This window comes from Pectobacterium quasiaquaticum (genome assembly GCF_014946775.2).
GTDB lineage: Bacteria > Pseudomonadota > Gammaproteobacteria > Enterobacterales > Enterobacteriaceae > Pectobacterium > Pectobacterium aquaticum.
On sequence record NZ_CP065177.1, the window covers coordinates 1,726,614 to 1,784,284 of the forward strand.

Consider the following 57,671-nt stretch of genomic DNA (forward strand, 5'->3'; position numbering starts at 1 on the left):
AGATGGCGTAAAAATAAAACGCCAGCCTTTCGGGCATAAAAGCTGGCGTGATGGGTCATACTGGTTACTTAGCCCGTTGTTAGGGGAAACACAGGGGGAGGTTCCCGCAGGGAGGCCTCACCCCTGTGGTCGCCCCGTGTATCTCGATCCTTAAACGATCGGTATTAGGCGTAATGGGCGCGTTAAACTCGGCTACCCCACAGATCGTATTCATCTGCGTGTTCGACTTTCACTTTAACGATGTCACCGACTTTCACACCGGTTTCGCCGTTCAGGTAAACCGCGCCGTCAATCTCAGGGGCATCAGCCATGCTGCGGCCAATCGCGCCTTCTTCGTCGATTTCATCGATCAGCACCAGCACTTCACGGCCAATTTTATCCTGCAAACGCTGGGTAGAAATCGCCTGTTGAAGCTGCATGAAGCGGTGGAAACGTTCTTCTTTGATCTCTTCCGGCACCTGATCCGGCAAGGCATTTGCCGCAGCACCTTCGACCGGACTGAATTTAAAGCAGCCCACGCGGTCAAGTTTGGCTTCTGTCAGGAAGTCGAGCAGTATCTGGAAATCTTCTTCCGTTTCGCCGGGGAAGCCGACAATAAAGGTAGAACGCAGCGTTAAGTCCGGGCAGATTTCGCGCCAGCGCTTAATACGTTCCAACGTTCTTTCGACTGCACCCGGACGTTTCATCAGCTTGAGAATTTTCGGGCTGGCGTGCTGGAGTGGGATGTCCAGATAAGGCAGGATTTTGCCTTCCGCCATTAATGGGATCACATCGTCTACATGTGGGTAAGGGTAGACATAGTGCAGACGCACCCACACGCTGAGCGATGCCAGTTGCTCACACAGGCTGACCATGCTGGTTTTGACCGGTTGTCCGTTCCAAAAGCCAGTACGCTGCTTCACATCCGCGCCGTATGCTGAGGTATCCTGAGAAATCACCAGCAGCTCTTTTACCCCTGCATCAACCAGACGTTTTGCTTCATCCAACACCGAACCGATTGGACGGCTGTCTAAATCGCCACGCATAGAAGGGATGATGCAGAACGTACAGCGGTGGTTACAGCCTTCTGAAATTTTCAGATAGGCGTAATGGCGCGGCGTGAGTTTCACACCTTGCTCGGGAACTAAACTGGTAAACGGGTTATGCGTCGGTTTCGGGACGTATTGATGCACGTGTGAGAGCACCTGCTCATAGCTGTGCGGACCGGTAATTTCCAGAACTTTTGGATGTACTTCGCGTATTTGATTTTCTTTGGCACCCAAACAGCCCGTTACGATGACTTTACCGTTCTCATTCAGCGCTTCGCCGATAGCTTCCAGCGACTCTTGTACGGCGCTGTCAATAAAACCACAGGTATTGACGATCACCAGCTCAGCGTCGTCATAACGTGGGACGACCTGATAACCTTCAGTACGCAGTTCGGTCAGAATCCTCTCGGAGTCGACGAGGTTTTTCGGGCAACCGAGGGAAACAAAGCCGATACGTGGTTGTTGCATATTATTCGCTCACAAAATAAACAGAAAATAAAAACCGGAGGATTCTACACCATAGTTGATTATCCTTATAGTCAGTGGTGTAAAACTCAGCATTTTATCGCTGTGGCGATGGTGCTTCTAATGAGCGATTTCTTCAATAAATGTAAACCTTGCCCCGTTTTTTTGCACAAACATCGCCTGCCGCCTAAATTTACAGGACTTTTTGTTGGATGGAGACAACGCTATGCCCCATTGCCTGATACCTCGCAATTCTGCTTCACACACCCTGTTACGACAATTTTCTGCTGCGCCGCATTGGTTGCTGCTCAGTGCGACGCTGCTGTTTTCCAGCCAGCTATTGGCGGCGGAACCGAAGGTGACGGAATTGCAGGATAAGCTGGATCATCCGTGGTCATTAGCGTTTTTACCGGCAGAACAGGGAATTCTGATTACGGAGCGTGCCGGGAATTTACGCTTATGGAAAGCGGGTAGCGCGCTGTCTGCGCCGATAGCCGGTGTACCGAAGGTCTTCGCTAAATCACAGGGTGGATTGCTGGAAGTCGCGCTATCGCCAGATTTTGCACAGAATCGGCGCATCTACCTGAGCTTTGCCGAGGAGGGGAGCGAGGGTAAAGCGGGAACCGCTGTCGGCTACGGTAAGCTCTCTGAAGATAATAAACGGTTAGAGAATTTCACAGTATTCTTCCGTCAGGAACCGAAACTGTCAACGGGTAACCATTTCGGCGGCAAGCTGGCCTTTGATCGACAAGGGCATCTGTTTATTGCACTGGGCGAAAATAACGAGCGTCCGACAGCACAAGATCTGGATAAATTACAGGGCAAAATTGTTCGTCTGACTACTGAGGGTAAAGTGCCGTCCGATAACCCGTTTGTGAATACGCCTAACACACGACCGGAAATCTGGTCTTACGGCCACCGCAACCCACAGGGATTGGCGATTAATCCGTGGTCTGGCGTGCTGTGGGAAAACGAGCATGGCCCGAAAGGCGGCGATGAAATCAACATTCCCAAAGCGGGCGAAAATTACGGCTGGCCGATTGCAACGCATGGCATTAACTATTCAGGGCTGAAGATTCCAGAAGCGAAAGGAAAAGAAATTGCGGATATGGCGAATCCTGATTTTTACTGGGAGAAATCACCGGGTATCAGCGGTATGGCCTTCTATAACAGCGACCGTTTTCCGCAGTGGAAAAATTCGGTCTTTATCGGCGCACTGGCAGAGAAAAACCTGATTCGGTTGACGCTTGATGGCGATAAAGTCGTGTCCCAAGAGCGCTTGTTGGGCAATCGCGGTGAACGCATCCGTGACGTAAGACTGGGGCCGGACGGTTACCTCTATCTGCTGACCGATCACGACAATGGCAAACTGCTGAAAGTCGGCTTGGAGTAAAAAATCAGGCACCTTGCAGTGCCTGTTTCACTTAAGACAGCGGAATCATGACGTGTTTCTGATACGCCGGACGTTCGGTGAGTTGCTCATACCAACGTTCCAGATGAGGATGCGACAGTTGTTGAATCGGCATATTCAGCCAGCCGTAAGCAATACAGCCTAATGGAATGTCGCCAACGCCAAACTGTTCGCCGGACAGCCACGGCTGCTTAGCCAGAACGGTATCGACAATATCGAACAGGCGTTCGCATTCGGCGATACCTTTCTGGACCAAAGTCATATCGCGTTTTTCCGGCGCAACGCGCACCATATTAATGAACACCGGCCCGAAAGACACGGCGAAGGAGGTGGCCCAGTCCATCCACTTCTCGGCACTGGCGCGTTTTCCCGCATCGGCAATATACAGCGAATCCTGACCATACTGTGCCGCCAGATAACGGACGATGGTATTGGATTCCCACAGCACCAGATCGCCATCCCGCAAACAGGGGATGAGGCCATTAGGGTTCATCGCCAGATAATCGACCTCATGGTTAAGACCGAATTGTCCGCCTGCCGCAATATGCTGATAAGGCAGTGCAAGTTCTTCCGCACACCACAGGACTTTCTTTACGTTGGTCGAGTTATCACGACCCCAAATCGTTATCATAGTTGCCCCCCTTTCTTCGTGAAGCCTGCCCCAGTTATCCGCGACAGTCGATGAGAAATAATGATATGCCTTTTTAGTCTTTATGATTTAACTTGTCATTCTTAATAATGACAGCAAGTTACATTCAGACAGGAAAGTTACACAATGACATTGACGCATTCTGTTCGCGCCGTGCTGGGCATCACACTGCTTGCCACCGGTATGCAACTGGCGCTGGCCAGCAGCGATCCACAGACGATCACGTTTGGCGTAGCACCCGGACCGTATGGCGACATGGTGAATCTGGCCATCAAACCTGAGCTGGTGAAAAAAGGCTACAAGGTCGTCGTGCGTGAATTCAGCGATTACGTTCAGCCCAATCTGGCGCTGGCCAACGGCAGCATTGATGCCAACCTCTTCCAGCATACGCTGTATCTGGGAAAATTCGCTGCCGATAAAGGGTTAAAAATTTCCCCGCTGATTACCGTACCGACAGCCAGCATGGGCTTCTACTCGAAGAAAATCAAATCGCTGGATGAGCTGAAAAAAGGAGACGTGGTCACGCTCTCTAACGACGCTACCAATCTGGCGCGTGGTCTGCGTTTCCTGCAATCGATAGGGTTGGTTACGATCAAAGCTGATATCGATCCGACCAAAGCATCTGAGAAAGATATTCTTGAAAACCCGCGCGGCTTGGTCTTCAAACCGATGGAAGCGGCGCAGTTACCTCGTACGCTGGATAGCGTGACGGCATCGCTGGTGAACGGGAATTTTGCGTTGGCGTCCAGTATGAAACTGTCATCGGCTATCAAGCTGGAAACGCTGGATGAAAACCTGAAAAATATTATTGCCGTGCGTACCGACGATCTCGATAAGCCATTTGTTAAAGATACCAAAGCGATTGTGGAATCACCGGCGTATGCTGCGGTGATCAACGATCCTGCGTTGATGTATAGCCAGTTCCAGAAACCAGAGTGGATGCAGGCGAAAACGCCAGCACCCGCACAGTAAGTTTTAGGCTACACAGAACATCTTTTGGCCGGTCTATGACCGGCTTTCTTCTTTTCCGCTCAGGCCAGGAGTTTGCGGATAATGATTCAGCTAGAAGGGGTAAGCGTTGACTTCTCACAAGGGAAGCAACCAGAAAATCTCGCGGTAGACAACGTGTCGTTGCACATCCAACGGGGCGAGGTCTACGGGATTGTCGGCACCAGCGGCGCGGGGAAAAGCACGCTGCTGCGGACTATTAATCTCTTGCAGCGACCGACCTCGGGTCGCGTGCTCGTCAATGACGTGCTCATCAGCGAATTAGCGGGGCAGCCGCTGCGAGAACAGCGCCAGAAAATCGGCATGATCTTTCAGCATTTCAACCTGATGCAGACGCGTACCGTGGCGGAAAACGTGGCGTTCAGTCTGAAAGCCGCTGGGAAATCCAGTGCGGATATCGCGACACGTGTACCGGAAATCCTGAGCGTAGTAGGGCTGACGGATAAAGCGTCGTCTTATCCGGCACAGCTCAGCGGCGGACAGAAACAGCGTGTAGGCATCGCCAGAGCCATTGCCAACGATCCCGAAGTGTTGCTGTGCGATGAGCCAACGTCGGCGCTCGATCTGGAAACCTCAGCCGCTATTCTGGCGCTGCTGAAAGAGATTAACGAGACACTGGGCATTACTATCGTGCTGATTTCTCATGAGATGAGCGTGATTAAAGCCGTCTGCGATCGGGTCGCGGTAATGACGGGCGGTCGGGTGGTGGAAGAGGGTGATGTTTTCGATATCTTCGCGACGCCGCAGCACGCGTTTACGCGTCAACTGGTATCTCATACGCTCGATCTTGCATTGCCACCTCGCTTGTTGGTGGATTTGCAGGGCACACTACTGAAGATTCTGTTCGTTGGCGAATCGGCGGAGCAACCCGTGCTGTCGGACGTGGCGATGCGCTTTGGCGTGTCCGTTAACATTCTGCACGGCAAGATCGAATACATTGGTAATCGTGCGCTAGGCATCCTCGTCGCGCTACTGGCTCATCCATCCGACCCCGGAAAGGTGACCGAAGCCGTTGAGCATATTCAGGTGAGAACGGCGAACGTGGAGGTGTTACATGGCTGATTTATGGATCGATCTGCTCGTGGCGTTCGGCGAAACGTTCCAGATGGTGGGAATCTCCACGCTGCTTGCCGTGATTGGCGGTTTACCGTTGGGGCTGCTCATTTACGTCACCGACAGGAACCTGTTCTGGCAAAACCGCGCCGTTTATCTGTTTGGCACGGTGCTGGTGAATATTATCCGTTCTATTCCTTTCGTGATTCTGCTGGTCTTGCTGCTACCGCTGACGCAGTGTCTCTTAGGCAATACGATTGGGCCTGTAGCGGCGGCGGTGCCGATGTCGGTCGCCGCGATCGCATTTTATGCGCGTTTGGTGGATAGCGCGCTACGTGAAATCGACCCCGGTATCGTGGAAGCTGCCGAAGCATTTGGAGCCAGCCCGATGCGTATTATCGGCACGGTGCTGCTGCCAGAGGCGAAAGCGGGACTATTGCGTGGCCTGACGATCACGCTAGTGAGCCTCATCGGCTATTCAGCGATGGCGGGCATCGTTGGCGGCGGCGGCGTGGGGGATTTGGCGATCCGCTTCGGCTATTACCGCTATGAAACCGAGGTAATGGTGATTACCGTTATTGCGCTGGTTATTTTGGTACAGGTGGTACAGACACTGGGTGACTGGCTGTCAAAACGTGCAGATAAGCGCGAACGTCGTTAAGGGAATGCCCATCACTGGCACGAGGGAAGCTACGCTGTTATGTCCCTCGTGCTATCCGCTATTTTTTGTAGTCCTGCCGTCTGCATTTTCAGACATTCCTTAATTTCCCCTAAGTCTTTTTTTTATCTGCGTTTTTTTAGAAGCTTTCATTTCTTTGACTATCTTTACAGAATGAGCAGTTTTCATCCCACAGATGACGCGTTACCTTTGTATGTTACTAAAGCTTTCAAAACATATTGAAAATTAAGATTTTTTAACGACTGATGGATATCGCGGCGAACTCATGAAAACAACTCCTTTCCTGACCAGACTCACGTCTTTCTCTGTAGGTACGGTATTGCTTGTTGGTTTACTGCCATTCACCTATGCGGAACAGTTGCCAGCGGTGCCGCAGATTGATGCCAAAGCCTATATCTTGATCGATCACCACAGCGGTAAAGTGCTGGCGGAAAGCAATGCTGATGAGCGTCTTGACCCTGCCAGCCTGACAAAAATTATGGCGAGCTATGTGATTGGGCAGGCGATCAAATCCGGTAAAATTCGTACGACGGATGAAGTGACCGTCGGAAAAGATGCCTGGGCAACCGGCAACCCGGCGCTGCGTGGCTCGTCGCTGATGTTCCTTAAGCCGGGCGACCGTATCCCCGTTTCTGAGTTAAATAAAGGCATTGTCATTCAGTCCGGCAATGATGCCAGCATCGCGCTGGCGGATTACGTCGCGGGTAGTCAGGATGCGTTCGTTAGCCTGATGAACAATTATGCGAAGGCACTTAACCTGACCAATACGAATTTTCGGACCGTGCACGGTCTCGACGCGCCGGGACAGTACAGCACCGCACGTGATATGGCGCTGTTAGGGCAGGCGCTGATTCGCGATGTGCCGGAAGAATACGCGTTGCACAAGGAAAAAGAGTTCACCTTCAATAACATTCGCCAGCCTAACCGTAACCGTCTGCTGTGGAGCACTAACCTGAATGTGGACGGTGTGAAAACCGGCCATACCAGCGGGGCAGGGCACAATCTGGTGGCCTCGGCCACCGAAGGCAATATGCGCCTGATTTCCGTGGTGCTGGGAGCGCAAACGGATGCCATTCGCTTCCGTGAAAGTGAAAAACTGCTCACCTGGGGTTTCCGCTTTTTCGAAACGGTAACGCCTATCAAGACGGATGCGCCTTTTACTATGCAGCGGATCTGGTTTGGTTCTGAGAAAGAGGCACGACTGGGCGTCGCACAGGATGCTGCGCTGACCATCCCGAAAGGGCAAATGAAGAACCTGAAAGCCAGCTTTACGCTCAATCAGCCGCAGCTTGCCGCACCACTGACCAAAAATCAGGTTGTCGGCATTATCGACTTCCAACTGGACGGCAAGAGCATCGGACAGCGCGAACTGGTCGCGATGGATGATATCCCCGAGGCCGGTTTCTTTAGTCGCCTCTGGGATACGGTGATGATGAAAATGCAGCAGTGGTTCGGTGGGATATTCGGCTAATTCCCAGGGTGGATGAACTGAATGCCGTTGTTAGAAAAATAACGTAAGTAGGCGTCGCTCGGGGCGCTGTCGGAAATGACGGTATCAAACAGCGTCATCGGGCCAATGCAGGCGCGTTTAATCTGACCGAACTTGCTGCTGTCCGCCACTAGAATGATTCGCTGTGCGGTTGCCATCGCGCGTTGCTTCATGCCCAGTTCGGCAAAGTTAAAGCAGGTGGCTCCCGCAGTCAGTTCGATACCCGCCGCAGAGATAAAGGCTTTGTTCGGACAGACGTTGTCCAGCTCGCTTCGCTGGTTGAGCGGGGTAAAAATCGCGTTATCTGGATGGTATTCCCCGCCGCACAAAATCACTCTGCACGCCTTTTTTTCCTGTAGTGCTAAAAAGGTGTTCAGGGAATAGCAAATCGCGGTAAAGGGCAACGCATCAGGAATGGCATCAATGATGAAAGGAATCGTGGTGCCACAGTCGAAAAAAACGGTATCGTTTGCTTCTACCAGATAAGCAGCCGCAGTACCGATAGCCTGCTTCTCTCTTACGTGCTTGGTCTGCTGGTCGGAGACAAAATAGTTTGTGACACCGTTATTCTTCAGGTCGCTAACCACGTAGCCGCCGAGCAGCATGACGCTGGTGGAATCTGAATTCAGATCGCGGCGCACGGTCATCTCGGACACGCCGAGTAGCTGTGCGGCGTCTTTAAGATGGAGTTTATCGGTTTTCTTTAATGCCTGAGCCAGTCTGCCGATTCGTTCGTCGCGCCGCGTTTCCATAACATTCCCTGCTAGTAAGCTATTTTTTGTTGTTAGTAATTTCCTGCTGCGGCCGTTTCACCCGAAACGATAGCGACGCCTGAACTGGTGCCGATACGCGTGGCGCCTGCTTCAATCATACGCTGTGCCGTTTGGCGATCGCGAACCGCGCCGGATGCTTTGACACCCATCTCGCTGCCGACGGTGCTACGCATCAGTCGAACGTGTTCTTCACGTGCGCCGCCGGTGCTGAAACCGGTAGACGTTTTGACGAACGCGACATCCAACTGACGACACATTTCACATACTACGACAATCTGTTCGTCATCAAGCAGACAGGTTTCCAATATTACCTTCAACGGTATAGCGGCGCAAACCTCACGCACGGCCTGAATATCCGCGTTGACGGCAGTAACATTTCCGCTTTTCAGCCAGCCGATGTTAATCACCATATCAATTTCTTGCGCTCCGGCATCAATCGCCGCTTTCGCTTCAAACGCTTTGCTGGCTGTCAGTCCAGCACCAAGAGGGAAACCGATAACAGAGCACACCTGAACTTCAGTGCCTTTCAGCTTTTCGGCCACAAGGGGAACGTAACCTGAGTTAACACAGACGGCATAAAAACGATGAGCGATCGCTTCATCGCACAGGGTGACGATTTGCTGTTCGGTGGCATTGGCCGCCAGCAGTGTGTGGTCGATATAACGAGCGTAGTCAGTCATGGAAAATCCTTGGAGATGTAGATAAGAAATCAGATAGCGTAATTATGACACTCAGTAATTTTAATGTCATAAAAATAACAATAAAATTAAATTTTGTTATTATAATAACAAAAAATGAAGTCAATATGATACCGAAGGTAGGGAGGATGAGAAGGTGGAGGGGTTTGAATCGTATAAAACAGAAAAGAAAACGCCCATCGTTCTTGAACCTGAAAGGCGGGAACGATGGGCTCCTCAATAAAGGGAATCAAAGAAAAGCAGTGGCACTTATTCAGACTGTAGGGCAAAGAAAAAGTTCTAGCTTTTAAAAAATAATATTGACGATTTTTTACATTTTTCAGCCGGGCAGCTCGGGCCAGATAACCACGATAAGTGAACCCGCTAAGGTGAGTAGCACGTTAGCGATGGCATAGGTACCCGCATAGCCGAGTGCAGGGATGTTACTGCGCGCCGTATCGCTGATAATTTCCATCGCGGGGGCGCAGGTTCGTGCCCCCATCATGGCACCAAAGAGCAGCGCACGGTTCATTTTCAACACGTACGCACCAAACAGGAAACAAATCACCACTGGCAGTAGGCTAACAATCAGCCCTGAAGCCAGCATCTGGATACCGACGTCTCCCAGGCTACTGTTGATGGTGCTACCTGCACTCAGGCCAACGCCCGCCATAAAGACCATCAGGCCGAATTCTTTGACCATGTTAAGTGCGCCTTGCGGAATATAGCCGAAGGTTGGGTGGTTAGCGCGCAAGAACCCCAGCATGATACCAGCGAACAGCAACCCAGCCGCATTACCGATGCCAAAGGTGAAGTTGCTGAATTGGATGGTGATCAGCCCGACCATCACGCCGATGACGAAAAAGGCGCAGAAGGCGAGCAGATCGGTGACCTGACTATGAATAGAAATGAACCCGATTCTGTCAGCAATGCTTTTTACCCGGCGGGCGTCCCCGCTGACCTGCAAGACATCGCCTTTATTCAGGACGACGTTATCGTCAATCGGCATTTCAATCTGGCTACGGACAATACGGTTGAGAAAACAGCCGTGATCGGTCAGCTTCAATTGGCTAAGACGCTTGCCGACGGCATTGTGATTCTTGACGACGATCTCTTCCGTCACGATGCGCATGTCCAGCAAATCGCGGTCAAAAACTTCCTTGCCATCGCGAAAATTGGAGTTCAGGCGAGAATGGGCGTCGGGATAGCCTACCAGCGCGATCTCATCGCCGATTTGCAAGACGGCGTCACCATCAGGGCTGGCCAGAATCCCGTTGCGTCGGATGCGTTCGATGTAGCAGCCGGTCTGGCGATAAATCCCCAGCTCACGCAGATTCTTGCCGTCCGCCCAGTCAACCAGCTCCGGCCCGACGCGATAGGCGCGAATCACCGGCAGATACACTTTTCTCTGGCTGTCCTGGTCTAACCCGCGCTCGCGTGCAATCTGCTGAGCGCTGGTAGGTAAATCCTGATGCTGGAGTTTGGGTAGGTAGCGTGCGCCAAAAATGAGGCTGACCAGCCCGACTAGGTACGTCAGCGCATAGCCCAAACTCAGATGATCTTGCTCAATACCGAGCTGGTTACCCAAGCTGGCGGTATTGCGCAGCGTGTCACCCGCACCGACCAGCACTGGCGTTGAAGTCATTGAACCGGCCAGCATCCCTGCCGTCAAACCAATTCCCCAGCCAAAGAGTTTGCCTAAGCCCAGAGCCAGTAACATGGCGCTGCCGACCATTACCAGCGCCAGCATGAAATAGTTTTTCCCGTCGCGAAAAAAAATAGAAAAGAAATTCGGTCCAGCTTCCACGCCCACGCAAAAAATAAATAACATAAAACCGAGACTCAGCGCTTCGGTATTAATCGAAAAATGCTGTTGGCCGAGTAATAAAGAAACAACTAAAACTCCAATGGAATTACCAAGTTGTACTGGCCCGAGGCGCAATTTTCCCAGGCAGAGTCCTAATGAAAGGACCACGAATAAAAGTAGAATGTAATTCCCATTTAACAAATTAGCGACGTTTATATTCATGGAATGTAACTTGTTTTTTACCAGTAAGTTCTTGATGTTATTCATTATAGCGGCTAGATTTAGCCATGAAATGCATGAATTCCCGTGACGGTGTCAATACGCGTCAGCTGAAAGGAATCAGCCTCGTTCAGTATAATTTATCCGATAAAAATTGTTCAGTGTAATTATTGTTTAATTTAATGATTGTGGTGTCGCTGTTGAAAAAATGCGGCGAGTTATCGTCTTTTTCGGCGAATAACCTACGCATTGAATAAATCGTAGCGCAGCCTCATGTTTTTCATATCGGGGAATAGATACGCCAATCATTTTTACCATGCCGTACGTTTTCGGTCTCTGGTTGATGCAGGTTGGGAGGCATATTGAGAAGGGGCGATTTATGGCAAGAAACAAAGGTTGGGTCGGTGCGACCTGCTGTTTTTTATTGTTTACCGTAGTCTTTCTGAGTCAAAAGTTTGATGCGTCGGAGGTTACGGTGAATGACGGACTGCGTGGTAGCCCGGGAATGTTGCTCTTCCTGCTGCCCGGCATGGTCGCCTATTTTCTTTCCGCACGCGGTCGCCTGCGTTACCCGCTGTTTGGTGCATTGGCGGCAATGCCCGTTTGTTTGCTGGTGCTCCACCTGTGGAATACGCCGATGCGCTCTTTCTGGCAAGAGCTAGCCTACGTGATGAGTGCGGTGTTCTGGAGTGTGCTCGGTGCGCTGGGCGTGTTGTGCTTACGCCGTCTTTATCGACGCTATCTTCGTTGAGTGGCGTTCTATTCCGAACCCATAAAAAAGCGCGGACTGTCGCCGCGCTATTGTTTTGTCAGTTCGACGATCTATGTGTTCTGCCAGTTTGATGATTATGACTGGAACAGGGCCAGATGCTCTTTGGCATAGGCTTCAAAATCGGTGCAGCCGCCGATGTGTTTTTCATCTAGGAAAATCTGCGGTACGGTTTCAACTGGCTTTCCTACCGTCTTGGACAAATCTTCTTTCGAGATGCCCTCTGCGTGGATGTCTACATAGCGGAAGCTGAAGTCATCACGTTGCTCGGCCAATTTCTCTGCCAGTTCTTTCGCACGGACACAATAAGGGCAGGCTGGGCGCCCGAAAATTACAGCAAACATGTAAACTCCTTTGTAAAATTAGAAAAATGTTTTCATTCTTGAAACGTATAGCGTGACGACTATTACTGACAAGGTCACGGCTAAAAATGTTACGGTTAATGAGGTTACTGCGAATCGCATCACTATAGCGAAATTTATCAATACTATGCCCACATTCATTGATGAAAAAAAGTAGTCATTACCTGTTATAACGATTTGCTGAAGCTATTATACCCGTCATACTTCAAGCTGCATGCGCGTTGGCTGCGCTCACTCACCCGAATCACTTACTTGAGTAAGCTCATCGGGATTCCTTCTCTTGCCGCCTTCCTGCAACTCGAATTATTTAGGGTATAGATAATGCAATAACTTCACCGACTGAAGGATGCCAGTGTGACACCAACGATTGATTTGCTACAGCGCCACCGCTCTATTCGCGCATTTACGTCTCAGTCCATAACGGATGAGCAACGCCACGCCATCATTACCGCCGCACAAAGTGCGTCCAGTTCCAGCTTTTTACAATGCAACTCCATTATCCGTATTACCGATCCTGCCGTGCGGGAAACGCTTGTTCACTATACTGGCGAGCAAGGTTATGTGGCGCAAGCGGCGGAGTTTTGGGTCTTTTGTGCCGATTTTCATCGGCATGTAGAGGTCTTTCCACAGGCAGAAACTGGGCTGGCGGAGCAATTGCTGATTGGCTGCGTTGATACCGCTATCATAGCGCAGAATGCACTGATTGCCGCCGAATCGCTGGGGTTGGGCGGGGTATTTATCGGTGGGATCCGCAATCGAATCGCTGACGTGACGCAGTTGTTGCAACTGCCAACGTTGGTTCTGCCGTTGTTTGGTCTGTGTCTGGGGCACCCAGACGCGGACCCCATGCTGAAACCGCGCATGCCAACCGCGATGATGCTGCATGAAAATGTCTATCAGCCGCTCGACCGCGGTGTGCTGGCGCAATACGACCAGCAGATGGTGGAATATTATCTGCAACGTACCGGTAGCCGCCGTGAAAGCTGGAGTGAGCACGTGGAACGGACGCTGAAAAAAGAGTTACGTCCATTCATGCTGGACTACTTACATCAACAAGGATGGGCGATACGTTAGTATCCGTATGATATTTATGAAGATAGCCATTCTGTCTCGTGATGGGTCGTTATATTCCTGCAAACGTCTGCGTGAAGCGGCTGAGGCGCGCCAGCACCGCGTTGAAATTATTGACCCGCTTTCCTGCTATATGAATATCAATTCGGCGGCGCCGTCGGTGCATTACCGCGGGCGTCGGCTGGATAAATTTGATGCGGTTATTCCGCGTATCGGCTCACAGATCACGTTTTATGGTACGGCGGTATTACGCCAGTTTGAAATGCTGGGCAGCTACCCGCTGAATAATTCTGTCGCCATCATTCGCGCCCGCGACAAGCTGCATTCGCTGCAACTGCTTGCTCGTGAGGGGATTGACCTGCCGATCACCGGATTTGCTCACTCACCGGATGATACTGGCGATCTGATTGCGATGGTGGGGGGGGCGCCGCTAGTCGTAAAACTGGTGGAGGGCACGCAGGGAATCGGTGTGGTATTGGCCGAGACGCGGCAGGCGGCTGAAAGCGTGATTGATGCCTTTCGCGGGCTGAATGCGCACATTCTGGTGCAGGAATACGTGCATGAAGCGCAGGGTAAAGATATCCGCTGTTTTGTGATCGGCAACCGAGTTGTTGCGGCGATTGAGCGACAGGCAAAAGCAGGGGAATTCCGTTCAAACCTGCATCGCGGCGGCTCGGCGAATAAAGTGAAGATTACGGCGCAGGAGCGTGCGATTGCTATCAAGGCGACAAAAACGCTAGGGCTGAATATCGCGGGCGTCGATATATTGCGTGCCGATCGAGGGCCGCTGGTGATGGAAGTCAACGCCTCGCCGGGGCTGGAAGGGATTGAAACGACGACCGGAGTCGATATTGCCAACATGATAATTGAATTTATTGAGCAAAATACCCAGAGGCGCTTCGCAATATCGGCAACAATAAGCAAAAGTTAGCTTTCTGAAACAGGGACCGCGCCGTAAAATACGGCGTTCCTTATTTTGGCGTGTAAGCACTGGACAGCGGCGCTATCCGGTACGTCACGTGCCGCGGAACGAGGAAAGCGGGAGGTGGGGCGCTTTTATCATGGCATCGTCGCGCAATATTCCGTAAGCTATGTGCCGTTTTTAAGGCTGTTTCTGTTTTAACATCGCTTCTGTGTAAACGGTGTTTTCTTTTCAACAACGCTGTCTGTACGGCGGCAGGTATGAGGCAAACATGATGGATTCACTCATCGTCCCGGATTTGGCTATGCTACGGCGGTGGCTGGATCAACTGAACATTCTGTATTTCGAATGTGATTCCTGTCAGGCGCTCCATCTTCCTCATATGCAAAATTTTGATGGCGTGTTCGATGCGAAAGTTGATCTGGTAGATAACGTGATTCTGTTTTCTGCCCTTGCCGAAGTGAAGCCCAGCGCATTGATTCCTTTGGTTGGCGATCTGAGCCAAATCAATGCCAGCTCGTTGACCGTCAAGGCGTTTATCGACGTTCAGGATGATAATCTGCCGAAACTGATTGTCTGCCAGTCATTCAGCGTGGCTGCTGGCATGACGCTGGAACAATTCAGACATTTCATGCAGCAGTCCGAAGAACAAATCTCAATGGTGATCCTTGAGGCCGGCGCTAATAATCTGCTGTTTATCGGCGAGGAAGAAGAGGGCTCTGCTGCCAGAGTCACCACCTCTCATCTGCATTGATACGGTTGCTGCCAACGGCAGCAATTGGTTTTACTTATTTTCCTTTCACCACCATTTATTCTGGTTATTTCGCATTATTGCCAGATATTTCTCTTTGTTTGCCGCTAAACGCCTTCATCACATCGATAAAATGTGAATAAATAATCGTTAAAACCCATTTTTTACGTTCAAGTATGGTGCACACGATGTTGTGGGGTTATGCTTTATTCCTGTAAGACACAGACAGCGGAATCAAGGCTATGTGTGTGTCTGGGCGAATAAAAATCGGTGCATACTCATTCACCGGTTGGATAGCGCGGCAGGACATATTTTGTATCGGAACGATACAGATTAACTCCCATGAATCACCCCCTTATATGGAGGAAGGAACGGATGTTCACCCAACGTAAAAAATGGCTATCGGGTGTTGTTACCGGCTTGCTGATGGCCGCGTCCGTCACCGCATCTGCGGAAGAGAAAACGCTGCATGTTTATAACTGGTCCGACTATATCGCACCGAACACGTTAGCCAATTTCCAGAAAGAAACCGGTATTAAGGTCGTCTATGACGTGTTTGACTCCAACGAAGTGTTGGAAGGCAAACTCATGGCGGGCAGCACGGGTTTTGATCTGGTCGTGCCTTCTGCTAGCTTCCTAGAGCGCCAGCTCTCTGCGGGAGTGTTTCAGCCATTAGACAAGAGCAAATTGCCGAATTACAAAAATCTGGATCCTGAGCTGATGAAGTTGATCGCACAGCACGATCCAGACAATAAATATGCCCTGCCTTACCTGTGGGCGACTACGGGCATTGGCTATAACGTTGAGAAAGTCAAAGCCGCGCTGGGTGCTGATGCACCGGTTAACAGTTGGGATTTGGTGCTGAAACCAGAAAATCTGGAAAAGCTGAAAAGTTGTGGTGTCTCCTTCCTGGATGCACCGGAAGAGATCTTTGCAACCGTGCTGAATTATCAGGGTAAAGATCCGAACAGCACCAAGCCGGGTGATTACACCACGTCTGCGACCGATCTGCTGCTGAAACTGCGTCCGAGCATTCGCTACTTCCACTCGTCGCAATATATTAACGATCTGGCGAACGGCGATATCTGCGTCGCGGTCGGCTGGGCGGGTGACATTTTGCAAGCAGGGAACCGTGCGAAAGAAGCGAAAAACGGCGTTAATATCCAGTACAGCATTCCGAAAGAAGGCGCGTTGGCATTCTTTGACGTTCTCGCCATTCCGAAAGATGCTAAAAATCTGGATGAAACCTATGCGTTTCTTGATTACCTGATGAAGCCAGAAGTGATGGCTGAAATCAGTAACCACGTGTATTACGCGAGCGGTAATCTGGCATCGTTGCCGTTGGTGAACGAAGAAATTCGTAACAACCCAGGCGTTTATCCGCCAGCGGATGTACGTGCCAAGCTGTTTACGCTTAAAGTGCAATCTCCTCAGATTGACCGTACGCGTACGCGTGCATGGACTAAGGTTAAAAGCGGCAAATAGCCTCTTGGATCTGAATCGTTACCCATGCGCTTGACGGTTGCTGGTTTCAGCAACCAGAGAATGGATGGGTATAAAATGTGGCAAACAGGCGGATAATCCGCCTGTTCGCGCTCTATATTGTGTCACACTGTTGAATAGCCCTGAATGGCTGTATTCACGGTGTGGCTTGTTCTGCTTTTGCCGGAGAGCAATGCGAAGTGAATGACGCGATCCCCCGCCCTCAATCCAAACCTCCCAAAGCGGCCACGCCGCTGCTGGAAGTGCGTAACCTGACAAAATCGTTCGACGGCCAGGCCGCTGTCGATGATGTCAGCCTGACGATTTATAAAGGCGAAATTTTTGCGCTGCTGGGGGCATCCGGCTGTGGGAAATCCACGCTGCTGCGTATGCTGGCAGGTTTTGAGCTCCCCACGCAGGGGCAGATTGTTCTGGATGGTCAGGATTTATCATTGGTACCGCCTTACCAGCGTCCCATCAATATGATGTTTCAGTCTTACGCGCTGTTTCCACATATGACGGTGGAAAAGAATATCGCGTTTGGTCTGAAGCAGGACAAACTGCCGCGTGCAGAAATCAAAGATCGTGTGGAAGAGATGTTGTCGCTGGTGCACATGCAAGAGTTCGCCAATCGTAAACCGCATCAGCTTTCTGGCGGTCAACGTCAGCGTGTTGCGTTGGCTCGTAGTCTGGCGAAGCGCCCTAAACTGCTGCTGCTGGACGAACCAATGGGGGCGCTGGATAAAAAATTGCGCGACCGTATGCAGCTTGAAGTCGTCGATATTCTGGAACGCGTGGGCGTGACCTGCGTGATGGTGACGCACGATCAGGAAGAAGCCATGACCATGGCGGGTCGTATTGCCATTATGAATCGCGGTAAATTTGTACAGATTGGCGAACCAGAAGAGATTTATGAGCACCCGAACACACGTTTCAGCGCGGAGTTCATCGGCTCAGTCAATATGTTTGAAGGGATCTTGCAGGAACGTCAGGACGATGCGCTGATCATTAAAAGCCCCGGACTGGTGCATCCGCTGAAAGTGGATTCTGATGTCTCGGTGGTCGATGGTGTTCCGGTCTACATCGCGTTGCGTCCTGAGAAAATCATGCTGTGCGAAGAGGTTCCGGCCGACGGTTGTAACTTCGCGGTAGGGGAGGTGGTCCATATCGCCTATCTGGGCGACCTGTCGATTTACCACGTCAGGCTCAACAGCGGGCAAACTATCAGCGCGCAGTTACAAAATGCCTACCGCTATCGCAAAGGCATGCCGACCTGGGGGGATGAGGTCCGGCTGTGTTGGGACGCGGATAGCTGTGTGGTTCTGACGGTGTAGCGAGGAAGAATATCATGACTTCATTTCCCGAACATAACGCGGCGGAACCACCGGGCAAGGCCAGACTCTGGTTCCGCGTACTCATAGCGCGCTGGCGTCAAAAACACGGGCGCAAGCTGGTCATCGCGTTGCCATATCTGTGGCTGCTGCTGCTGTTCATGTTGCCGTTCCTGATCGTGTTCAAAATCAGTCTTGCAGAGATGGCGAGGGCGATTCCGCCTTATACCGATCTGGTCTCGTGGCTGGACGGCAAGCTGGATATTTCCCTGAACCTTGGGAACTACCTGCATTTGTTGGACGATCCGCTGTATTTTGATGCCTATATACAATCGCTTCAGGTGGCTGCCGTATCGACGCTGTGCTGTCTGTTTATTGGTTACCCGCTAGCCTGGGCGGTAGCGCACAGTAAACCGTCAACGCGTAATATCCTGTTGCTGCTGGTGATTCTTCCGTCGTGGACGTCATTCCTGATTCGCGTCTATGCCTGGATGGGGATTCTGAAAAATAACGGTATCCTGAATAACTTCCTGCTGTGGCTGGGCGCGATCGATGAACCGCTGGTCATTCTGCACACCAATTTGGCGGTTTATATCGGCGTCGTGTACTCCTATCTGCCGTTTATGGTGTTGCCGATCTATACCGCGCTGATGCGGCTGGACTATTCGTTGGTTGAAGCGTCGTTGGATCTGGGCGCGCGACCGCTGAAAACTTTCTTCAGTGTGATCGTTCCCTTAACGAAAGGCGGAATTATTGCGGGCTCGATGCTGGTCTTCATCCCTGCGGTGGGGGAATACGTGATTCCAGAACTGCTCGGTGGGCCGGACAGCATTATGATTGGCCGTATTCTGTGGCAGGAATTCTTCAATAACCGCGATTGGCCAGTGGCGTCTGCCGTTGCTGTCGTCATGCTGCTGCTGTTGATTATGCCGATTATCTGGTTCCACAAACATCAGAGTAAAACGGCGGAGGGTGAGGCGTGAATAATTTACCTGTCGTTCGCTCACCGTGGCGTATTGTGATTTTGGTGCTGTGCTTTACGTTCCTCTATGCGCCGATGCTGATGCTGGTGATCTACTCGTTCAACAGCTCCAAGCTGGTGACCGTATGGGCTGGCTGGTCAACACGTTGGTACGTCGAGTTGTTCCACAATACGGCGATGATCAGCGCGGTGCTCCTGAGCCTGACGATTGCTGCCGCCGCGGCAACGATGGCTGTAATTCTTGGGACGATCGCTGCCGTGGTCATGGTGCGTTTTGGTCGTTTCCGTGGCTCCAATGGGTTTGCTTTTATGCTGACAGCGCCGCTGGTTATGCCAGATGTGATTACCGGCCTGTCGCTGTTGTTGCTCTTTGTGGCATTAGGGCATGCCATTGGGTGGCCAGCAGAGCGAGGAATGTTCACCATCTGGCTGGCGCACGTCACGTTCTGTACCGCGTATGTCACCGTGGTGATCAGCGCTCGCTTGCGTGAGCTTGATCGTTCGATTGAAGAAGCGGCGATGGATCTGGGTGCGAATCCGCTCAAGGTGTTCTTCATTATCACGGTGCCGATGATTGCTCCCGCGCTGCTTTCCGGCTGGCTGCTGGCCTTTACGCTGTCGTTGGACGATTTGGTTATCGCCAGCTTCGTAGCTGGGCCCGGCTCGACAACGTTGCCAATGCTGGTGTTCTCCAGCGTCAGAATGGGCGTTAATCCACAAATTAACGCCTTGGCTTCCCTGATATTGTTAGTCGTTGGTATTATTGGGTTTATCGCCTGGTGGTTTATGGCGAGAGCAGAGAAGCAGCGCTATCGCGATATGCAAAAAGCGAGACGCGGCTGATTCGATTTCTCATCGTAATTTGTTAGCCTAGCGAAGATTTCCAGCAACGCCGCCAGAGTATGGGGGCGTTGCTGTTTTGTATGGCAATCAAGTTTTGTATGACTATCAAGTTTTATATTGGCATCAGACGTTATATTGATGCTGTATTTTTGGCGGGTAAATGCCGCATGAAGGGAGAGCGTTGAAATTCTATATATGAAGAAGGAAATCACACAACGCAAAGTTTATGCCCCGGTGCCAGTGATGGTGGCGGGGATTGCGATTATTGCTACCCGTTTTTTGGGGATTTTGCTGCTGGTGTGGGAGCTAGGGCTCAGCGATTTGAGCGGCTGGATTGGCAGCAACGCGGAGTCTTGGGATTCGACGCTGGTGCTACTGCTATCGCTGGTTATCGTCGGCGTTGAGATTCGCTGTGGTTTTGCCGTTTTGGCCGGTGTGAACGGGGGACGATGGGGCTATGTGGCCTGTCAGGCTGTCGTGGTGTGTTACCTGCTGCTGGCATCGCTGAGTGAATTTATGCCAGCGATATTCCATATCTCAGGAGAAAACAACGCTGCCGTGCTGCATCAACTTCTGCTGCAAAAGATCCCAGATCTTCTGGTGATTGTTTTACTGTTTCTGCCACGACGCAGTAAGCGTTTTTTTATGCGTCAGAAATAGACATTTCTCTCTTATGAGCCACTCTGGCTACAGGCGTCGCTCATAAATCGGCAAAAGGTCGCAGGGTGACGCCGCCAGAGTGATATAATCCTCGCATTCCGTATTATTTTTAATAGTTAGATTTTTATGCATTGTGCCCGCTACAGCACGGGAACCTGTCGTTCCTGCCAATGGTTGGAAAAACCCTACCCGCAGCAATTGTCTGATAAGCAGCAACATCTTGAAGGTTTGCTGCAACCGCATGCCGTGCAGCGCTGGTTGCCCGTGCAACCTTCTGCGCAGTCTGCCTTTCGTAATAAAGCCAAAATGGTGGTGAGCGGCAGCGTGGAACGCCCGCTGCTGGGGATGCTGCATCGTGATGGAACGGCGGTAGATCTCTGCAATTGTCCACTTTATCCGTCCAGTTTTGCGCCGGTTTTCAACGTGCTTAAAGTCTTCATTGCTCGAGCAGGGCTGACGCCTTATAACGTGGCTCGACGTCGCGGGGAGCTGAAATACCTGCTGCTGACGGAAAGTACGCAGCACGGTACATTCATGCTGCGCTTTGTCTTACGCTCGGAAACCAAGCTGCCGCAGCTGCGTGCCGCATTGCCCTGGCTACAGCAGCAGTTGCCGCAGCTTGAGGTGATATCCGTCAATATTCAGCCCGTGCATCAGGCGATTATGGAAGGGAAAACGGAGATTATCCTGAGTGACGCTGCCGCGCTGGCTGAACAGTTCAATCAGGTGCCGTTGTATATCCGTCCGCAAAGCTTTTTCCAGACGAACCCTCAGGTGGCAGCCGCGCTGTATGCGACGGCTCGCGATTGGGTAGCAGAGCTGAATATTACCAGTATGTGGGATCTGTTTTGTGGGGTAGGGGGTTTTGGCCTGCACTGTGCATCATCGGAGATGCGCCTGACGGGGATTGAAATCAGCGCCGAGGCGATAGCCTGCGCGCGCCGCTCTGCGGAACAGTTAGGGTTGAAGCAGGTAGAGTTTCAGGCTCTTGATTCCACGCAGTTCGCGACAGGTAAAGCGGAAATTCCCGAGCTGGTGCTAGTCAACCCGCCACGCCGTGGTATTGGCAGCGAACTGTGTGCTTACCTGAGCCGGATGGCTCCGGACTATATTCTCTACTCCAGCTGTAACGCTGAAAGCATGGCGAAAGACATGACGGAACTAGCGAATTACCGTGCGCTGCGCGTGCAGCTGTTCGACATGTTTCCGCACACGGCGCACTATGAAGTGCTGACGTTATTGAAACGCGCTTGATAAGCGATAACTATATGTAATAAAAAATATCTTGGTGGCAATTTACTACGTTGTTGTATCCATGTTCGACAGTATGAAAGTTTCGGGCGTGTCAATTCTGGTGCTTTTCTATGATTTCATCACACGCCCGACAAGGAGCGCTCAATTGCCGCAGCTCCTTGACCACTGGCTTTCGGCGCGAATTGCGCCGCTGCGCGGTGCCTTCGGCGATCGTTCCCGCTTTTCGAGCCGCCAGTGACGCGTTCCCGACGCGGCACTGTCTTTCGCGGCGTCCTGCCGCTCACTCGACGGTAACGAGCACCTCAGCGCAATTTTTACGCCTGGACGACAAAAGCGGCGTTATATGCATGATTTCATACGATATCGCGCCGCGCAGATCGAACCTTATTGCGGGAACCACTTGTCGTTGATGGTTTTGTAAGTGCCGTCCGCTTTGATGGCGTCCAACGCTTTATTCAGCTTCTCCAGCAGCGCCTTGTCATCGGGACGAACGGCGATGCCCAGTCCGGTGCCGAAGTATTCCGCGTCAGTCACATGTTCGCCAACCGTTGCCAGTTCAGGGCTCGCCTTGATCCACTCGTTGACGACAGCGGTATCACCGAATACGCCATCAATACGGCCATTTTTCAGATCCAGAACCGCGTTCTGGTAGCTGTCATAAGAGACAGTTTGCACTTCCGGATGCTTATCATGCATGTACTTCTGGTGCGTCGTGCCGTTTTCCATACCAATGCGTTTGCCCTTCATCGCGGAGAAGTCGCTGAATTTCCCTTTTTGCGCGATAACCACGGCAGAGTTGGCATAGTAAGGTTGCGTGAACGCGACCTGCTTGCTGCGCTCGGGGGTGATATCCATACCGGAAATCACCGCGTCATAGCGACGGAATTTCAGCGCAGGGATCAGGCTGTCAAACGCCTGATTGGTGAATGTACAGGTCGCCTGCATTTGCTTACACAACGCTTTCGCCAGATCCATATCGAAACCGACGATTTCGTTACTGGCATCCAGTGATTCAAAGGGCGGGTAGGTGGCTGATGAAGCAAAACGGATGGTGTCTGCGGCGGTGGCGCTGAAGGCGATTCCTGCCAGTAACGTGGCGAGCACTAATTTTTTCATTACCTACTCCTGTCTGTTTTTCTTATAAAATAGTTGCGCGGAAACATTCCTGCGTCATGGCGATTACCATGCCATTGATTGAATTTATATGCAATTAAAATGATTAATAAATCGATTTGTTGCATGTTTTTACGTCAGCAACGGCCCGTAAGGGGGGCGGTCAGGGATGGCACGCCATAAAAAAGCAGGCTATCAAAGCCTGCTTTCTAAGTGGATAAATGCAATAAGCACTAATTACGGCGTTCGAATGCCAGCGAGCGCCGTTCAACCCAGCGCATCAGCAACGTTAGTAACCCGTTGACGCACAGGTAGATAATCCCAGCGGCACCAAACACCATCACATCATACGTCCGGCCGTACATCAGTTGGCTGTAGCCCATGACTTCCATCAGCGTAATGGTGTAAGCCAGTGAGGTACTCTTAAACACCAGCACCACTTCATTTGAATAAGAAGACAGCGCGCGTTTAAATGCAAACGGCAGCAAAATACGTAATGTTTGCTTCTGATCCATGCCCAACGCGGCACAGGACTGCCACTGTCCGGCGGGAATCGCTTTTACCGCACCATAGAACAGTTGCGTAGTATACGCTGCACTATTGAGCGCCAGTGCCACCATTGCGCAAAGCCACGGCTGTGAAAGCAGGCTCCACAGCCAGGGGATTTGCTGGATAGAAGTAAACTGTCCGGGCCCATAGTAAATCAGGAAGATTTGCACCAGCAGCGGCGTACCGGTAAACAGCGTAATGTAGCCTTTCGCCAACAGTGATATGACAGGCGTTTTGAGCGTCAGTACCACAGTCAGCAGCAGCGATAGCACCAGCGCCACGACGATGGAGACCGCTGTTAAGGTCAGGCTGGTGTGCAGGCCTTTTACAAGCTCAGGTAAATAAGCGAGCATCAGGAAGGCCTCCGCTCAAAACGCGTGGTGCGCAGTTCAATGCGTTTCAGCACGTACTGACTTAGCAACGTAATAATCAAATAGATCGCCGCCGCGACAACGTACCAGGTGAAGGGCTCCTGCGTCCGTGTCGCAATGCTTTTGGTTTGCAGCATCAAATCGTTCACGCTGATCAGCGACACCAGCGCGGTATCTTTCAGCAATACCAGCCACTGATTGCCTAATCCCGGCAGGGCGTGACGCCACATCTGCGGCATGATCAGACGGAAAAAGATCGCGGATTTACTGAGCCCCAGCGCCTGACCCGATTCCCATTGCCCTTGCGGGACAGCTTTTAGCGCACCGCGCAGCGTTTGGGAGGCGTAGGCGGCATACAGCAGCGCCAGCGCAATCACGCCGCACAGGAATGGGCTGATTTCAAACATGCCGATATCCAGTTTTACCGGAATCTGCACGATGAAGAGATTCAGGGTAAAACCGTCTGCCAGCATCATCAGCAACTGAGAAGAGCCGAAATAGATGAACAGCACGACCAGAATTTCTGGCAGGCCGCGCAACAGCGTCACGACCGCGGTTCCCGTCCAGCTAACGGCTTTCCAGCGGACAGTTTCCCAAACGGCAAACAGCATCGCCAGCACGAGGCCGAGCACCAGTGCACAAACGGCAAGGCCGACGGTCATCCCGGCGGCGCTTGCAAGAGGTTGAAATTCAATCATTGAGCGTCAGATTACTGCTGGAACCATTTTTTGTAGATGGTCTCGTAAGTACCATCCTGCTTGATTTTGTTGAGCGCAGTGTCGAATTTTTTCAGCAGCTCATCGTTGTTCTGGCGCACGGCGATGCCCAGACCGATACCGAAGTAACCTTTATCCGTCACGTTCTGACCCACGGTTGCCAGCGTATCGTTCTGTTTCAGCCATTCGTTCACCACGGCGGTATCACCGAACACGGCATCCAGACGACCATTTTTCAGATCCAGCACGGCATTCTGGTAGCTGTCGTAAGGCACGGTTTTGATATCGCTATGCTTTTCCATCAGGTATTTCTGGTGGGTGGTGCCATTCTGTACGCCAACGCGTTTGCCCGTCAGCGCGGCGATATCGGCCACTTTCCCTTTCTGAGCAATAAACTGAGCGGAGTTGTCATAGTAAGGTTGGGTGAATGACACCTGCTGCTGACGCTCAGGGGTAATATCCATTCCCGCGATGACGGCTTCGAAACGACGGAATTTCAGGCCAGGGATCAGGCTGTCGAAAGCCTGATTGCTGAACGTGCAGGTTGCCTGCATTTCTTTGCACAGTGCATTGGCCAGATCGATATCAAAACCCTGGATCTGGTTATTGGCATCGACAAATTCGAACGGAGGGTAGGAGGCTTCGGTTGCGAAACGGATAGTATCTGCGGCGTTAGCAGAGGCGGCACCAACGGCGAATAAGGCTGCAATAATCAATTTTTTCATTATCATTTTCCTGATAGTAATCAATGTGACAAATAACCAGCGAATTCAGGCGTCTGCGGCTGGGTAAAGTGCGTCGCATCCCCTTGTTCAACGATGCGGCCGTTTTCCATATACACCACACGGCTGGCCGTTTTACGGGCAAATTCAACTTCGTGGGTCACAATCACCTGCGTAATGCCAGTTTCTGCCAATTCACGGATGATGTTGACGACCTGAGCGGTAATTTCTGGATCCAGCGCGGCAGTCGGTTCATCAAACAGGAGAACCTGAGGTTCCATCATCAGCGCACGGGCAATCGCGACACGCTGTTGCTGTCCGCCAGAAAGATGAAGAGGGAAGCGATCGGCAAAGTCATTGAGGCGCAGGCGCGTCAGCAGTTTATCTGCCCGTGCTTTCGCTTCTTCCTTACTCAGCCCCAGCACGCGGCAAGGGGCTTCGATCAGGTTCTGCACTACGGTCAGATGCGGCCACAAATTATATTGCTGGAACACCATCCCGACATTCTGACGCAATTCACGGATCGCGCTGTCGGATGGCGTGCGCTGAAAATCAAACTGATTACCGGCGATGGAAAGCTTGCCAGAACGTGGCATTTCCAACAGATTAAGAACGCGTATCAGCGAGCTCTTTCCCGCACCGCTGGGACCAAGAAGCACGAGTGTTTCACCCGCAGGACAATCGAGGGTGACATCAAATAGCGCTTGGTATGTGCCGTAGAAACAGTTAATGCCGTTTAGTTGAATACTCATGCGTAAGAATTGAATAGACATTGATGCGGCGAATGTTAACGTCGGCAGAATAGTTATGCAATCACCGTGGGTTAAAATTTGCCAATAAGCGATTTGTTGATTAAATAATAGCACAAAATAGCGGCTTACAATCTGGGTGCTCGCTTTCTCATTGCGGGTACTAACAGTACCGCAGACTTATATTTACGTGTACTTAACATTCATTAGAAAAGCAGTGAAAGGAGACGACATGCAATTATCCACCACGCCAAGTCTGGAAGGTTTCACCATCACTGAATATTGTGGCGTCGTGACTGGCGAAGCCATTCTGGGGGCGAACATCTTCCGTGACTTTTTTGCCAGTATCCGCGATGTCGTCGGCGGCCGTTCCGGCGCCTATGAAAAAGAGCTGCGTAAGGCGCGGCAGATTGCGTTCAAAGAGTTACAGGAGCAAGCCGAAGATTTAGGGGCGAATGCTGTGGTAGGCATCGATCTTGACTATGAAACCGTCGGGAAGGACGGCAGTATGCTGATGGTGACCGTCAGCGGTACCGCAGTAAAAGTTCGCCGCTAGTGGCTTATACTCGTCATACTTCAAGTTGCCAGAGACGGTGTGAAAAAGCGGTGGAACAACGATGTTGAAATGGATGGTCTGCATAGCGCTGGGGCTGTTGGCAGGTTGCCAATCAGCTTCTTCGTTGAAAGAACAGAATAATTATGTGCTGGAGACCGCATTGCAGTCGCGGGCTCAGGAGTCTCGCATCCGCTTTTTAGTGATTCATTATACGGCGGAAGACTTTGCCACTTCGCTGAATATTCTGACGGATGATCACGTCAGTGCACATTATCTGGTTCCAGCACATCCACCTTTGCAGCACGGTAAGCCACTTGCCTGGCAACTGGTGCCGGAGTCTCAGGCTGCCTGGCATGCGGGAGCCAGTAGCTGGCGCGGATTTAGTCGACTGAATAATTCCTCAATTGGTATTGAGATTGAAAACGCAGGCTATCAACGCACGCTAACAGGCTATACGTGGGAGCCGTTTACCGCTTCGCAGATTCAACTTGTGACGGCGATCGCCCGCGATATTGTCGACCGCTATCAGATTGCGCCGCAGAACGTGGTTGCACACAGCGATATTGCCCCACAGCGCAAACAAGACCCTGGGCCGCTGTTCCCCTGGCAGGTACTGGCACAAGCGGGCATCGGTGCCTGGCCTGATGCGCAGCGGGTCGCATTCTATTTGAACGGACGGCTACCGTTGCAGCCGGTGGATGACGCGGTTCTGCTGGAAAAGCTGGGGCGTTATGGCTACGCGGTGCAGGACACGATGACCGCGCGTGAGAAGCGGCAGGTGATCGCCGCTTTCCAAATGCATTTCCGCCCCGAGAACTATCAAGGCCAGCCAGATGCGCAAAGTGAAGCGATCGTCGACGCGCTGCTGGAGAAATACGGCAACCGCTAAACCGTTTCCTTCTCTGCCAGTTTCGCAATACGCGCCGCCATACCACGGAAGATAAACAGGTGAGCGGGCATCATCAGAAACCAGTAGACCAGCCCGTTGAACCCGGAAGGGTGCCAGCGGGCGCGCACATCCACGGTTCGGTGAGTGCCCTTATCGGTGATGGTAAAATTGAGTTTACCCAACCCTGGGGCTTTCATGCCGAATAATAGCACTAGCTGACGCTGTGGCTTGATCGAGATAACCCTCCAGCCATCAATCTTGTCACCCACTTCTAGCGTCGGACGCTCGGGGCGTCCGTAAGTCACGCCGTTGCCGCAGAGATCGTCGAGCCGAGCGCGGATATTCCACAGCGTATTGGCGTAAAAATAGCCCTCCTTGCCGCCGACCTGCTGGATGACCTGCCAGAGCGCCTGACTGGACGCGGACGTCTTCATCGAATGGCCCGCTTGTTTAGGGTAAAAGCCGTAATTGGGCTTCCAACGTGCGCGGACCTCGGTGTCATCGCCCCAGTCGGCCTGCTGCACGCTCTCCATTTCGCTTTGCAGCGTGAAGCGCACGGCGTCATCAAAGCTAATCAGCGTTTGTGGGATCAATGTCTGGAGTTCGCGGTCATCGGCCTGTAAATCGTGTTTTAAACCCTGAATAAGCGCGCGGGCGATGAACGGCGGAACCGACGTGACCAAGTGCAGGAACCAGACAGACATGAGATGTGTCGGCATGGGAACGGGTATCAGCAATCTGCGTTTGCCGCTGATCTGAATGAAACGCTCGAACATGGTCTGGTAGCTGATGTATTCGGGGCCTGCGGCATCCATGATGCGGTTTTCTGTCGCGGGGTGCTGTGCGATATTGATCAGATACACCAGCAGATTTTCCAGCGCAATGGGGGACGATTTAGAGCGCACCCAGCGCGGCGGCGTCAATATCGGCAGGTTATAGACCATATCGCGCATGATCTCGAACGCCGCCGAACCGGTACCGATAATAATACCCGCACGCAGCTCGGTGACGGGAATGCCGCTACTGCGTAATACATCACCAGTGATTTGACGTGCTTGCATGTGCGGTGAGGCATCACGTTTTACCTGAAGCGATCCCAGATAGATAATCTGTTTTACGCGGCTAGAGGTCAGTGCCAGCAGCAGGTTCATGGCGGTCATCCGTTCTCTCGCCACGAAGTCCGCGCCGTCGCCCATGCTGTGTACCAGATAATAGAGTGTTTCTGCGCCCCACAGGCCATCCGGCAGGCTTTCTGGCTTAGCGAGATCAACCTGTTGGCAGTCGACACCAGGCAAATTTCGTGAGGCGAGGGACTCAGTATTCCGGCCAGCAGCGATGACTCGGTTGCCTTGTTTACTCAACCGCTCGGTTAAATGGCGGCCAATGTAGCCAGTTGCGCCCAGAATCAGGATCGGGGCTGAGGGGGATGTCATGTGCCAGTGGCTCCACAGCAAAATATAACCATGGCTTACTATAATCGCGAAAAGGCAAATCGGGAAAAGACAAATCGGGAAAGGGCAAAAAACGACGAAAAATAGGGAATTAATGCTTAGCTGGAACCAAGCGTAATTTAACATGACCTACCTGCCCGATAGCCGAGGCTACCGGACAGAAGGGGGTAAAACGTGGGCGTATTAGGCCAGAACGGTGTCGCCTTGCAGTTGGCAACTACAGGCCAAAACATAGCCCTGTTCGATCTCGGCTGGTGTTAGCGTCATGGTACTGCTAGTGGTGTAATTACCGGATAGCACGTGAGTTTTGCAGCTCCCGCAAACACCGGCACGGCAGGCAGCGACAACCGGCACCTTATTGGCTTCCAGTGCGGCCAGCAGGCTGATACCCACTGGCACGCGCAGGTTTTTCAGCGGACGACTGATGGTCAGCGTGAGCTGATCGGCATCGTCATCCAGCACGTCATCTGTTGGGCGGAACTGTTCTTTGAAGATGCGGTTTGAGGCAACGCCAAGCTGCTGACTCAGGGTTTCAATCTGATTCATGTACGGCGCTGGGCCGCAGGTCATCACGGTGCGGCTGGCGATATCCGGCACGTGTTCGACCAGCAGGTCGCCGCTGATTCGTCCAGAGAGGAAGCCGGGCGCAGCGTCAAATTCTGCCATTAGCGTTAGATGCAGTTGCTGCGGATAGCGCTGCACCAGATCCTGCCATTCTTTGGCGAAGATCACCTGCAGCGGATTGCGCACATTGAAAATAACGTGGATATCGGTTTGCGGTTTGTTTGCCAGCAGCCAGCGGCACATTGACATAATCGGCGTGACACCGCAGCCTGCCGCCGCCATCAGGTAGCGATCGCTGACTGCGTTGGCGCAGGTAAACTCGCCTTGTGCATCAGACAGCCACAGATAATCACCGACTTTCAGCGCTTGGGTCAGCCAGCGGGAGCCGACACCGTCGTCTAGTCTTCTTACCGTTAAGGTAATAAAACGGCTGAGGCCCGGTGAAGAAGAAATCGTATAAGCCCTTAGCGTCTCTGCGCTGTTGGCAATGCTGACTAACGCATACTGACCCGGCTGATACGGATAAAAATCATGATTAACCAGTGAAATCGTCCAGACATCCGGCGTTTCCTGGGTAATCGAGTGTACCTGCATGCGGTTAGAGCAAAGCGGTGTCGGCCCAATCTGTAGTGCGGGCATGGTCATAATCAATCTCCATAACAAACGGGTACGGTGAAGCGTGTAAAGATAGCAGCCCATAAGACATTGGGCTTAGCGTGAGGCATTAATGCCGATACCTCGCGCTGCGTGACGAGGAACGCGCTCCTCCGTCCGTATTGATTCATCAAGCGGCCAGAATGGTGTTCATGTCCTGTTCAACGGTGGTAATCGCACGCATACCGAATTTGTCGTTCAGAATGGCAAGCAGGTTATCCGTCAGGAAGCCCGGAGCAGTCGGCCCGGTGTAGATATTCTTCACGCCGAGGGACAGCAGGGTGAGCAGGATGACAATCGCTTTTTGTTCAAACCAGGACAGCACCAGACTCAGCGGCAGATCGTTCACGCCACAGCCCAATTTTTCCGCCAGTTTCACGGCCAGAATAATTGCCGCATAGGCGTCATTACATTGGCCGACATCCAGCAGACGTGGCAGGCCTTCCAGCGTACCGAAGTCCAGTTTGTTGAAACGATATTTACCACAGGCCAGCGTCATGATCAGACAGTCTTGCGGAACGTTCAGCGTAAAGTCGGTGAAGTAGCTACGTTCTTCACGGCTACCGTCACATCCACCAACTAGGAAGACGTGGCGCAGTTTTTTCTGTGCAACCAGATCGATGACGGTATCCGCAGCGCTCAACAGCGTTTCACGACCAAACCCGACGGTGATCATGTGCTCGATTTCGCTGTATGGGAAGCCAGCCAGACTCTGTGCCTGTTCGATAACCGAGCTGAAATCGTCGCCTTCCAGGTGGTTCACGCCCGGCCAGCCTACGATGCTACGCGTCCAGATGCGGTCGCCGTAGTTGCCTACGTTTGGATCGATAATACAGTTAGAGGTCATGACGATTGCGCCAGGGAATTTGGCAAACTCAGTCTGCTGATTCTGCCAGCCGCTGCCGTAGTTACCCGCCAGATGCTTGAATTTTTTCAACTCTGGGTAACCGTGTGCAGGCAGCATTTCACCGTGGGTATAAATATTCACGCCGGTGCCTTCGGTTTGCTCCAGCAGCATGCGCAGATCTTTCAGGTCATGACCCGAAATCAGAATCGCTTTACCCGCAATTGGGCGGACGTTAACGGAGGTCGGCTGTGGATGACCGTAAGCATTAGTCTCGCCATGGTCGAGGATCGCCATAACGTTGAAGTTCATTTTACCGATGCCCATTGCGTTGTTCAGCAGGGTGTCAACATCGGATGGCTGTGTGCCCAGCCATGCCATGAAAGCATGGTATTCGGCATAGATCGCATTGTCATACTGACCAAGAACGTGGGCGTGCTCCATATAAGCTGCCGCACCTTTCAGGCCGTAAAGGTTGAGCATGCGCAAGCCGTGAACGTCGTCACCAACGCTGGCTTTATCGCTGTCCAGCGCAAAATCTGCTGCCTGTTGCAGTAAGGTCGGAATATCGTTACCTGCCAGTTGAAGGGCTGCCATTGGGTGATCGACGGTCACGGTGGCATCGTGCAGACGGCAGCGAACAGCCAGTGACTCACGCAGTGTAATGGCTTCCTGTGCGTAGCCAATAATGCGTTGGGAATCGAAGTTAACGTTGGTCAACGTCGAGAAGAAAGCGCGTGGCGCAAAGTTGTCGACATCGTGATCGATGATACCCAGATCGCGCGCTTTCAGCGCCCAGGCAGAAAGCCCTTGCAGCACCGCGACCAGCAGGTCTTGCAGATCGGAGGTTTCTGCGGTTTTGCCGCACATGCCCTGCGCGTAAGAGCAGCCGTTTCCAGCAGGGGTACGAATCGTTTGTTCACATTGCACACAAAACATAATGACTTCCTTTTTTAAGTTGCATTTTAAATGCTTGTTTAAAGCATAGTGGTAGCCGAGGCAGGTAAAAAGGCTTTTTTACTGCAACTTTAGGTAAATTTGATTTAGCGCAAGTTTGGTGATGGGCAATGAAAATCACTCTCAATCACAGCCCGTAAACAAAGGGGAAATGGTGCTCTGTGTGTGCTTATGAAGAAAATAACGCCATCAATATGGGGGCTGCAAGGCTTAATAAGAAGCCGTGTACGATAGCCGCAGGCACGACGTCGATACCCGCGCTGCGCTGCAAAACAGGTAGCGTGAAATCCATCGAGGTTGCGCCGCAAAGGCCTAATGCACCGGAGCGATTACGCTGTGCCAACACGGGAACCAGCATAATCGCCAGTAGCTCGCGAGTCAGATCGTTGAAAAATGCGGTGCTGCCGATGACGGGCCCGAGGGCATCGGTTAGCAGAATGCCCGACAGCGAATACCATCCATAGCCGGATGCCATCGCCAGACCAGTTTGTAGCGGCAGCCCTAGAATCCACGCGGCCAGCAGGCCACCACCGAGCGCACTGATACCGACGATGATCGCGATGACCAGACCGCGACGGTTTAAGACGATTTGGCGCAACGTCATCCCGCTGTTACGCAGTTGAACGCCGACCAGAAAGAGCAGGAAAATGAGTGCATATTCGCTGCCTTTGCTGGCGTAGGTGAATCCCGGCCATTGCGTTAAGCCCAGCAAAAAACCACCGAATACCACGCCGCAGAGTTTGAACGATTCAAGGATCATTCGCAGTCGGGAAAGCGGTGCCGCGTCTCTGTACTTACTACGCCACGCACTGCGTTTTTCCCACAGCCACAGGGCAATGCCGTTTGCCGCGACAATACAGAAGGCGAAGACGGCAGTGTAGCGGAAGATCAGTAACAAATTGCTGCTGAGATTTTCCAGAAAAGCCAGGCTTATGCCCATCAAAAACAGAATGACGTACACCATCCAATTCAGCAGTTGGTTAATCAGCTGTAATGTTTTTTTGCCGCGCAGCGGTAACAGATAGCCAATGATGAGCGGTAATAAAATAATTAATAATCCTGAATACATCACAGAATTGATGTCCTTACGCGAGAAAAACGGCGCTAACCCGTATTTTAGGATTGACGGGGGTTACCGTAGTTAAACCATGAGGCTTTTCTTCTTCAGCTCTACCCCGATAGGGTTCGGCACGGAGGAAATACAAACCGTGCGTTGACAACATCGTCATTAACAATATTGTGTCATTAATAACCTCGTGGGATTCATCGGCTACACTTGGCGGGAAGAAAAACGATAATCTATTAAAATTAAACAAATTATCGCGGTGAGTAAAGCGCTGTCTGGCAGGATATTCTATACGGTGAGCGTTTTTGCAGCAGAAACTCGCAGGCCGCTGCTACAGGAGAGAAGGATGCATCTGGAACGTATTGAAATCCTGGGATTTCGGGGAATCAATCGTCTGTCGCTGACGCTGGACGATAACAATGTACTGATTGGTGAGAACGCCTGGGGAAAATCAAGCCTGCTGGATGCGCTCTCGCTGCTGCTGGCACCGACGCTACCGCTCTATCATTTTGATATGCAGGATTTTCACTTCACACCGGGAGATGAAAATAGCCGAGAAAAGCATCTTCAGGTTATTTTTACGTTTTGCGAGACGGCACCCGGCCATCATCTATCCCCTCGCTACCGTTCGCTGAGCCCCGTTTGGATTGAGGGGAATGAGTCGCTATACCGCGTTTTTTATCGCCTGGAAGGTGAGGTGGACGAAAGCCAGTCAGTCTTCACCTTGCGCAGCTTTCTTGACGCTGATGGGCACCCGATACCGCTGGATGATATTGATGAACTGGCCAGAGAGATCATCCGCCTGCATCCGGTGCTGCGGCTGCGAGACGCGCGTTTTATACGGCGCTTGCGTTCTGGGACGTTGGCCGCGACGTTAGATAACAGCAATGAAAAGTTGACTCAGCAGTTTGAACAACTGATGCGCGAGCTGGTGCAAAATCCGCAGAAGCTGACGGATAAAGAACTGCGTCAGGGACTGGTGGCGATGCGACAACTGCTGGAGCACTATTTTTCCGAGCAGAATGCCACAGGTAACGACCGACGCCATCACCGGCATGCGCGAACGCACAATGGTAAATCGTGGCGATCGCTGGATAACATCAATCGGCTGATTGCCGGCCCCAATAGCCGCAGTCGCCGAATTATCCTGCTGGAATTGTTTTCTACGCTGTTACAGGCGAAAGGATCGGTGGCTTTGGATCCCCATGCGCGTCCGCTTTTGCTGATTGAAGACCCGGAAACCCGGTTGCACCCGATTATGCTATCCGTCGCTTGGGGGCTTCTGGTGCACTTGCCGCTCCAAAAGGTCACAACAACGAATTCAGGCGAGCTGCTGTCGCTGGTGCCGATGGAGCAGGTGTGCCGTCTGGTGCGGGAATCCTCACGGGTGGCGACATATCGCATTGGTCGTCAGGGTATGAATGCGGAAGATAGTCGACGCATTGCGTTTCACATTCGTATGAATCGACCTGCGTCACTCTTTGCCCGCTGCTGGCTGCTGGTGGAAGGGGAAACCGAAGTGTGGATGCTGAATGAACTGGCGCACCAATGCGGACACCATTTTGAGGCGGAAGGGGTGAAAGTGATTGAATTTGCCCAGTCGGGACTCCGGCCATTGCTGCGGTTCGCACGTTATATGGGGATTGAATGGCATGTGCTGGTTGATGGCGATGACGCGGGGAAGAAATATGCCGCGACGGCAAAAGGCATGCTAGCCGCACAGGATGAGAGCGAGCGCGATCATTTGACCGTCTTGCCCGCATCGGACATGGAACACTACATGTATCGTGAGGGATTCAGCCACGTTTATCACCGCATCGCACAGTTGCCGGAAAAAGTGCCGCTCTCGATGCATAAAATCATCATCAAGGCGATCCACCGATCATCCAAGCCAGACCTGGCGATTGAAGTCGCGATGGAAGCCGCAGCGAGGGGCAGCGAGGCAATCCCACCGCTTATTCGCAGCATGTTCTCCCGCGTGCTGTGGCTGGCCCGTGGGCGGGCGGATTAGTGTAATACATATAAAAAAATGCCGTTCAGTGTAACGAACGGCATTTGTCGCATCATAGTCATTTTATGGTTTGGCGTAGCGTGTTCTGAGTCGATGTGTAGGGTGTAGAAAGGGTCAGGATACGGCCTCGGCGATTTGCGGCACGATCAGGCAGGCATGATTGCCTTTTGGCCCTTGATGAACATCAAACCTGACAACCTGCCCGGCTTTCAGAGTCCGGTAGCCATCCATTTGAATGGTTGAGTAGTGCGCGAAGATATCGTCACCGCCCCCTTCTGGACAGATAAAACCAAACCCTTTGGCGTTATTGAACCATTTAACAGTACCTGTCTCCATGCATTGACATCCTTCGCAAGAGTATTCTTTTCAGTAAGGTGTGGTTATTTGGTTACTACGAATACGAATTGATTAAAACCCCATCAATTCATCCGTACACTTTAGTGAAATCGATCCCAGCGTCAAGCGATCCACCGCGCGGCGAGGAGGGCAGTTTGCCAAAGTTTGATGCAGATAACGCTATTGATGAACCTACGATCGCGTTGCCTCATCAAGATGTCGGTTACAGACCTTGAATTTTGCTTTCCGAGAACCATTTAATTCCTCAGGTGGTAAAATAAAAAGCAGACGTGCTACTGTAAATGTAGAGATACCCGTCATCTTTCAAGTCGCAGGCACTCATTTCCTGCTTCTCGGATCTATTAGTAATAAACAGACTGATGTCGTGAGTTGCGATATTCGTTACATGATGTGGATAGAGAATGGGAAACAACAGTACGTGGTCACAATCTGAGAACCTGACCGCCGATAAACAGAAAGAAAAATTGCAGCCGCCATCGATGTATAACGTGGTGTTGAATAACGATGATTACACGCCGATGGAATTTGTTATTGACGTTCTGCAAAAGTTCTTTTCTTATGATATTGAACGTGCAACGCAGCTTATGTTAAGCGTGCATTATCAGGGCAAAGCAATTTGTGGCGTATTCAGCGCTGAAGTGGCTGAGACCAAGGTCGTACAAGTCAATCGTTATGCCAGAGAAAACGAGCACCCGCTGCTCTGTACGCTGGAAAAAGCCTGAAGTCAGGCAATTTATTGGGAGAGGTGCCTATGCTCAATCAAGAACTGGAACTCAGTCTCAACATGGCTTTCGCCAGAGCGCGTGAGCACCGACACGAGTTTATGACCGTGGAGCACCTGCTGTTGGCTCTGCTCAGTAACCCAGCCGCCCGTGAAGCATTGGAAGCCTGCACGGTAGATTTAGCCGCGCTGCGTCAGGAACTGGAAGCGTTCATTGAGCAAACCACACCAACATTACCGCAGAGTGACGACGAGCGAGAAACGCAACCCACGCTCAGCTTCCAGCGCGTACTCCAACGTGCCGTCTTCCACGTGCAGTCCTCCGGCCGCAGCGAGGTGTCTGGCGCCAACGTTCTGGTCGCGATTTTTAGCGAGCAGGAATCTCAGGCCGCCTACCTGCTGCGCAAGCATGACGTCAGCCGTCTGGATGTCGTGAACTTTATTTCTCACGGCACACGTAAAGAAGAATCCGATCAGGCGCCAAACCCTGAAAGTCCCGTCAATGAAGAACAGGCAGGAGGGGAAGATCGTATGGAAAACTTCACCACCAATCTGAATCAACTGGCTCGCGTTGGCGGTATCGATCCGCTCATTGGCCGGGATAAGGAACTGGAGCGCACGATTCAGGTATTGTGCCGTCGTCGTAAAAATAACCCGCTGCTGGTCGGCGAATCCGGCGTCGGTAAAACTGCGATTGCTGAAGGGCTGGCCTGGCGTATTGTGCAGGGCGATGTACCGGAAGTGATGGCGGAGTGCACGCTGTACTCGCTGGACATCGGCGCGCTGCTGGCTGGCACCAAATACCGCGGTGACTTTGAAAAACGTTTCAAGGCGCTGCTAAAACAGTTGGAACAGGATAAAAACAGCATTCTGTTCATTGATGAAATCCACACGATTATCGGCGCGGGTGCAGCGTCCGGCGGTCAGGTTGATGCGGCTAATCTGATTAAACCGCTGCTTTCCAGCGGCAAGATTCGCGTTATCGGCTCGACCACCTATCAGGAGTTCAGCAATATCTTTGAAAAGGATCGGGCGCTGGCGCGTCGTTTCCAGAAAATCGATATCACTGAACCGAGCGTGGAAGAAACCGTACAAATCATTAATGGTCTGAAGCCGAAATATGAGGCTCACCATGATGTTCGCTATACGTCGAAAGCGGTTCGTGCCGCGGTAGAACTGGCCGTGAAATACATCAATGACCGTCACCTGCCGGATAAAGCGATTGATGTGATCGATGAGGCTGGTGCACGCAGCCGTCTGATGCCGGTCAGTAAACGCAAGAAAACGGTCAACGTGAGTGATATTGAATCGGTTGTCGCCCGCATCGCCCGTATTCCAGAAAAAACTGTTTCCGCCAGCGATCGCGATGTGCTGAAAAATCTCAGTGACCGCCTGAAAATGTTGGTGTTTGGCCAGGACAAAGCAATCGAAGCCTTGTCTGAGTCTATCAAGATGAGTCGTGCAGGGTTGGGTCAGGAGCGTAAACCAGTTGGTTCCTTCTTGTTTGCTGGTCCTACCGGCGTGGGTAAGACGGAAGTCACGTTACAGTTGGCCAAAGCGCTGGATATCGAACTGCTGCGCTTTGATATGTCCGAATACATGGAGCGCCATACGGTTAGCCGCTTGATTGGCGCGCCTCCCGGCTATGTGGGCTATGATCAGGGCGGCCTGCTGACGGATGCGGTGATTAAGCACCCCCATGCGGTACTGCTGTTAGATGAGATCGAAAAAGCGCATCCTGACGTCTTTAACCTGCTGCTGCAGGTAATGGATAACGGTACGCTGACGGACAACAATGGCCGTAAAGCGGATTTCCGCAATGTCATTGTCGTCATGACCACCAACGCAGGCGTGCGGGAAACACAGCGTAAATCCATCGGCATCATCCATCAGGACAACAGTACGGATGCGATGGAAGAAATTAAGAAAGTATTTACGCCGGAGTTCCGTAACCGTCTCGACGGTATTATCTGGTTCAACCATCTGTCGACCGATGTCATTCAGCAGGTTGTCGATAAGTTTATCGTAGAACTTCAGGCGCAGTTGGATGCGAAAGGCGTGTCGCTGGAAGTGAGCGATGAAGCGCGCGACTGGCTGGCAGAAAAAGGTTATGACAAGGCAATGGGTGCCCGACCAATGGCACGCGTGATGCAGGAAAGCCTCAAGAAACCGCTGGCCAACGAGCTGCTGTTTGGTTCGCTGGTGGACGGAGGGTCTGTGACGGTGCAACTGGATAAAGAAACGCAACAGCTGACGTATGGCTTCGTGAGTGCGCAGAAGCGAAAAACAGAAAGTGTTAATTAATCAATATCGTGTGTTATCTAAGAGGGATGCTGAGGCATCCCTTTTTTATGTTTCTGGGCTGCACTGAATAGTATGGCTACCCAAAAACAAAAGCCCTTACCATAAAGGAAAGGGCTAGGGAGGGAGTCACATCCTCATATATCGCTGTGATCAGCGATGAGCGAACCGGTTAGCGGCTGCGGAAGACAATGCGGCCTTTACTCAGGTCGTACGGGGTTAACTCTACAGTGACTTTGTCACCCGTCAGGATGCGGATATAGTTTTTACGCATTTTACCGGAGATATGAGCGGTAACCACGTGCCCGTTTTCCAATTCAACGCGGAACATGGTGTTGGGCAGCGTATCAAGCACGGTGCCTTGCATTTCAATATTGTCTTCTTTGGCCATCGAATCCTCTAGGTCTAACTACCTTTATTTTTTAACCGCAAGATAATGCCGAAAAACCGACATTATGTAAAGAAGCGTTCACGTTTGGGGCGTTATTTCCCCGATTACTCTATCAGAATGCGGGTTCTGGGAGCTGTTGTGGTCGCCAACAGCCGTTGTCGACGGCAATATCTTGCCACTGAAAAAGCTGTTGCAGAAAGCGATCGCGGGGTATTTCACTCACGCCGAGAGAAGCGGTATGGGAGTTTAGCACCTGACAGTCGATCAGATGACCACGATGACGAATAAAATGTTGTTGAAACGCCAACAACGCATATTTTGAGGCGTTATCCATGCGGCTGAACATTGATTCACCGCAAAATAATCGGCCTTGTTCAATACCATATAACCCACCAACCAGTGCGCTATTGTGCCACACTTCGACGGAATGTGCTTTCCCAACCTGATGAAGCTGGCGATAAGCTGAAATTATGTCTGGCGTAATCCAGGTACCGTCATGGTGCTCATGCGCGCAGGCGTGAATAACATCATCGAATGCCTGATTCAGCGTCACATGAAAAGTATGACGCTTCAGAAATTTTTTCATGCTGCGGCTGAGATGGAATTCACCGGGAAACAGAACCGCGCGTGGGTTTGGTGACCACCATAAAATAGGCTCACCGGGAGAAAACCAAGGGAAAATGCCCTGTCGGTAAGCTGCGTTTAATCGGGCCACGGAGAGGTCACCGCCAACGGCCAGCAGGCCGTTGGGGTCATCTAGCGCATGGTTCGGATCAGGAAACTGAAGCGATTGAGATGAAAGCTGGTATAGGCGCATGTTTTTCAAACGTTGTGTTTCACGGAAATTGCCTTAAACGTGCTGGCAGAATTGCCAATAACGACCTTTTTGTGCCATTAAAGCCTGATGACTGCCCTGTTCGATCACTTTGCCATCGTCCAGAATACAGATGCGATCCATCGATTCTAAACCGTATAGCCGGTGAGTGATGACGATCAGCGTCTTATTGGCACAGTGCTGGCGGAGCAGTTGCAGAATACGCTTTTCGGTTTCAGCATCCAACCCTTCAGTCGGTTCATCCAATAGAACGAGCGGTGCATCGTGCAATAAGGCACGTGCCAACGCGATACGACGCTGTTCCCCACCTGACAACTGTCGACCGCCTTCTCCCAGCCAGGCATTCAGCCCTTCGTTTTCTAGCAGTTTTTCTAACCCAACCTGCTGTAATACCTCGGTCAGTTTTTCATCTCGTGTGGTCGGTGCTGCTAACAGCAGGTTATCACGCAGCGTTGCGCTGAAAATATGTACGCGCTGCGGCACCACGCTCATCATGGCGCGGAGATCGTCTTCTCGCCAATCGGCAATAGGATGTCCATTCAGCGTAATGTCTCCGTATTCACAATTCCATGCCCGAGTCAGCAAGTGCAATAGCGTCGATTTCCCGCATCCGGTACGTCCTAGCAGCGCCAGATGCTCGCCCGGTCGAATGGAAAGCGTAATATTTTGCAACACAGGCTGGGGTTGACTGGGGTATGTGAAACCGACATGTGAGATGTCTAGCGACGCTTTACACGAAGTTTCTGGCCCATGTTCTGGGAACGTAGTGTCAACGGGCTGGCGAATGATCTGATCGACCCGAGCCGCGGAGGCAATCACTTGTCCCATATGCTGGAAGGCCACCGTGACAGGGGCCAGCGCTTCGAAAGCCGCAAGTGAGGCGAACACGAATAGCGCAATCAACGCACCGGGCTGTGGGTTATCACCAACCCCATCCGCTGCCAGCCATAGAATCAGGGTAACGGTCAGTCCGCTACATAAAATCATCACCGCCTGAGACAGGCCGGTAAGGTTGGCCTGCTGATGTTGTCGGCGCAGCCAGTTAATTTCCACCAGAGCCAACTGTTGACGGACGCGACTGAGTGCGCCGAAGACGGTGAGTTCCGCTTGACCTTGTAGCCAGGTCGTTAGCTGAAGGCGATATTGTGCACGCAGCGCGGTCAAATCCTGCCCGATACCGTTCCCCGCCCGATAAAAGACAATCGGCAGGCACAGCAGCAGTACCAGCATAATGGCGCCGAGCGTCAGAGCCAGTGAGGCATCAAGGAAGCTCAGGCCGTAGCAAACGATAAGAATGACGGCGAATGCGCTGACGATGGGTGAAATCACGCGGAGATAGAGGTGGTCGAGCGTATCCACGTCTGCCACCAGCCGGTTTAGCAGTTCAGCCTGACGAAATTGTGCCAGCCCACCCGGAGAGAGCGGCAGAATGCGAGAAAAGGTGAAAACACGTAAGCGTAGCAAAACGCGGAAGGTGGCATCGTGGCTGACGACTCTTTCCGCGTAGCGCCCAGCAGTACGGGCGATAGCCGCGCCGCGCACGCCAGCGGCGGGCAGCATATAGTTAAACGTGAGCAGCCCGACGATCCCCGCCAGTGCGGCACCCGCCAGAAACCAGCCGGATAGGGCGAGTAGACCAATACTGGCCAGCAACGTAGCAATGGCCAATATCACGCCCAGACTCAAATACCAGAAGTGCTGACGATAAAGTGCCAGAAATGGTTTTAATACCTGCATCGTTTTCATCTGAGCCATTACAGCGCCTCCTGTCGTTGTGCCAGTAGCGTCGCGAAGGGACCCGCTTCGGCTCGGAGTGTTTGATAATCACCCTGTTGAACTAACCGACCGCCTTCCATGACCCAGATCGTGTCATATTCGACGATCTCGGTGAGCTGATGCGTGATCAGCAGCGTGGTCTGTGAACGTGCAGCGTCGTTCAGCGCCGTCATAACGAGCGCCTCGCTATGGACATCCAGACTGGCTGACGGTTCATCCAGCAGCAGTAAGTTGCAAGGATGAATGAGCGCACGGGCAACGGCGACGCGCTGTGCCTGTCCGACGGAGAGGCGTGCCGCACCGTCACCGGTTGTCGTTTCCAGACCCAGCGGGAGGTGCGGTAAAAATTCCTGTACATGCGCACGCTCAATCGCCTGTTGCAATTCAAAAGGGCTGGCCTGCGGATTACCCAGCAGAATATTGCTGCGTAGCGTCTGTTCCGGTAGGTGGGGATTTTGTCCGACCCAGCTTAACTGCTTGCGCCATGATTCAGGCGTCAACGTGTTCAATGCCTGACCGTTGACGGTGAGTGAACCGCGATAGGGCAGAAATCCCAGCAGCACATTCAGCAGCGAGCTTTTTCCTGCTCCGCTGAGGCCGACCAGCGCGATACGTTCACCTGCACGAATATCGAACGTCAACGGTTGGGTCAGCGGTGTACCATTCGGCGCGAGGACAACCAGATCTTCCGCCCGGATAGCAATGGCGTTATCGCTGCTGAACTCGTGTGTGCCAAAGCCGACCGTTTCGCCTTCCTCTGACAAAAAAGTCACCAACGATTCTGCTGCCCCGATAGCCTGAGCTTTGGCATGATAGAAGGTGCCCAAATCGCGTAAAGGCTGAAAGAATTCTGGAGCCAGAATCAATACGAGAAAGCCAGCGAAGAGCGTCACCCCCATGCCGTAATGACCAAAATCCAGTTCCCCGAGATAAGAGAAACCGAAATATACGGCGACAACGGCGATTGAAATGGAGGCGAAAAACTCTAGCACGCCTGATGAGAGAAACGCCATGCGCAGCACTTCCATCGTGCGGCTACGAAAATCCTCGGAGGCATGACGGATTTCTTCAATTTCAGCCTTGCCACGATGGAACAGACGCAGAGTCTCCATCCCGCGCAGGCGATCGAGGAAGTGTCCGCTCAGGCGTGCCAGCGCCAGAAAATTACGTCGGTTGGCATCTGCCGCGCCCATGCCAACCAGCGCCATAAAAAGCGGGATGAGAGGAGCGGTTAGAAACAGAATCAGACCTGCGGCCCAGTTGAGCGGAAAGATCGTGATTAAGATAAGCAGAGGAATCAGCGCGGCAAGATACATCTGCGGCAGGTAGCGGGCGTAGTAATCCTGCATATCATCAACCTGCTCAAGAATCATCGTTGCCCAACTGCCAGCCGGTTTGCCCTGTACCCAAGCAGGACCAAGCTGTTGTAATCGGTCCAGTACTAGCTTACGAATTTGCTGTCGAACGGCCTGTCCGCAAAGAAAACCCACACGCTCGCGTAACACGCTGTTGAGTGCGCGCAGAATAAATGTGGCGATCAGCAGAAGGAAGGGGGAAAGCAGGGATTCGCGAGTAGCATGCTCGATAATCAAGGCATGAAGCAGTGCCGCTAACAGCCAGGCTTGCGCCACGATTAATGCACCGCTCAGGAATCCAAGCAGGAGTGAAATCCGGAGCCAACGTTGCGCCAGCTTACTCTGCTGTTTCAGCCAGGCGGTCAGTTCTTGCTGTCTGGTTTTTTTCATCAGGCACCAGTTCGTTATATTGCAGAAATGGACTTAACAGAAAATAACTCTCATGCAACCGTTAGTTAACAAAATTATCTTCTATCACGCAGAATGACGTCATGTTACCGCGACAGGGGCGCGCTGCAAACGAAAAGGAGAGGGGAAATGGGTGAGACGATCAATTTTGTGTTGCGGAAAGTAAACCAAAAGTGAAGAAAACGGAACGGCCATTGCCGCTCCGTTATCAGCAGCGTATTACTTGTTGACTGTCAGCCCGTCAAGGTAACGTTCAGCATCTAGTGCCGCCATACAGCCAGTACCTGCGGAGGTAATGGCCTGACGGTAGATGTGATCCATGACGTCGCCTGCGGCAAAGACGCCAGGAATACTGGTCTGTGTCGCGTTGCCGTGAATACCGGACTGCACTTTGATATAACCGTTTTCCAGTTCCAGTTGATCGCCGAACACGGCCGTATTTGGGCTGTGGCCGATAGCGATAAACACGCCAGCCAGCTCCAGTTCTTCCGCTGCGTCGCTTTGCGTATCGCGGATACGGACACCGGTTACACCCATGTCATCGCCCAGCACTTCGTCCAGCGTACGGTTGGTATGCAGGATGATGTTGCCGTTTTTGACTTTGTCCATCAGGCGGTCGATCAGAATTTTCTCTGAACGGAACGTCTCGCGACGGTGGATCAAATGCACTTCCGCAGCGATGTTAGACAAATACAAAGCTTCTTCTACTGCGGTATTCCCGCCGCCAACTACAGCGACTTTCTGATTACGGTAGAAGAACCCGTCACAGGTTGCGCAGGCAGAAACTCCTTTGCCTTTAAAGGCCTCTTCTGACGGCAGACCGAGATAACGAGCCGATGCCCCCGTGGCAATGATCAGCGCGTCACAGGTGTATTCGGCGCTATCACCGAATAAACGGAAGGGACGGTTCTGTAAATCAACACGTTCAATATGATCGAAGATCACTTCAGTATTGAATTTGGTCGCGTGTGCATGCATACGCTCCATTAACAGCGGGCCAGTTAAATCATCGGCATCACCCGGCCAATTTTCTACTTCGGTCGTGGTCGTCAACTGACCGCCTTTTTCCATGCCAGTGATTAATACTGGCTGTAGATTCGCCCGTGCAGCATACACTGCGGCAGTGTAGCCAGCCGGGCCTGAACCCAGAATCAATAACTTGTGATGTTTAACGGTACCCATGCTTTCCTCATTTCATGACGGCGGATAATGTTTATATGGACGGTCTCTACGACAAACACGTCTCCTTATTACAAACAGTCTCTACCACGGACAATGCGAATGATTGTAAGGAAATTACAAGAGTAAAAAAAGTATGCAGAAAAGTTGCTGGCTATTTGTTTAATCGTTAATGGCGATGGCGACGACAAATCGCTGAAAAATCAGCCACATTCATAAGTAAAATGATTGAAGTCACCTTGACGAAGGACTCTGGCTTATCCAATCTGGCAGTTTCTTCTGATTTTCGTTGTTTTGCTTTGACAATCGGCTGTGCATTTGCGAAAACATCTGGGTAAGAGGAAATTTTTTGTATGTGAACAGTTAAAAGCTCGGCTTTTTATTCGTTTTTGCGCAGGTAGACCTTTGGGCCACGGATATGACGTGATGGTCTTCTTCGCGGGTAAGCAATACGTGGGGCGATAACGAGAAGTTAATGACTGTTGATATACAAAATAGGCAGCGTGTCTTCTTTAAGGGTAGCTCTGATACATGAGGTCTATCGGGGTAAAGCGGGTGCAGGGAAAAGTGAAGAGAGACAATAATAAATGGTAGACACTAAGAAACGGCCAGGAAAAGATCTCGATCGTATTGATCGTAACATCCTGAATGAATTGCAAAAAGATGGGCGTATTTCCAATGTCGAGCTTTCCAAACGTGTTGGGTTGTCGCCAACGCCTTGTCTGGAACGTGTACGTCGTCTGGAAAGACAGGGCTTCATTAACGGCTACACAGCGCTGCTAAACCCGCATTATCTGGATGCGTCACTGCTGGTTTTTGTTGAAATAACGCTAAACCGCGGCGCGCCTGATGTATTTGAACAGTTCAATGCTGCGGTGCAAAAACTGGAAGAAATTCAGGAATGTCATCTGGTTTCCGGTGATTTTGACTACCTGTTGAAAACGCGTGTGCCAGACATGTCCGCTTATCGTAAGCTCCTGGGTGAAACGCTGCTGCGTTTGCCGGGCGTAAATGACACTCGTACCTATGTGGTGATGGAAGAAGTGAAGCAAAGCAACCGTCTGGTCATTAAGACGCGATAAACGTGTGGGTGCAAAACCCGATAAATTCAGCTACACTCCTGTGAATTTATACAGTCCCAGCGCCGGGTTTTCTCGGCGCTTTGTCATAAACCTTACAGGCCCCTGGAGAGACTCTTGAGCCAGGAATATACAGAAGATAAAGACGTTACCCTGAAAAAGCTCAGTGGAACACGTCGTTTGCTTGAAGCGATTTTAATCGTTGTGGCACTTTTTGCGGTTTATCTTAGTGTCGCACTACTCAGTTTCAGCCCCTCCGACCCCAGTTGGTCACAGACTGCATGGCATGAACCGATTCACAACCTTGGTGGTGTAGCAGGTGCATGGCTGGCGGATACGCTGTTCTTCATTTTTGGTGTGCTGGCCTACGCTATTCCGCCGATTATGTTATCTCTGTGCTGGGTCGCCTTCCGCCAGCGTGATAACAACCAGACTATTGACTACTTTACCTTTTCACTTCGCCTGATTGGGACATTGGCGCTGATCCTGACCTCTTGTGGTTTGGCTGCGTTGAATATTGACGATCTCTACTATTTTGCTTCCGGTGGTGTGTTGGGAAGCCTGTTGAGCAGCTCAATGATCCCACGTTTTAACAGCATGGGCGCAACGCTGATTCTGCTGTGCGTGTGGGGGGCCGGGTTAACGCTGTTTACCGGCTGGTCATGGTTAACGATCGCTGAAAAAATTGGCGCGGGTGTCTTGGGTTGTTTGACGTTTATGTCAAACCGTTCACGCCGCGACGAGGACTACCGCGAAGAACACGATCGTGAAGAGGATGAGCGCGATGCGCTTAATCTGCGTCACGATGAGGCGTCGGGTGAGGCCGTAACACAACAGCGTGATGACGATGACGTTCTATTTTCTGCGCCTTCCGTGGCTGATGCGGCAAACGACACGATAGCAGACAATAATATAGAAGCCTCATCACCGTTAACCGATAGCGCGCCGACGGTGACACAACCGGCTCTCGCCGCTGAAACGCCGGTGGCAGGGTCCACATTGTCTGATGTGGCAGCGTCTGATTCAGCATTACCAGAATCAGTATTCTCTGGTTCATCGTCTGGCATTGTGCCGCCAGTTACTCCATCCCCGAGTGATTCGACGCCGTTGCCAAATCCACCGCTGTATTCGTTTGAAATCCCTGAAATGCCAGAGATTGCAACCTCACCTGAGCTCCATAGCAGTGCGTATGCATCTTATGGCAATAGTTATGGAGAGAGTGCTGTACCACCGATTGTCTCGGCACCTGTGATTCAACCTTTTGCTGAGCCGCTACAACCGGCACGCGATACGGATTTCAATACGAACAGCACGTTTATGCCTGCGTTCAGTGCCGATGGCGATGATAATCCGCAGATTAAACGCGGCGTAGGGCCTGAACTGCCGCGTCCTAATCCAGTACGTATTCCTACTCGCCGCGAGCTGGCGTCATATGGAATCAAACTACCGTCGCAGCGGCTGGCTGAAGAACAAGCAAGGCTGCAGGCGCAGAATGGTAGTGCAGAAACGGAATTGGCGAACGACGTGTATCAGGAAGAGACTCCGGATGACCTCGCCCAGCAGGAAGCGGCATTGCAGCAAGCGTATCTGGATCAGCAACGTCAGCGTTACGGTGATGAATACCCGTTACAGGAAGACGATGAAGACGCGCTTCTGCAAGCGCAGCTAGCCAGAGATTTCGCAGCACAGCAGCAGTCACGTTATGACGACAGTGTGTTGCAGCGCGATGAGGAAATTCCTGCTCCGATAGCACCGGCGGCGGCGGTCAGCGAGCCTGTTCAGCCAAACCCTGTTACATCGTACAGCGCTTTTTCATTCTCGCCGTTTAGCGCGGAGAATGAGCGCGAGCCTGAACCGACTACGTTCAGCGAGTCCACGTATTCACCGCCGTCTTACCGTTCTGAACCCGAGCTTCCGCCGATGCATGCTGGTGAAGATGAGGACGACGACGATGATCGCAACCCGTTGGCGTTTAGTCAGCCAATGCAGCCAGCGTCAGCGCCTGTTGAGGCCGCGAAACAGGAAAATGTGGCAACACCAACGCATCATCCTGCAATGGATGGCTTGATTCATCCGTTCCTGATGCGTAATGAACAACCGCTGCAGAAGCCGACTACGCCGCTGCCAATCTTGGATTTGTTGACGCCACCGCCGGCTAGCGAAGCGCCTGTTGATAATTTTGCACTGGAACAGACGGCGCGACTGATTGAAGCGCGGCTGGCTGATTTCCGGGTAAAAGCTGATGTGGTCGATCACTCTCCCGGGCCGGTGATCACACGGTTTGAATTGGATTTGGCTCCGGGCGTCAAAGCGGCTCGTATCTCGAATTTGTCGCGCGATTTGGCACGTTCGCTGTCGGTTGTCGCGGTGCGTATTGTTGAGGTTATCCCCGGCCGACCGTACGTCGGGCTGGAGTTGCCGAATGCACATCGCCAGACGGTTTATCTGCGAGAAGTGTTGGACTGCGATCAGTTCCGAGATAATCCATCGCCGCTGTCGATTGTGTTGGGTAAAGATATTGCGGGTGAACCTGTCGTTGCCGATTTAGCGAAAATGCCACACCTGCTGGTTGCGGGTACGACAGGGTCGGGTAAGTCGGTCGGCGTTAACGCCATGATCATCAGTATGTTGTATAAAGCCACGCCAGAAGACGTACGCTTTATCATGATTGACCCGAAAATGCTGGAACTCTCGGTGTACGAAGGTATTCCGCATTTGCTGACGGAAGTCGTGACCGACATGAAGGATGCGGCCAATGCATTACGCTGGTGTGTCGGTGAAATGGAACGCCGTTACAAGCTCATGTCAGCGCTTGGTGTACGAAATCTGGCGGGATACAACGAACGGGTGATGACGGCAAATGCAATGGGCCGTCCGATCCCCGATCCGTTCTGGAAACCGAGTGACAGTATGGATATGACGCCGCCGGTGCTGGAAAAACTGCCGTATATTGTTGTGATGGTCGATGAATTTGCTGACTTAATGATGGCGGTGGGTAAGAAAGTTGAAGAATTGATTGCCCGACTGGCACAAAAAGCGCGTGCTGCGGGGATCCACTTGGTGCTGGCGACGCAGCGTCCTTCAGTTGATGTCATCACCGGATTGATCAAAGCAAACATCCCGACGCGTATCGCGTTTACCGTTTCCAGTAAAATCGACTCACGGACTATCCTCGATCAAAGTGGCGCTGAGTCGCTATTGGGGATGGGGGATATGTTGTATATGGCGCCTAACTCCTCGATACCTGTCCGTGTTCATGGCGCTTTTGTGCGTGATGAAGAAGTTCATGCCGTCGTTCAGGACTGGAAGGCGCGTGGTCGCCCTCAATATATCGATAATATTGTTAGCGGTGGCGACGATGCTGAAGGAGGAAACCTTGGTCTTGATGGTGATGAAGAACTCGATCCGCTGTTCGATCAGGCTGTAGAGTTTGTGGTCGATAAGCGTCGGGCATCAATCTCTGGCGTACAGCGTCAGTTCAGAATCGGCTATAACCGCGCTGCGCGAATTGTTGAACAAATGGAGGCGCAGGGTATTGTCAGCGCTCCAGGACACAATGGTAACCGTGAGGTATTGGCACCGCCATCGATGGAATGAAAATGCAGTATTGATTGACGTCATCTACTAAGGGCTGCTTAAGCAGCCCTTATGCAAAGAAGCGTAAAAGCAGCAATAAGCAGATAATTCACCTATCACCGTTCGACTGGGTTCAGATAACATAGATCTATAGATAATGTAGCTCGACGAATAACACCGATCTGTAAAGAACATAGGCGCTATGTAAAGCGTCTGACCTCGATAGATGAAGGTTCGTTATATCAAGAAATTCAAAGGATTATGCGTATGAAAAAGTGGTTAGCTATCAGTTGCCTGATTGCAGGTGTTACCTCAACCGCTGTCTATGCGGATGCGGCAAAAGATTTGCAGGGTCGCCTCAATAAAGTCAGCAGTTTCCACGCCAATTTCAGCCAGAAAGTCACCAGCGCTGACGGCGCAGCGGTACAGGAAGGGGAAGGCGAACTGTGGTTGAAACGTCCTAACCTATTTAACTGGAAAACCACATCACCTGACGAAAGTGCGTTGATTTCTGATGGCAAAACGCTTTGGTTCTACAATCCGTTTGTTGAACAAGTCACGGCAACCTGGCTTAAAGATGCAACAGGCAATACGCCGTTTATTCTGATCACGCGTAACGACACCAGCGACTGGAATAAATACGATGTGCGCCAGAAAGGTGATGATTTTGAACTTACGCCGAAGTCAGCGAGCGGTAATCTGAAGCAGTTTGCGATTAATGTGACGACAAGCGGCACAATCAAACAGTTTACCGCGACGGAACAAGACGGTCAGCGGAGCACTTATGTGCTGAAAAATCAGCAAAACGGCGCTGTTGATGCCGCACAATTCACGTTCACACCGCCGAAAGGCGTCACGCTGGATGACCAGCGTCAGTGAGGCCAGAGTGAGCAATCTGTCCCTTGATTTTTCCCATAATGAATTCCAACCGCTGGCCGCGCGTATGCGGCCAGCGACGTTGGCACAGTATATCGGTCAACAGCACCTGTTAGGAGCTGGTAAGCCTCTGCCACGAGCTATTGAGGCAGGGCAGTTGCACTCAATGATTCTCTGGGGGCCGCCAGGAACGGGAAAAACCACGCTGGCAGAACTGATTGGGCATTACGGGCAGGCGGATGTTGAACGTATTTCTGCCGTGACGTCCGGCATCAAAGAAATTCGTGAAGCGATTGAGCGTGCTCGACAAAATCGCAATGCGGGGCGTCGCACTATTTTGTTTGTCGATGAAGTCCATCGTTTCAACAAAAGTCAGCAGGATGCATTTCTGCCACATATCGAAGATGGAACGATCACCTTCATTGGTGCGACAACCGAAAACCCCTCTTTCGAACTCAATTCCGCGTTGTTATCTCGCGCCCGCGTCTATTTGCTAAAAGCGCTGACGGCGGAAGATATCGAGCAGGTCTTGCAGCAGGCAATGAGCGATAGCGAGCGTGGGTACGGCGGACAGAATATTGTTCTGCCTGCCGAAACTGCGCGAATGCTGGCTGAATTGGTCAACGGCGATGCCAGACGTGCGCTGAATAGTCTGGAAATGATGGCCGACATGGCGGAAATCGGCGCGCAGGGCATGCGTGTTCTGACGCCTGCACTTCTCAACGAAATCGCTGGTGAGCGTAGTGCTCGCTTTGATAACAAAGGCGACCGCTATTACGACCTGATTTCGGCGTTGCATAAATCGGTAAGAGGCTCCTCGCCGGACGCGGCGCTTTATTGGTACGCCAGAATCATTACCGCCGGTGGCGACCCGCTGTATGTTGCCCGACGGCTGTTGGCAATTGCATCGGAGGATGTTGGCAACGCCGACCCGCGTGCGATGCAGGTGGCTATCTCCGCCTGGGATTGCTTCACTCGTATCGGCCCCGCAGAAGGGGAGCGCGCCATTGCTCAGGCGATTGTTTATCTGGCCTGCGCTCCTAAAAGTAACGCCGTGTATAGCGCATTTAAAGCCGCGATGCAGGATGCGCGCGAGAAGCCAGACTATGATGTTCCCGAGCATTTGCGCAATGCGCCTACTCGGTTGATGAAAGAAATGGGGCTCGGCGCAGAGTATCGGTACGCACACAATGAACCTAATGCCTATGCCGCTGGCGAGAGCTATTTTCCGCCGGAAATGGCCGATACGCACTATTACGCGCCAACCCCACGCGGCCTTGAGGGCAAAATTGGTGAAAAGCTCGCCTGGCTTGCCACTCAGGATCAAAATAGCCCGACAAAACGCTACCGTTGAACTAAGCGTTGCGGTAAGGTTATTGCGGTATTTTCTGAAACCGGCCGCGTAGCGCGCCGTGTACGCCACCATTTCATTTGATAATCATAAGCACAGGATTAGCATGCTCGATCCCAATTTACTGCGCAATGAGCTAGACGCAGTCGCCGAAAAGTTACTGGCTCGCAGAGGCTTTAAGCTGGATGTTGAGACCCTGCGTAAGCAGGAAGAACGTCGTAAAGTATTGCAGGTAGAAACTGAAAACCTGCAGGCAGAGCGTAACTCCCGATCGAAAGAGATTGGTGCAGCGAAAGCACGCGGTGAAGATATCGAGCCTTTGCGTCGTGAAGTTAACACATTAGGCGAAAAACTGGATGCCGCGAAAGCCGAGCTGGATCAGTTGCAGAATGAAATTCGCGATCTGGCGTTAACGATCCCGAACCTGCCGGACGACTCTGTGCCGCTCGGAAAGGACGACACGCAGAACCAGGAAGTGACTCGCTGGGGTGAGCCACGTAAGTACGATTTCCCCGTACGCGATCATGTTGAACTCGGAGAGATGGCTGCCGGGCTGGATTTTGCCGCTGCGGTGAAATTAACCGGTGCGCGTTTTGTCGTGATGAAAGGACAGATTGCCCGTCTGCACCGTGCGCTTGCCCAGTTCATGCTGGATTTGCATACACAGCAGCATGGCTATCAGGAAGCGTATGTTCCTTATCTCGTCAACCACGCCACGCTATACGGTACGGGTCAGTTGCCTAAGTTTGGTGAAGATTTGTTCCACACCAATCCGTTAAGCGAAGAAGCAGATAGCAGCCAGTACGCGTTGATCCCGACGGCCGAAGTTCCGTTGACCAACTTGGTGCGTGACGAGATTCTTGATGAAGAATCCTTACCGTTGAAAATGACGGCACACACGCCGTGCTTCCGTTCAGAAGCCGGCTCATATGGTCGTGATACGCGTGGGTTGATTCGTATGCACCAGTTTGACAAGGTTGAACTGGTACAAATCGTTCGCCCTGAAGATTCTATGCAGGCGCTGGAAGAATTGACGACTCACGCTGAAACCGTGCTGCAACTGCTGAAATTACCGTATCGTAAGGTCTTGCTGTGTACGGGTGATATGGGCTTTGGCTCCACCAAAACTTACGATCTGGAAGTCTGGCTGCCAGCGCAGGATACGTACCGCGAAATCTCCTCTTGCTCAAACATGTGGGATTTCCAGGCGCGCCGTATGCAAGCTCGCTGCCGTAGCAAGTCCGACAAGAAGACTCGACTGGTGCATACGCTGAACGGTTCTGGCCTGGCAGTCGGTCGTACATTGGTTGCCGTTCTGGAAAACTACCAGCAGGCTGATGGCCGTATTGAGGTTCCAGAAGTGTTGCGTCCGTATATGGGCGGGCTGGAATTTATTGGCTAATTGCGGTTATCTGAATAAAGCGCCTCAGGGCGCTTTTTTTACGCCATAGTTTCGGTAATATTTTTTCATCGTAAAAAGAGTTTATCTACCTTAAACCACCCGAGTTACTTAAATTTTAAGTTAAAAATAATTTAAGATCAGCGATGTAGAGGCTTTCTGTTTTTAAGCGTAGTGGGTTTCCTGTTGGTGTTGATTAATTCTTTCAATCTATCACTTGAAAAAGGACTTTTAGCACTTTTGCCCTGATTGACTTTTATATACGCAGTGGCATGATGCGCTCACTCTTCTCCGGTTGTTTGGTTACCCACTTCGCTATGCCTGCTTATTCTCGCCCAGTGCTGTTATTGCTCTGCGGACTTTTGTTGCTGACAGTTTGTATTGCGGTATTAAATACCCTAGTACCGCTATGGTTGAGTTATCAATCTCTTCCTGTCTGGCAGGTTGGCCTTGTTGGTTCATCCTACTTCGGCGGCAATCTGGTTGGAACGCTACTAGCCGGTAAATTAATCAAGCTTTATGGGTTTAACCGCAGCTATTATTTCGCGGCTTTATTATTCGGCATTGCGATCCTTGGCCTCGGTATTTCTGCGGATATCGGCAACTGGCTGTTGTGGCGTTTCCTTGCTGGGATCGGCTGTGCATTAATCTGGGTTGTGGTTGAAAGCGCTTTGTTATGCAGCGGAACGCCGACGCAGAGAGGGCAACTTCTGGCTGCTTATATGATCGCTTACTACCTCGGTAGCGTGATTGGACAGCTTCTGCTTGGGGTATTGCCAACTGCGTTGCTGGGCGTGCTGCCGTGGATGGTCGCGTTAGTTATTTTGGCGGTATTACCGCTGTTGTTTACTCGACTTCCTACGCCGCCAGAGCAGCACGAAAAGCATATCAATATGTGGAAAATGCTGACGTACCGCAGTGCCCGTTTAGGCGTACACGGCTGTATTATTTCCGGCGCAATTTTAGGATCGCTGTATGGCCTGATGCCGCTGTACCTCTCGCATCAAGGAATGAATGATGCGCAGGTTGGATACTGGATGGCGCTGTTGATCAGCTCCGGTATCATCGGGCAATGGCCTGTTGGACGCATGGCCGATCGTTATGGTCGGTTGCTGGTTCTGCGGGCATTAGTCTTTGTGGTGATTATTGGCTGTATTGCTATGTTCAGCATTAGCCACTATGCCATGGCACCGTCGCTGTTCCTGCTGGGGTGTGCAGGGTTTACGCTGTATCCCGTTGCCATGTCGTGGGCATGTGAGAAAGTGCTGCCTGATGAACTGGTCGCAATGAATCAGGCGCTGCTCCTCAGCTACACGCTTGGCAGCCTTTGCGGACCAAGCGTCGCTGCGGTATTGATGCAAAGCTACTCCGATCGATTGCTGTTTGTATTGATCGCGGTTATTGCCATGATCTACCTGATGCTGTTGCTCAGAAAAGCCGATCATCATCCAACGCCATTAGCCGCCGCCTGAGCTAGCGACATCAAGGCTGGCCAGCGAACTTTGTCCTGCTTCTACCATGTTATTCCACAGCGCTTCGGCTACTGGGCTAAGGCGCTGTTTTGCGTTTCGCACCAGATAAAATATGCTGGTGAGCCCGAGTTTTTCTGGTGAAATAGCTGTGAGTTGTCCAGTTTCAACCCATTTCGCTGCATAGTGATCGGGAAGAAAGCCAATATGTGTGCCAGCTAATAAGAGCAGCAAGCTACTTTCTAAATTCCAGGCTGTATTTTGCAAACCTTTCTTTGCGACTGGGCCTAGTTGCTTACTAATTTCGTGCAGTGCATGGCCACCAATGAGTAACCTGTTCGGGTTAAGTGTTCCATCACGCCACTCTTTTTCTATCCTCGCTGCATTTTCTGAAGCGGAATAAAAATAACTTTTTTCAACGAAAACGGGCTGAAAATAGATGTCGGTTGGAACATCATCCGGTAAGACGCTCAAGATAATATCGATATGACCATTCTTTAGGCGTTCCATCAGCGGTGTGTAATCACCGATCTCTAGTTCAACCGCAACGTCAGGGCTCTGGCCGTACAATTTCCCAATCGCCTTGGAGATAACTTTGGCAGGGTGGGTGACAGTATTATCCAAACAGCCAATACGGGCTTCACCGATGAGTTGATGCTTGATCCGTGCTAATCGATTTGCAAAGTCGTCCAGCGTGGCGATAACCGATTTGGCTTCCTGATAGACCACTTCACCTTCCGTTGTGAGAGCAAACCCTCCACGCCCTCGTTCGCACAGGACTAGCCCGAGCGTATCCTCAAGGCGAGACAGGTAGTGACTTAGGACGGGTTGGCTTAATCCTGTTACGGACTGTGCATTGGTAATTCCTTGTTTTTCAACGATTTTGCAAAAAAGCTTTAACCAGCGAATCTCCAGTTTATCTAAGCGCATAGCATGTCCTTCGCATACATCACATATCTGAATGTTAACATCAAAATATATCTGTATTAATCGATATGAAACCCATTTATCTTATTGCTACGCCACATCACTGATGTGGTTGCCACAAAAAGTGTGGTTTTATGCGTCACATCAGGGTCTCTCATCAGCACAATGGTGTTGTTAGCTTGCTAACGGCACCATTGTTCTATACGCCGCCAGACAACCTCTATAAAATATCACAACGATACAATAATTATTTGCTGCTTATTTAATGGAGGAATTATGTCTCAAGGGAATGCTGTGCCTGAAAAAGAACAACAGGGACGGCAAATCTATGATTACGAATACGGCCCTGTTCCTGCTGAAGCCAGAAAAAGTTGGTATGTTATCGCTTTAATATGGCTGGCAATGGGAATTGACATTTCGGGCCTATTTCTTGGCGCTTTCTTAAGCGGTGGGTTACCTTTTTCTCAGGCTGTTAGTGCCACGCTTATTGGTTCCGCCTTTTTAGGTGTGTTGGCAGCATTATGTGCTAACGTCGGTTATGGATGCGGATTATCAACAACGCTACTGAGTATCTCCGTTTTTGGACGCCTCGGTGGAAAGATCATCGGTATTTTCTCTGCTGTATCATTGATTGGCTGGTTTGCTTTTCAACTCGATTTTTTTGGCGTAATGCTGCAAAAATCATTGCTACATTATCAATTAGAACCTGGACGTTTTCTTATTTTGGTTTTCGGTATGGTGCTGATGATCTCTACCGCTATTTGGGGAGTTAGGGCATTGGGCAAACTGAGTATATTCAGCGTGCCATTAATGCTGATATTGATAATTACAGGTTTGGTTTTAGCCGCAAGTAATCATTCAGAAATACCGATTCCGATAATTAAAGCGCCAATTAGCATGGGAAGCGCTATCTCTTACGTAGTTTCTATCTGGATAGTATCTGCCGTGATGTCACCGGATATTGCTCGCTATGCCAAAACACGAAAAGATGCGCTTCTCGGCGCTGGTTTAGGATTCTTTTTAGGCAATAGCTCAACGATAGTAGTTGCACTCATTCTGACTCATCTGGCTGGTACAGAGGATCTCGTTGAAGTTTTCTTCAGTATCGGTTTGGGTATGTCTGCTATTGTGGTACTTATTTTTGCACAATGGACGACCAATAGTACCAACCTCGTCTCTGCATCGCTGGGGCTGTCCGTTGTTATTCGTACGCTATCTCGGCCAGTATTAGTTGTGCTAATGGCTATTGTCGGTTTGCTGTTAGCCTACAACGGTATGATTAATAACTTTACTCAATTCTTGTCACTACTCGGTGTACTGATTTCTCCTATCGCAGGTGTCTATCTCGTCGAATATTATTTTATTAAGTCCTCTCGTTTGCAGAAAAATGTATCAGAGGCATCACTCTTAAATATGGCGGCGGCTATATCTTGGTCACTCGGTAGTATTGTGAGCCTGTTGACCTCCCCCGACTTTTTCGATTTATTTACGATAAGCTCGATCTCTGCCCTGGATGGCGTAATTGTCAGTATGGCGATGTATATCGGCATACATAAATTTTTTCCTCAATTGGCAGATTGAACGTGTTATGCAGATAACACGAGATCTTGGGTAGGGTATGTCTCGTTATATTAATGCACAAACAATTGATGATATAGCACTAGGGGCCGCCGTTCTCGGTACAGGAGGCGGCGGCGATCCGTATGTAGGTTCTTTAATGGCAAAACACGCATTAAAAAATGCGGATAAGGTACCTATATTCGGTTTAGATGAAATTAAAGACGACGATATATTTGTTCCTTGCAGCATGATCGGTGCAACGACGGTTGTTGTAGAAAAGATCATGTCAGCGAGCCAATTCGTGCGGGCATTTGACGCGATGGAAAAGGCGCTTGATCGACCTATTACGGCGACCTTTCCCATCGAAGTCGGTGGCATCAATTCGTTAATACCGTTAGTGGTTGCGGCCGCAAAAGGGTTACCTGTTATCGATTGCGATGCGATGGGGAGAGCCTTTCCCGAAGCACAGATGGTGACTTTTTTTCTTGATGGTTTACCTTCGGCGCCCAATACGTTAGCTGATGAGAAAGGTAATACGGTTATTCTTAATCCCATTGATGGAATGTGGTCGGAACGGCTGGCCCGCTCAATTGTGGAGCAAATGGGCGCCGCTTGCGCGATGTGTGATTACCCCTTGCGCGGTAGCCAACTTAAGCGTAGCGCCATCAAAGGCACGCTGACACTAGCGCAGGATGTCGGAAGAATGCTTCGTCTGGCTCATAAGTCAGGCAGCCATCCGGTGCAGTCTCTACTCACAGTGTTGAACGGCCATATCGTTGCATCAGGGAAAATTGTTGATGTAGCACGGCGCACAGATGGCGGTTTTGCGCGGGGCAACGTGGTGCTGGATGGTATGGGGAACGATAAAGGCGAATCGTTTACGGTACTTTTTCAGAATGAGTTATTGTTGGCTTATCGTTCATCACAGGTGAAAGATCCTACGCAGGATAATCTGCTGGCTGTTGTGCCTGATTTAATTTCCATAGTAGATAGTGAAACCGGACGTCCGATCATCACGGAACATTTACGATATGGGCAGCGAGTCGATGTGATTGCCTATCCGTGCAATGACAAGTGGCGAACGCCAAAAGGGATTGACGTTGCGGGACCGGAGTATTTCGGTTATCCGGTGCAGTATGTACCGATAGAACTGCTTGCAAATCGCTGAGGCTTTCCCGATGTTACATAAAAATGATTACCGACTCGGGATTGAT

At 51.4% G+C, this 57,671-nt stretch carries 51 protein-coding genes (1 of these 51 only partly in view); 29 read left to right on the forward strand and 22 right to left on the reverse strand.

The window, feature by feature from the left end:
- Positions 1-182 precede the first annotated feature (182 nt).
- Entirely contained in the window at positions 183-1,496 is a 1,314-nt protein-coding gene (gene rimO / locus IG609_RS08010; RefSeq protein WP_193400418.1) for a 30S ribosomal protein S12 methylthiotransferase RimO, read from the reverse strand.
- A gap of 223 nt (positions 1,497-1,719) precedes the next feature.
- On the opposite strand from rimO, the gene IG609_RS08015 reads away from it, so the two are divergent.
- Positions 1,720-2,886 (forward strand): PQQ-dependent sugar dehydrogenase, encoded by a 1,167-nt coding sequence (locus tag IG609_RS08015; protein ID WP_193397657.1) that lies wholly within the window; start codon positions 1,720-1,722, stop codon positions 2,884-2,886.
- Positions 2,887-2,917: 31 nt separating this feature from the next.
- On the opposite strand, the gene IG609_RS08020 is transcribed toward IG609_RS08015, so the two are convergent.
- Positions 2,918-3,535, reverse strand: coding sequence for a glutathione S-transferase family protein (locus IG609_RS08020; protein WP_193397658.1), 618 nt, complete (start codon positions 3,533-3,535; stop codon positions 2,918-2,920).
- 144 nt (positions 3,536-3,679) lie between these two features.
- Here IG609_RS08020 and IG609_RS08025 point away from each other — a divergent pair, with 144 nt between their 5' ends.
- The 4 genes from IG609_RS08025 to IG609_RS08040 all read left to right on the forward strand — a co-directional run bounded on the left by IG609_RS08025 (position 3,680) and on the right by IG609_RS08040 (position 7,764).
- Positions 3,680-4,525: a MetQ/NlpA family ABC transporter substrate-binding protein gene (locus IG609_RS08025; RefSeq protein ID WP_193400420.1), complete on the forward strand. Its 846-nt coding sequence runs from the start codon at positions 3,680-3,682 to the stop codon at positions 4,523-4,525.
- Between the two features lie 81 nt (positions 4,526-4,606).
- Positions 4,607-5,623 (forward strand): methionine ABC transporter ATP-binding protein, encoded by a 1,017-nt coding sequence (locus IG609_RS08030; RefSeq protein WP_193400422.1) that lies wholly within the window; start codon positions 4,607-4,609, stop codon positions 5,621-5,623.
- The gene (locus IG609_RS08035) at positions 5,616-6,275 is read left to right on the forward strand and encodes a methionine ABC transporter permease (protein WP_193397661.1); all 660 of its coding nucleotides are present in this window, start codon (positions 5,616-5,618) and stop codon (positions 6,273-6,275) included. The genes IG609_RS08030 and IG609_RS08035 overlap by 8 nt, the downstream gene beginning before the upstream one ends.
- A gap of 283 nt (positions 6,276-6,558) precedes the next feature.
- Positions 6,559-7,764, forward strand: coding sequence for a serine hydrolase (locus tag IG609_RS08040; RefSeq protein WP_193397662.1), 1,206 nt, complete (start codon positions 6,559-6,561; stop codon positions 7,762-7,764).
- On the opposite strand, the gene deoR is transcribed toward IG609_RS08040, so the two are convergent.
- From deoR to IG609_RS08055, 3 genes are all read right to left on the reverse strand, one after another.
- Complete coding sequence (deoR, locus tag IG609_RS08045; protein WP_193397663.1) at positions 7,761-8,534, reverse strand: DNA-binding transcriptional repressor DeoR; 774 nt, start codon at positions 8,532-8,534, stop codon at positions 7,761-7,763. The genes IG609_RS08040 and deoR overlap by 4 nt on opposite strands.
- A gap of 32 nt (positions 8,535-8,566) precedes the next feature.
- Complete coding sequence (gene deoC, locus IG609_RS08050) at positions 8,567-9,235, reverse strand: deoxyribose-phosphate aldolase (protein WP_193397664.1); 669 nt, start codon at positions 9,233-9,235, stop codon at positions 8,567-8,569.
- Positions 9,236-9,572: 337 nt separating this feature from the next.
- Positions 9,573-11,261 (reverse strand): aspartate:alanine antiporter, encoded by a 1,689-nt coding sequence (locus IG609_RS08055; RefSeq protein ID WP_193400424.1) that lies wholly within the window; start codon positions 11,259-11,261, stop codon positions 9,573-9,575.
- Between the two features lie 376 nt (positions 11,262-11,637).
- On the opposite strand from IG609_RS08055, the gene IG609_RS08060 reads away from it, so the two are divergent.
- Positions 11,638-12,009, forward strand: coding sequence for an inner membrane protein YbjM (locus tag IG609_RS08060; protein ID WP_193397666.1), 372 nt, complete (start codon positions 11,638-11,640; stop codon positions 12,007-12,009).
- A 95-nt stretch (positions 12,010-12,104) separates the two neighbouring features.
- Here the strand turns inward: IG609_RS08060 and IG609_RS08065 are convergent, their stop codons facing one another.
- Positions 12,105-12,371 (reverse strand): GrxA family glutaredoxin, encoded by a 267-nt coding sequence (locus IG609_RS08065; RefSeq protein ID WP_010277298.1) that lies wholly within the window; start codon positions 12,369-12,371, stop codon positions 12,105-12,107.
- A 372-nt stretch (positions 12,372-12,743) separates the two neighbouring features.
- Here IG609_RS08065 and nfsA point away from each other — a divergent pair, with 372 nt between their 5' ends.
- From nfsA to rlmC, 9 genes are all read left to right on the forward strand, one after another.
- Positions 12,744-13,463 carry an oxygen-insensitive NADPH nitroreductase gene (nfsA, locus tag IG609_RS08070; RefSeq protein ID WP_193400427.1) on the forward strand — a complete coding sequence of 240 codons (720 nt, stop codon included), beginning with the start codon at positions 12,744-12,746 and terminating at the stop codon, positions 13,461-13,463.
- A 16-nt stretch (positions 13,464-13,479) separates the two neighbouring features.
- Positions 13,480-14,391: a 30S ribosomal protein S6--L-glutamate ligase gene (rimK, locus tag IG609_RS08075; protein ID WP_193397668.1), complete on the forward strand. Its 912-nt coding sequence runs from the start codon at positions 13,480-13,482 to the stop codon at positions 14,389-14,391.
- Between the two features lie 265 nt (positions 14,392-14,656).
- Positions 14,657-15,136: a type III secretion system chaperone family protein gene (locus tag IG609_RS08080; RefSeq protein WP_039275494.1), complete on the forward strand. Its 480-nt coding sequence runs from the start codon at positions 14,657-14,659 to the stop codon at positions 15,134-15,136.
- Positions 15,137-15,508: 372 nt separating this feature from the next.
- Entirely contained in the window at positions 15,509-16,618 is a 1,110-nt protein-coding gene (gene potF / locus IG609_RS08085) for a spermidine/putrescine ABC transporter substrate-binding protein PotF (RefSeq protein ID WP_103860923.1), read from the forward strand.
- A 197-nt stretch (positions 16,619-16,815) separates the two neighbouring features.
- Positions 16,816-17,949 carry a putrescine ABC transporter ATP-binding subunit PotG gene (gene potG / locus IG609_RS08090; RefSeq protein WP_102119381.1) on the forward strand — a complete coding sequence of 378 codons (1,134 nt, stop codon included), beginning with the start codon at positions 16,816-16,818 and terminating at the stop codon, positions 17,947-17,949.
- Positions 17,950-17,963: 14 nt separating this feature from the next.
- Positions 17,964-18,929 carry a putrescine ABC transporter permease PotH gene (gene potH, locus IG609_RS08095; RefSeq protein WP_193400429.1) on the forward strand — a complete coding sequence of 322 codons (966 nt, stop codon included), beginning with the start codon at positions 17,964-17,966 and terminating at the stop codon, positions 18,927-18,929.
- The gene (potI, locus tag IG609_RS08100; protein WP_102119376.1) at positions 18,926-19,771 is read left to right on the forward strand and encodes a putrescine ABC transporter permease PotI; all 846 of its coding nucleotides are present in this window, start codon (positions 18,926-18,928) and stop codon (positions 19,769-19,771) included. Before potH ends, potI begins: the two co-directional genes overlap by 4 nt.
- A 207-nt stretch (positions 19,772-19,978) precedes the next feature.
- Entirely contained in the window at positions 19,979-20,431 is a 453-nt protein-coding gene (locus IG609_RS08105; protein ID WP_193397686.1) for a YbjO family protein, read from the forward strand.
- A gap of 126 nt (positions 20,432-20,557) precedes the next feature.
- Complete coding sequence (gene rlmC, locus IG609_RS08110; RefSeq protein WP_193400431.1) at positions 20,558-21,685, forward strand: 23S rRNA (uracil(747)-C(5))-methyltransferase RlmC; 1,128 nt, start codon at positions 20,558-20,560, stop codon at positions 21,683-21,685.
- Between the two features lie 384 nt (positions 21,686-22,069).
- Here rlmC and artJ (IG609_RS08115) read toward each other — a convergent pair whose 3' ends face one another.
- The 5 genes from artJ (IG609_RS08115) to artP form a co-directional block, all read right to left on the reverse strand.
- The gene (artJ, locus tag IG609_RS08115) at positions 22,070-22,801 is read right to left on the reverse strand and encodes an arginine ABC transporter substrate-binding protein (protein WP_193397671.1); all 732 of its coding nucleotides are present in this window, start codon (positions 22,799-22,801) and stop codon (positions 22,070-22,072) included.
- Between the two features lie 230 nt (positions 22,802-23,031).
- Entirely contained in the window at positions 23,032-23,700 is a 669-nt protein-coding gene (artM, locus tag IG609_RS08120) for an arginine ABC transporter permease ArtM (RefSeq protein WP_039489914.1), read from the reverse strand.
- Positions 23,700-24,416: an arginine ABC transporter permease ArtQ gene (gene artQ / locus IG609_RS08125; protein WP_015839956.1), complete on the reverse strand. Its 717-nt coding sequence runs from the start codon at positions 24,414-24,416 to the stop codon at positions 23,700-23,702. The genes artM and artQ overlap by 1 nt, the downstream gene beginning before the upstream one ends.
- An 11-nt stretch (positions 24,417-24,427) precedes the next feature.
- On the reverse strand, positions 24,428-25,159 hold the full coding sequence (gene artJ / locus IG609_RS08130; protein ID WP_193400433.1) for an arginine ABC transporter substrate-binding protein: 732 nt from the start codon (positions 25,157-25,159) through the stop codon (positions 24,428-24,430).
- A gap of 20 nt (positions 25,160-25,179) precedes the next feature.
- The gene (artP, locus tag IG609_RS08135) at positions 25,180-25,908 is read right to left on the reverse strand and encodes an arginine ABC transporter ATP-binding protein ArtP (RefSeq protein ID WP_284070735.1); all 729 of its coding nucleotides are present in this window, start codon (positions 25,906-25,908) and stop codon (positions 25,180-25,182) included.
- A gap of 229 nt (positions 25,909-26,137) precedes the next feature.
- On the opposite strand from artP, the gene IG609_RS08140 reads away from it, so the two are divergent.
- Positions 26,138-26,461 (forward strand): heavy metal-binding domain-containing protein, encoded by a 324-nt coding sequence (locus IG609_RS08140; protein WP_102116240.1) that lies wholly within the window; start codon positions 26,138-26,140, stop codon positions 26,459-26,461.
- Positions 26,462-26,522: 61 nt separating this feature from the next.
- Positions 26,523-27,350, forward strand: a complete 828-nt coding sequence (locus IG609_RS08145; RefSeq protein WP_193400437.1) for an N-acetylmuramoyl-L-alanine amidase — start codon at positions 26,523-26,525, stop codon at positions 27,348-27,350.
- Here the strand turns inward: IG609_RS08145 and IG609_RS08150 are convergent.
- The 4 genes from IG609_RS08150 to IG609_RS08165 all read right to left on the reverse strand — a co-directional run bounded on the left by IG609_RS08150 (position 27,347) and on the right by IG609_RS08165 (position 32,889).
- Positions 27,347-28,783: a DUF2867 domain-containing protein gene (locus IG609_RS08150; protein ID WP_193400439.1), complete on the reverse strand. Its 1,437-nt coding sequence runs from the start codon at positions 28,781-28,783 to the stop codon at positions 27,347-27,349. The genes IG609_RS08145 and IG609_RS08150 overlap by 4 nt on opposite strands.
- 201 nt (positions 28,784-28,984) lie before the next feature.
- The gene (gene hcr, locus IG609_RS08155; protein WP_193400441.1) at positions 28,985-30,010 is read right to left on the reverse strand and encodes an NADH oxidoreductase; all 1,026 of its coding nucleotides are present in this window, start codon (positions 30,008-30,010) and stop codon (positions 28,985-28,987) included.
- A 139-nt stretch (positions 30,011-30,149) separates the two neighbouring features.
- Positions 30,150-31,802, reverse strand: a complete 1,653-nt coding sequence (hcp, locus tag IG609_RS08160; protein WP_193397672.1) for a hydroxylamine reductase — start codon at positions 31,800-31,802, stop codon at positions 30,150-30,152.
- 187 nt (positions 31,803-31,989) lie between these two features.
- A complete protein-coding gene (locus IG609_RS08165) occupies positions 31,990-32,889 on the reverse strand; it encodes a LysO family transporter (protein ID WP_193397673.1) in 900 nt (299 codons plus the stop codon).
- 343 nt (positions 32,890-33,232) lie between these two features.
- Between IG609_RS08165 and IG609_RS08170 the strand changes: the two genes are divergently transcribed.
- Positions 33,233-34,897: an ATP-dependent endonuclease gene (locus tag IG609_RS08170; protein WP_193397674.1), complete on the forward strand. Its 1,665-nt coding sequence runs from the start codon at positions 33,233-33,235 to the stop codon at positions 34,895-34,897.
- A 114-nt stretch (positions 34,898-35,011) separates the two neighbouring features.
- On the opposite strand, the gene cspD is transcribed toward IG609_RS08170, so the two are convergent.
- Positions 35,012-35,233 carry a cold shock-like protein CspD gene (cspD, locus tag IG609_RS08175; RefSeq protein WP_095699219.1) on the reverse strand — a complete coding sequence of 74 codons (222 nt, stop codon included), beginning with the start codon at positions 35,231-35,233 and terminating at the stop codon, positions 35,012-35,014.
- A gap of 422 nt (positions 35,234-35,655) precedes the next feature.
- Between cspD and clpS the strand changes: the two genes are divergently transcribed.
- Together clpS and clpA are read left to right on the forward strand one after the other, a co-directional pair.
- Entirely contained in the window at positions 35,656-35,976 is a 321-nt protein-coding gene (clpS, locus tag IG609_RS08180) for an ATP-dependent Clp protease adapter ClpS (protein ID WP_095699221.1), read from the forward strand.
- A 29-nt stretch (positions 35,977-36,005) separates the two neighbouring features.
- The gene (gene clpA, locus IG609_RS08185; RefSeq protein WP_193397675.1) at positions 36,006-38,279 is read left to right on the forward strand and encodes an ATP-dependent Clp protease ATP-binding subunit ClpA; all 2,274 of its coding nucleotides are present in this window, start codon (positions 36,006-36,008) and stop codon (positions 38,277-38,279) included.
- Between the two features lie 169 nt (positions 38,280-38,448).
- Here the strand turns inward: clpA and infA are convergent, their stop codons facing one another.
- From infA to trxB, 5 genes are all read right to left on the reverse strand, one after another.
- Complete coding sequence (infA, locus tag IG609_RS08190) at positions 38,449-38,667, reverse strand: translation initiation factor IF-1 (protein WP_002211347.1); 219 nt, start codon at positions 38,665-38,667, stop codon at positions 38,449-38,451.
- A gap of 112 nt (positions 38,668-38,779) precedes the next feature.
- Positions 38,780-39,484, reverse strand: coding sequence for a leucyl/phenylalanyl-tRNA--protein transferase (gene aat, locus IG609_RS08195; RefSeq protein WP_193397676.1), 705 nt, complete (start codon positions 39,482-39,484; stop codon positions 38,780-38,782).
- A 33-nt stretch (positions 39,485-39,517) separates the two neighbouring features.
- Complete coding sequence (cydC, locus tag IG609_RS08200) at positions 39,518-41,257, reverse strand: heme ABC transporter ATP-binding protein/permease CydC (RefSeq protein ID WP_193397677.1); 1,740 nt, start codon at positions 41,255-41,257, stop codon at positions 39,518-39,520.
- Positions 41,257-43,023 (reverse strand): heme ABC transporter permease/ATP-binding protein CydD, encoded by a 1,767-nt coding sequence (gene cydD, locus IG609_RS08205; RefSeq protein ID WP_193397678.1) that lies wholly within the window; start codon positions 43,021-43,023, stop codon positions 41,257-41,259. Before cydD ends, cydC begins: the two co-directional genes overlap by 1 nt.
- Positions 43,024-43,260: 237 nt before the next feature.
- On the reverse strand, positions 43,261-44,223 hold the full coding sequence (gene trxB / locus IG609_RS08210) for a thioredoxin-disulfide reductase (RefSeq protein ID WP_193397679.1): 963 nt from the start codon (positions 44,221-44,223) through the stop codon (positions 43,261-43,263).
- A 584-nt stretch (positions 44,224-44,807) separates the two neighbouring features.
- Between trxB and lrp the strand changes: the two genes are divergently transcribed.
- The 6 genes from lrp (at position 44,808) to IG609_RS08240 (ending at position 53,973) form a co-directional block, all read left to right on the forward strand.
- Positions 44,808-45,302 (forward strand): leucine-responsive transcriptional regulator Lrp, encoded by a 495-nt coding sequence (gene lrp, locus IG609_RS08215; RefSeq protein WP_010277211.1) that lies wholly within the window; start codon positions 44,808-44,810, stop codon positions 45,300-45,302.
- Positions 45,303-45,416: 114 nt separating this feature from the next.
- Positions 45,417-48,896 (forward strand): DNA translocase FtsK 4TM domain-containing protein, encoded by a 3,480-nt coding sequence (locus IG609_RS08220; protein WP_193400443.1) that lies wholly within the window; start codon positions 45,417-45,419, stop codon positions 48,894-48,896.
- A gap of 246 nt (positions 48,897-49,142) precedes the next feature.
- Positions 49,143-49,754 (forward strand): outer membrane lipoprotein periplasmic chaperone LolA, encoded by a 612-nt coding sequence (lolA, locus tag IG609_RS08225; protein WP_102116253.1) that lies wholly within the window; start codon positions 49,143-49,145, stop codon positions 49,752-49,754.
- Between the two features lie 7 nt (positions 49,755-49,761).
- A complete protein-coding gene (locus IG609_RS08230) occupies positions 49,762-51,105 on the forward strand; it encodes a replication-associated recombination protein A (RefSeq protein WP_180786596.1) in 1,344 nt (447 codons plus the stop codon).
- 103 nt (positions 51,106-51,208) lie between these two features.
- Complete coding sequence (serS, locus tag IG609_RS08235) at positions 51,209-52,504, forward strand: serine--tRNA ligase (RefSeq protein ID WP_102116254.1); 1,296 nt, start codon at positions 51,209-51,211, stop codon at positions 52,502-52,504.
- Between the two features lie 314 nt (positions 52,505-52,818).
- The gene (locus tag IG609_RS08240) at positions 52,819-53,973 is read left to right on the forward strand and encodes an MFS transporter (protein WP_193397687.1); all 1,155 of its coding nucleotides are present in this window, start codon (positions 52,819-52,821) and stop codon (positions 53,971-53,973) included.
- Here IG609_RS08240 and IG609_RS08245 read toward each other — a convergent pair.
- Positions 53,959-54,900: a LysR family transcriptional regulator gene (locus IG609_RS08245; protein WP_193397681.1), complete on the reverse strand. Its 942-nt coding sequence runs from the start codon at positions 54,898-54,900 to the stop codon at positions 53,959-53,961. The two genes, IG609_RS08240 and IG609_RS08245, sit on opposite strands and share 15 nt — an antisense overlap.
- A gap of 273 nt (positions 54,901-55,173) precedes the next feature.
- On the opposite strand from IG609_RS08245, the gene IG609_RS08250 reads away from it, so the two are divergent.
- The 3 genes in view from IG609_RS08250 to IG609_RS08260 are tightly spaced (at most 37 nt apart) and all read left to right on the forward strand, a layout consistent with a single transcriptional unit that may run on beyond the window.
- Positions 55,174-56,478, forward strand: a complete 1,305-nt coding sequence (locus tag IG609_RS08250) for a cytosine permease (RefSeq protein WP_193397682.1) — start codon at positions 55,174-55,176, stop codon at positions 56,476-56,478.
- Between the two features lie 37 nt (positions 56,479-56,515).
- On the forward strand, positions 56,516-57,625 hold the full coding sequence (locus IG609_RS08255; protein ID WP_193397683.1) for an S-methyl thiohydantoin desulfurase family protein: 1,110 nt from the start codon (positions 56,516-56,518) through the stop codon (positions 57,623-57,625).
- Between the two features lie 10 nt (positions 57,626-57,635).
- Positions 57,636-57,671, forward strand: partial view of a hydantoinase/oxoprolinase family protein gene (locus IG609_RS08260; protein ID WP_193397684.1) — the start only. Its footprint extends 1,533 nt past the window's final position; 36 of the gene's 1,569 nt are visible here — the first part of the coding sequence; the start codon lies at positions 57,636-57,638; its stop codon lies off the right edge, out of view.

Coding starts and splice junctions, on each gene's coding strand:
- rimO (WP_193400418.1), bottom strand. CDS start 1,496: ATGCAACAACCACGTATCGGCTTTGTTTCCCTCGGTTGCCCGAAAAAC.
- IG609_RS08015 (WP_193397657.1), top strand. CDS start 1,720: ATGCCCCATTGCCTGATACCTCGCAATTCTGCTTCACACACCCTGTTA.
- IG609_RS08020 (WP_193397658.1), bottom strand. CDS start 3,535: ATGATAACGATTTGGGGTCGTGATAACTCGACCAACGTAAAGAAAGTC.
- IG609_RS08025 (WP_193400420.1), top strand. CDS start 3,680: ATGACATTGACGCATTCTGTTCGCGCCGTGCTGGGCATCACACTGCTT.
- IG609_RS08030 (WP_193400422.1), top strand. CDS start 4,607: ATGATTCAGCTAGAAGGGGTAAGCGTTGACTTCTCACAAGGGAAGCAA.
- IG609_RS08035 (WP_193397661.1), top strand. CDS start 5,616: ATGGCTGATTTATGGATCGATCTGCTCGTGGCGTTCGGCGAAACGTTC.
- IG609_RS08040 (WP_193397662.1), top strand. CDS start 6,559: ATGAAAACAACTCCTTTCCTGACCAGACTCACGTCTTTCTCTGTAGGT.
- deoR (WP_193397663.1), bottom strand. CDS start 8,534: ATGGAAACGCGGCGCGACGAACGAATCGGCAGACTGGCTCAGGCATTA.
- deoC (WP_193397664.1), bottom strand. CDS start 9,235: ATGACTGACTACGCTCGTTATATCGACCACACACTGCTGGCGGCCAAT.
- IG609_RS08055 (WP_193400424.1), bottom strand. CDS start 11,261: ATGAATATAAACGTCGCTAATTTGTTAAATGGGAATTACATTCTACTT.
- IG609_RS08060 (WP_193397666.1), top strand. CDS start 11,638: ATGGCAAGAAACAAAGGTTGGGTCGGTGCGACCTGCTGTTTTTTATTG.
- IG609_RS08065 (WP_010277298.1), bottom strand. CDS start 12,371: ATGTTTGCTGTAATTTTCGGGCGCCCAGCCTGCCCTTATTGTGTCCGT.
- rimK (WP_193397668.1), top strand. CDS start 13,480: ATGAAGATAGCCATTCTGTCTCGTGATGGGTCGTTATATTCCTGCAAA.
- IG609_RS08080 (WP_039275494.1), top strand. CDS start 14,657: ATGGATTCACTCATCGTCCCGGATTTGGCTATGCTACGGCGGTGGCTG.
- potF (WP_103860923.1), top strand. CDS start 15,509: ATGTTCACCCAACGTAAAAAATGGCTATCGGGTGTTGTTACCGGCTTG.
- potH (WP_193400429.1), top strand. CDS start 17,964: ATGACTTCATTTCCCGAACATAACGCGGCGGAACCACCGGGCAAGGCC.
- rlmC (WP_193400431.1), top strand. CDS start 20,558: ATGCATTGTGCCCGCTACAGCACGGGAACCTGTCGTTCCTGCCAATGG.
- artJ (WP_193397671.1), bottom strand. CDS start 22,801: ATGAAAAAATTAGTGCTCGCCACGTTACTGGCAGGAATCGCCTTCAGC.
- artM (WP_039489914.1), bottom strand. CDS start 23,700: ATGCTCGCTTATTTACCTGAGCTTGTAAAAGGCCTGCACACCAGCCTG.
- artQ (WP_015839956.1), bottom strand. CDS start 24,416: ATGATTGAATTTCAACCTCTTGCAAGCGCCGCCGGGATGACCGTCGGC.
- artJ (WP_193400433.1), bottom strand. CDS start 25,159: ATGAAAAAATTGATTATTGCAGCCTTATTCGCCGTTGGTGCCGCCTCT.
- artP (WP_284070735.1), bottom strand. CDS start 25,908: ATGAGTATTCAACTAAACGGCATTAACTGTTTCTACGGCACATACCAA.
- IG609_RS08140 (WP_102116240.1), top strand. CDS start 26,138: ATGCAATTATCCACCACGCCAAGTCTGGAAGGTTTCACCATCACTGAA.
- IG609_RS08145 (WP_193400437.1), top strand. CDS start 26,523: ATGTTGAAATGGATGGTCTGCATAGCGCTGGGGCTGTTGGCAGGTTGC.
- IG609_RS08150 (WP_193400439.1), bottom strand. CDS start 28,783: ATGACATCCCCCTCAGCCCCGATCCTGATTCTGGGCGCAACTGGCTAC.
- hcr (WP_193400441.1), bottom strand. CDS start 30,010: ATGACCATGCCCGCACTACAGATTGGGCCGACACCGCTTTGCTCTAAC.
- hcp (WP_193397672.1), bottom strand. CDS start 31,802: ATGTTTTGTGTGCAATGTGAACAAACGATTCGTACCCCTGCTGGAAAC.
- IG609_RS08165 (WP_193397673.1), bottom strand. CDS start 32,889: ATGTATTCAGGATTATTAATTATTTTATTACCGCTCATCATTGGCTAT.
- IG609_RS08170 (WP_193397674.1), top strand. CDS start 33,233: ATGCATCTGGAACGTATTGAAATCCTGGGATTTCGGGGAATCAATCGT.
- cspD (WP_095699219.1), bottom strand. CDS start 35,233: ATGGAGACAGGTACTGTTAAATGGTTCAATAACGCCAAAGGGTTTGGT.
- clpS (WP_095699221.1), top strand. CDS start 35,656: ATGGGAAACAACAGTACGTGGTCACAATCTGAGAACCTGACCGCCGAT.
- clpA (WP_193397675.1), top strand. CDS start 36,006: ATGCTCAATCAAGAACTGGAACTCAGTCTCAACATGGCTTTCGCCAGA.
- infA (WP_002211347.1), bottom strand. CDS start 38,667: ATGGCCAAAGAAGACAATATTGAAATGCAAGGCACCGTGCTTGATACG.
- aat (WP_193397676.1), bottom strand. CDS start 39,484: ATGCGCCTATACCAGCTTTCATCTCAATCGCTTCAGTTTCCTGATCCG.
- cydC (WP_193397677.1), bottom strand. CDS start 41,257: ATGGCTCAGATGAAAACGATGCAGGTATTAAAACCATTTCTGGCACTT.
- cydD (WP_193397678.1), bottom strand. CDS start 43,023: ATGAAAAAAACCAGACAGCAAGAACTGACCGCCTGGCTGAAACAGCAG.
- trxB (WP_193397679.1), bottom strand. CDS start 44,223: ATGGGTACCGTTAAACATCACAAGTTATTGATTCTGGGTTCAGGCCCG.
- lrp (WP_010277211.1), top strand. CDS start 44,808: ATGGTAGACACTAAGAAACGGCCAGGAAAAGATCTCGATCGTATTGAT.
- lolA (WP_102116253.1), top strand. CDS start 49,143: ATGAAAAAGTGGTTAGCTATCAGTTGCCTGATTGCAGGTGTTACCTCA.
- serS (WP_102116254.1), top strand. CDS start 51,209: ATGCTCGATCCCAATTTACTGCGCAATGAGCTAGACGCAGTCGCCGAA.
- IG609_RS08240 (WP_193397687.1), top strand. CDS start 52,819: ATGCCTGCTTATTCTCGCCCAGTGCTGTTATTGCTCTGCGGACTTTTG.
- IG609_RS08245 (WP_193397681.1), bottom strand. CDS start 54,900: ATGCGCTTAGATAAACTGGAGATTCGCTGGTTAAAGCTTTTTTGCAAA.
- IG609_RS08250 (WP_193397682.1), top strand. CDS start 55,174: ATGTCTCAAGGGAATGCTGTGCCTGAAAAAGAACAACAGGGACGGCAA.
- IG609_RS08255 (WP_193397683.1), top strand. CDS start 56,516: ATGTCTCGTTATATTAATGCACAAACAATTGATGATATAGCACTAGGG.